Origin of the sequence: Mycoplasmopsis cynos (assembly GCF_900660545.1) — a bacterium.
GTDB classification, from domain to species: Bacteria; Bacillota_I; Bacilli_A; order Mycoplasmatales; family Metamycoplasmataceae; genus Mycoplasmopsis; species Mycoplasmopsis cynos.
On record NZ_LR214986.1, the window covers coordinates 749,729 to 807,399 of the forward strand.

Below are 57,671 nucleotides of genomic sequence, written 5' to 3' on the forward strand. Positions count from 1 at the left end.
TTAATCTCATATAAAATGAGCCTATTCAACAAGAAAGTGGTATAAATTATTTATGAAAATAACACATAACTTATTTAAGTATAAAAATTTAACAAAATTTGAAATAAAAAACAACAATCTTTAAAATTGATTGCTGAAAATATCGAAAAATCTTTATCTTATCTTAGTTTGATTACAAACCTTAGTTTATCAACTGTAAAAATATATAAAAAAGTTATTAAAGGCAAAAAAGAAATTGTTGTCTCGCATAAAAAATAAATATCATCAAAGAAATTACAAAATAACTGATGCAGAAATTGAATTAGTCTTTAAAAATTATTTAGAAATATGCCAGCTTATTTTAAATAGAGATCTAACAAATAATCAACTTTCAATTAAAACATACTTTAATTCTGAGTATGGTTCTTTTATAAGAAAAAAAAAAAAAAAAAAAATCTTACAAAACTTTAGTCAAGAGATTTAATCAATTAGGTTTATTTAATATACATACAACCAAGAGAAGAAGAAGGATTGCGAGATTATCAAAGAAAAAAATCTCAGAATATATAACATTGATATTAAAAAATTATTATCAACAGATTAAACGAAATAAAAAACAAAGACAAGTTTTAAATCTAAAGAAAAATCTAAAATTCGGCGAAATTGTTGAGATTGATGCACAACTCGAACCATACTTAAAAAATGATAAACCATTATATATTTATCATGCAATAGATGTAGCAACAGGAACATTGCTAGCAGTATGATTCGAAGAATAAGAAACAACATTAGGATATCAAAGACTACTAGAAATAGTATTTAAAAATACGGATTTCCAAAGAAAATCTATACCGATAAAAGAAGAAGATTTTGAGGAAGCAAAAACACACAAACAGTTTTTGAAAAAGCTTTAAATAAAAAGGGAATAGAAGTACTAAGTTCATCAAATCCAAAACATAAACCACATGTTGAAAGATCTTTTAGGACATCACTAGACCAATATCCGTTACTTATTCACGAAAACGGATATAAAAATATTGATGATTTGAAGAAAAATAATGAAGTATTTCAAAATTATTACAATATCAGGAATAAAAAAATAATTTCTAAACAAAATGTTTTTCAAAAAGAGGGAAATAAAAACGGCAATTGATCCGTTGATTTAGAGATTAATAGAAAAGTTTTAAATGGTGTTGTTAGATACCAAGGGAAAAACTACGCAGCCTTTGATATGTATAACAAAAGAATTATCTTCCCTTATAATTCTGACGTCTTATTAGTGCATTCTTCGGATGATAATTTATATTTTAAATATAATGATAAAAAATACTTTGCTAAGGAACCTAACGGAAAATATCTAAGTTTAACAGAAATGTGAGCTTTAGAAAAAGGATTAGATTACTCTATCCCAGCCGTAGGTAAATTAGCATTTATCTATAATAAAACAAATTCATTTTTTAAAACTCTTGAATTATATATCTCAAAATTTAATAGTATTTCCGTGAATGCCCAAGATAGTAATCTTGAAGCTAATAAAATCATGTCCGAATACTTAAGTATACTCCGAGCATTGCATAGAAGCATCAATGATGATATAAGAATTGATGCATAATATTTTTAATATTTTTTATGAAAATTTTAAAAATAAAAATTGCTCTTTTGATGTAGGGAAACTTTGAAAAAAATGCGTAAATTTATAAATTTAAAAAAGCAAAAAAATAAAAAAATTTTTTTACTTAAGTTTTTTGACACTTTTTTCAAAAAAGTGCATACCTCTATAAATAAAAAAAGAAAAAACATTTAACTCTGAAATAAGGAGTTAAATGTTCAAAAAATAAACTCAAAATACATATTATTCTACACAAAATATTTTCTCACTAGTTTCAATAAAAATAACACATTTAGTGTTCCTAAATGTGTATTAATTTGTTAATAAATAATATTAGACATTTTCAGGATTATCAGCAAAATTTCAAAGTTCAGCATCTTTTAATAAACCTTTTTTACCATTACCTTTAATAATATTACCAAAGTGATCATCGTTTTTAAGTTCAAGTATTTTTTGATATGTTGTACTTCTTTGATCAGTTACAGTAGATGTAAATAATTTACGTATAAACATAAATACTTCTTCTTTCTTATATTGGTGATGATCCAAGTAATTTTTCTTAAATTTTGCTAATGTTTTAGAAATTATTGATTTTTCTATAATGTTAGATACCATAGTATCACCAGCATTATGAATATCACCTTTTGGCGCCATGACTTGCGCAACTAAACTAAATGTCTTTCTAATATCATCTTTTATATTTTGATCATTTAGTGAATTAGTAGAATTATTATTATGAATAAATAAATTTAATGATCTTCAAAAATCATTTAATGTAAATCCATGATCTTTGTCTCTATTTCTTGAATCATCATTTAAGGCATATGATTCTACATAACTTTTAATAAAAGTTATGTATTTATTAAATAATTCTTTAGAATGACGATTTTTAATATATGATGAATTTTGCAGATGATATAACATTGAATTTATAATAGCACGAACCCTGATTGAATCAGCATATCTACCAAAAATAAAACTATTTTCAAGATTATCTATATCATTAAAATTAGTCTTTTTATTAATTTCATCTTTATATCACATATAGTAACTATCTTCATTTTCAACTCAAATCTTACCGCCTCCACTTGTAGAAGGTAGATAAGAAGCTACATTTTCTAATAACTCCTTATGTGCTCTATCAATAACACTTTTCTTATATTTTTTAAACTCTTCATCAGCTTCTTTTTTAAGTTCATCAATTGTTGCAAATGTACTAGATTTATTCGGATCAAGTAATTTTGTTATTAGTTCACCACGTTTCTTATTTTCACTCTTTGTTGAATCCCCTAAAAGATTATCAACATAATCTCTTGTTTGTGATCTTTTAATTTCAAGTTCTGATTCTTCAATAATTTTATTGATTTCACTTAGCTCTGCATTATCAATATTTTTAAGTCTTTCTTTATATTTATTTTTAATATCTTTAGATACATTGTCTTTTTCTGGAATTTTATTAACTGTGTCTTTTAATTTTTGTTTAGCTTCAGCAATTTCTTTAACTCTTTTTTCAATTTTCTTAGTAATTTCAAGAATTTGTTCTAAGGTTGAAGCGCTTGATAATTGACCAATTAAGTTTGTTTTATCATTTCTATGTTTTATTTGATCTAGTAGTTTTGCCGCTTCATTATATTTATTGATTATATTAATTAAATTGTCAAAATCTTTATAGTCAGCTTTAGCTAATTCATTTTCAAATATTACTTTTTTATCTGCTGTAGTAACAATATTTGTAAGATTTTTAATTTTTTCTTTTACTTCTTTTAATTTAGAAATAAATGTATTAATTTCTTTTCTAAAATTATCGATTTTAGTGGTAATCTCAGTATCATAATTTTGTCCACTTGTAGCTACACCAATGTCATTAAATAACGATTGAAAATGTGCTTTATTCGATTCTTTTCCTGAATTATTTTTTAAAACAAAATCCAATAATTGCTTAGCATCAAGATAAAAACCAGATATTACTTTATTATTAGTTTCAACTCTCTGTCCTAAATATTTAGTAATTAGATCCATATCAGCCTTTGTAGCATTTTCAGGCACATTTAAAATCTTTGCTTTTAAAGATTTCTTTACATTTTCAGGAATTGAACTATTAGTATTATCATAAACTCTTTTAAATTCAATTAATGCTTTATATTGTTCAACTTCATCATCAACAATCTTTTTAACCTGTTCAGCATTTTGTCTAGTTCTTAATTTTTTAAGCAATAACTTATATGATAAGAATCTATATTGATCTGGATTAGTTATATTAGACTCATCTTCAGATATCGAAGTAAATCATTGATTAATATTTTGTCTTAAATAATCACCTTTATCAGCTGTTCAAAATCTATTTAATTGGTTTTTGTATGGTTGAATCTTATTTTTAATAATCGAAACATCTTTAACATTAGCTTTAGACTTTGCTTCATTCAAAAATTGAGCAGCTACTAAAATATCGCCATTAAGTTTTTTTGTTTCTTTATATAATTCATAATCAGCATCAATTAATTTTCTTAAATCTTGTTGAGAATTAAATCTTGTAAGCATAGATAATTTGCTTCATAATGATGATTTTAATTCATTTAATGCATTATTTGCTGTTACTAAATCTTCTTGGTATATTTCAGGAGCATTATATAAAGTAAATGAATTTAACCTATTAGCAATATCATTGTAATTATCAACAAGTTTTTTAAGATCTTTTAATTTTTTTACATTATCGGCAGTAGAGAAAATTTTATTAAACTCATCAATCGCACGTTCATCATCCTTATTTCTTTTTGGAATACTTTCAATAGATGATTTTACAGATTCAACATTTTTTGCAATTTCATCAATTGTATGACCAAAAGTCTCTAATTCTTCATCACTTAATTTATCAATTTGTGCCTTTAGATTTTCTTTTGCCCTAGTATCTTTAGGGTAATGTAGACTGTTGACTTGATCTTTTAATCTTCTTACTAAATCTTTTTTATAATCATCATCACTTTGGTTTTTTGCTTTTTGAATATTTTCTTTTAATTTATCAAAGTCTTTATCATCAACTGATCTACTAAGTTGGTTATTTAAATCTTTTGTTCTTTGACCATTAATATCCTTGCCTGATTCATTTATTTGTGCTATTAATTCTTTAGCTTCATTAATTTTTTTAGGTAATTTAGAAATTAAGTCTTCAATTGATTTTAAGTTATCTTTTTTAGTAGAATCAATTCGAGAATTTATTTCATAAATAGCTACTGAATCTACACCATTTGGGTATGGCAATTCACTAGCTTTCTTTTTTAATTTAGCTTTTTTAATGTAAAGTTTAGTATCTTCAATACTTTGATCATCTTTACTCTTTGCGAGTCTTTTAGCTAATTCTTTTCTGGTTTTGCTGTATTCTAATACATCAGTATTTTTAAGATCATCAATTTCTTTTTTAAGCTCAGTCAATTTTTTTATTAATTCATCTAATTCAGATTTTTTATTTTGAACTTCATTTTTTTCAAGATAATCAAGTGAATTTTTCAAATCTAATATTGTTTCATTAATAATCATCTTAATTCCAGAATCATTTGCTAGCACATTATCACTAGGTGAAATGATTGTTTTAATTTGACCAATCTTATTAAGTAAATCGGTTTTATCTTTTGAGTCTATCTTAGGATTATTTATTCTTCCAAATTCATGTTCATTAATTCTAATTAAAATATCATAATAATCTTTGATAGTCTTTGCTTTACCAAATGAATTTTTAATAATTTTTTTAAAGTTACCGTTCTCAAGCGATTCAATCCTATTTGCAACTTGTTTTTTAAGAGCATCTTTTAAAATTTCATAATTAATTATAATCTCATTATCAAATAATGTTGATGTTGTTTTTAAATCCTTAAATAATTCTAATAATTTTTTCTTTTCTTCTTTATTTAATGTTGAAGCATTTGTCTTAGCAATTAAGGCTTTTTTCTTAGCTGAAATATAGTCATTAATGCTTTGTTTTTTAAGATCTTTTTCTACATCTGAAATTAATAATTCAATATCATTTATGCTTTTAATAAATGGTAGTTTCTTCTCAAATTCTGCTTTTTTAGTTGAATTTTTGATGTTCTCTATTAATTTTTTGGCCTCTATTTTTTCTAAATTTATATCTTTTACCAATTCAATATCTATAAGTTTTAATGCATTATCTTTAATTTTTCTCTTTGCATCAATTGAATTTTGAGAATTTAGTAAATCAGTATTTAATTTCACTTTTTTTGAAGCCGAATTAATCTTAGAAATATAAACTTTTATTTCTTTATCAATTTGGACAATTATTTTACTTAAAACCTCATTAATATCAGCAACATTTTCTCTTGAAAAAGTTTTATAATTAGGATTTTTTAAAATATCATCAGCACTTTTCTTATAATTAGGTGAATTAACTAAATCTCTTGCTTTTTTTAATTCTGTATATATTTTTTCATAATCTGAAAAATTCTTATTGAAACTTCAGAATATTGAAGTAACAGTAATTCCTGAAACTAAAAAACTCAGGATAGATAAACCCAAAAATATCTTCTTACTCTTTCTTTTATTCATTAATATAACTCCTATATTATTTACTTTTTTATATATTTATAATATCTTAATTTTTCTATCTCAAAAATAAACGCCCAAACATTGAAGATGGATTAATATTTTAAACTTATATTGCTACTATATAGTTTTAAATGTTTTATTTTTATCATCTTAATTTTTTTAATTTGTCTCGACAAAATACTGTTTTTTTTTTTTTTTTTTTTTTGATAAGTAGCCAAAATGCAGAAAAATAGTGCATTAATATATTTTTTGATAAGTGTTTATTAAAACAATCATATTTTTTAAAAGTATGATTGTTAATGTATTAAAAAATTAAATATAAATAAAACTATGATATTAATCTTTAATTTTAGTTTTTTGTTGGATAAACTTCGAATGTAAATATGAATAATATCTAATTGATAATCCAATTAAAATAAGAACAAAATATCCAACTATTGTAAAAATTTCTGCGTTCGTTAAACTTGAACCTAAAATATTCGGTATAAAGAAGGTTAACAACAAAAAGAAAGCTCAAAAAATGCTTAAAATATATATCACTTTCTCTCAAGTCGGTATTTGAGATATCTTCTTCTTTTTTTCTAAAATAAATGAAATAATAAAAGTAAAAATATCTTCTATTAATAATGCGATACAGCTCATATTTATAATAGCATTAAAATAATCAACTTCACCTTTATTTTGAATCAATAATACAATTATAGATAGTGCTACCATTGAAATTAATGTAAAAATAGCAACAAATATAATAGCTTTTTTATACTCATTTTTAGAATTTCTTTCAGAAAACATTTCATGAACTAAATTGTCTTCTGAAATTGGGACTAATTTTCTAGCTGTTGAAACTGTTTGGGTAATTTTGTAACCGATATCATTAGAAATAAAACCAACAATAAATAAAATTAATCCAAACGTACCCAATGATATACCATAATAATCATAAAAATGTTTATTAATATATGTTTCGTCTAGGCCAAGCATAATAGAATATACAAAAACATAAAAGAAAAATACGGCGCAAATCGCAATAACAAGAATTGTCCGGAAATTCTTAAAATGTACATCTTTTGTCATAGCTGCCATATCCTCAATACCAGCAAATGCAAATATAAATAAAAGTGTACTTGAAAATATTAGTTTTGCAGTAATTTTTTTAGTTCTAATTAAACTTTCATCAAATCCCGAACTAGAAATTTTAAGCATTATAATCACAATACCAATAGCTAAAATAGCTCATTTAAAAATTGAAGTTATATAAATTACCTTGGTGCTTAGTTTTAATCCATATGTTGATATAACAATTAAAAAAGCAAAAACTAAAACTGCAATAATTCTAATAGTTCATAAAATCAATAATTTATTCGGTATATTAGGATTTAAAATTCCTTCAATCACATTGGAAATTAACAATGGAGAAATTGAAGATAAAATCGGTCCTTGAATAAACTGATTTCAACCAATAAAGAAAATAAAGTTTCTTTTTAAGCTCTTTGTAATTCTAATTTTAAGAGGCAATTTAGAATTTTCTTCCATTGAATATGTGTTATTTACAATATCATCATCAATGTTTCTAGCAAAGGCATATGAACCACCATAATGATCATAATACACATTTGATAATCTTGAAAAAACCAACAAAGTACCAAAAACTGTTAATAAAGATAAAACAATGACTAAGTATCCTCAATATCCTAATTGTAAGACACTAGTGATTGTTGTGATGAATCCTAAACCAACAATAAAGTTAATGGTAAATAATGTGAATGTTTTTCCAGTGAAATGTTTATCCATTTTATGATTTTATCTCTTTAAATGGTTTTTTCTTATTAAAGATAATATCATATATTTCTTCGTAATTTTTAACAGGAATATATGTAATAGTTTTCTTTATTTCATTAGGAATATCTTTTAAGTTTTTAACATTTGCTTCAGGTATAAAAACATAGTTAATATTCTTTTGACTAGCAGCAAATGACTTTTCTTTTAAACCACCAATTTCTAGAACTTTACCACGAAGAGTTATTTCACCAGTCATTCCATAATTTGACGGAACGGAAGTTTTCTTCAATGCTGAAATCAATGCTGTCGTGAACGTTACACCAGCACTTGGCCCATCTTTCGGAACCGCACCTTCAGGGACATGAATATGAATGGTATTTTTGTCAAAATCAAAATCTTTAATACCAAATTTTTCCGCGTTAGATCTTACATATGATAATGAAATTTGTGCAGACTCGCGCATCACATCTTTTAATGAACCAGTAATTTTAATTTCTTCTTTACCTGGATAAATATTTACTTCAATTTGCAAAGTAGATCCACCATATGAAGTGTAAGCTAAACCATTAACTGTACCCGGTTTTTCTTCTTCTAATTCTGTTTCACGCTTATAAATAATAACTCCAATTAAATCATCAAGATCTTCGATTTTAATAGTGAATGAATCAGGTTTTTGTGAATCTTTTGTTTCTAATAATCGTAGTGTAAATTTTCTAGCAATTTTATCTAAAATTCTCTTTAATCCACGAACTCCAGCTTCATTAGTGTAGTGCTTAATGATGTATTCAATAGTTTTATCATCAATTTTAAAAAAGTTTTCTTTTAATCCAACTTGTTCAATAACTTTTGGTAATAAATGTTTTCTAGCGATATTAATTTTTTCAGTTAATGTGTATGAAGAAAGTTCAATAACCTCAACACGGTCAATTAAAGCATGAGGAATATTTTCATAATAGTTTGCAGTAGCTATAAAAATAGCTTTTGAAAGATCATATTCATGTTCTAAGTAATGATCTTGAAACTTGGTGTTTTGCTCTGGATCTAAAACTTCAAGCATTGCGCTAGCTGGATCACCTTTATTTGTTGAAGCCATCTTATCTATTTCGTCAAGTAAAACAACTGGATTAGAAACTTCTGCTTTCAAAATACCTTTAATAATTTTACCTGGCATTGCGCCTACATATGTTCTTCTATGCCCGCGAATTTCACTTTCATCATGAACACCACCAAGTGAAATTTTAATAAATTTTCTTTTTAAAGCTTCTGCAACAGTTTTTGATAAAGATGTTTTTCCAGTTCCTGGGGGACCAACTAAACAAATGATTGGAACATTATTAAAAGTTTCTTTACTTTGAATACCTTCTTTAAATAAACTAAGATCAACTTCGTTTTCTTTATCTAGTTCAAGCTTTTTTTCAGTATTTTTTGCATTTAATTTTTGATTAATAATGACAGCGATATATTCAATAATTCTTTCTTTTACTTTATCTAACCCATAATGATATTTATCAAGTGTTTTGCGAGCAAAATTAATATCAAGAAATTCTTTTTGAGTTTTTCTTCATGGCAATTTTTTTAAAGTTGAAACAAATGTTTTTGAAATTGATGCTTCTGGAGAAACAGGCATCATTTCGCTTGAACGTTTAGTTTCTTCTGCAATAATAGTTTTGACTGAGTCGGGATAAATTTGACTTCTAACACTATCTTTTAAATCCTTTGAATAATCATCGTCATTAATCGGAACATTAATGTTAGATAATTCTTCTTGAAGAACTTTAACTTTTTCACGTAAAATAAATTCTTTTTGTTGTAAAGAAAGTTTTGTATTCATATTATTTTGAACTTTTTGACTAATTTCTACACTTAGTCCAATTAATTCAGAAATTTTTCCTAATAAATCAGTAATACTATCTAAGTTAAATTCATCAAATAAACTTCTTTTATTAATAAAATCTCACTTTATATATGATATAAGGGTAAAAAATATTTCTTTATCTTTATATATTTTATTATTTTCACTATTAAATTCAGAATATTTATTAACTAAATCATAAATTCATTTAATTGTAACATTTTCTTTAGAATATGGTTTATTAGTAAAAACTAAACCTTCAAATGTCGCGCTTTCTTTACTGTCATTTTCAATAGGTTTTGACAAGTTATTGAAAAGCTCAACCATTTTTCCGATACTTTCTTGATGTTCTATATTAAAAATAGCATCAAATGGATCGACATAATTTCTGGTTCCTTGAGTTCCGAAACCAATTTTTCCATAACCATATTTTTCCATTAACTCACTAATTTTCATTTGTGGAAGTAACTCTTCATAAACTCCATCATTGCTTTTCTTATCATCAAACAATACAAGCCCAAGTTCTTCAGCTTCATAAAATGACTTTACTTTAAAAATAATTGAATATTTTGGTTTTTTGCTTGTTGTTTTATTATTAACAAGTTTAATAAATGAACAAAAAACACCATACGGATTTACACCATCACCTTTTTCCTGAAAAAGAATTGCGAATGAATCACCAACCTTTGCATTAACAAACCCAAAATAATCATCTTGATTTAAAAATTCTTTTTCAACAATTGATCCAGGAAAAACTAAGTCCTTAGTTTTAAGAACAACTGTGTTTAAAATTAACTTATTTTCTTTTTCGTTTACCATTTTCTCTCCCTTTATTTTGTTCCGAATATTCTATCACCAGCATCCCCTAAACCTGGTTCAATATAACCAACATTATTTAAATTTTGATCAAGTGCAGCTAAATAAATTTCAAAGTTAGAACCAAAGTTCTTTTCAACATTAGCAACACCTTCTTTAACACCAACAAGACAAACTAATTTAATATTAGTAAATCCGTCTCGTTTTAAATGATGTATTGCATCTACAGCGGAATTACCAGTTGCAAGCATTGGATCAACAACAATTAATAAACTATCTTTTGCAACATTTGGAATTTTATAAAAATAATCTTTTGGTGTAAGTGTTTCTTCATCACGGTACATTCCAATGTGTCCTACTCTAGCTTCTGGTACTAAATTTAATAAACCATCAGTCATTCCTAATCCAGCTCTTAAAATTGGTACTAATACAATTTCCTTATCAAAAGCTTTTCCGTGAAAAACTTGATTTAAAGGTGTAGTAACAATATGAGTTTTAGGTTCATAATCACGCATAATTTCATAAACCATTAAAGATGCAATTTCATTTAAATTACGACGAAATTCATTATGATTGCAATTAAGATCGCGCATTTTTGTTAATTTAATATCAATTAGTGGGTGTTTGATTATTTTAAGCATTTTTTCTCCTAAAGGTAACAATTTTTTCTATATTATACAACAAAAAAAATAAATATATTTTTATCTATATAAATCAATAAAAAAAATTAAAAATAAAACTAAAAAAGGACTTTTAAGGTTTTACAAATATAATGTAAAATATAATTATCTACTTTATAAGGATTAATACTATGAGTAAAATAAGTAAATATATTGGCAATGTTGTTTCTTATGATATCGATATTGCTAAAAATTATATTAAAAAGATTCAAAACTTTCTCAAAAATAGGCTTAAACAAGCAAATGCAAATGGTTTCATTATCGGCATAAGTGGCGGAATTGATTCAAGTTTAGTTTATATGTTAGCTAAAAGTATAAAACCAAATGATACCTTGGGTGTTGTTATGCCGATCAAAAAAATGACCGAGATGGATTTAAAGCATATTAGAGAATTGCAAAATGTACATAGAGATAATTTTTTAACTGTAGATCTTAGCGACAGCTTTGAAACATTAACTAAAACATTAAATTTATGTAATGATTTATCTATTGCAAATATTAAACCAAGATTGAGAATGACAACTTTATATGCTCTTGCTCAAGAGAGAAATTATTTAGTGGTTGGCACTGATAATGCCGATGAAGTTTTTATTGGTTATTTTACTAAATATGGCGATGGAGGGGTTGATTTACTGCCTATTTCCAAATTAACTAAAGGTGAAGTTAAGTTCATCTCAAAAATAATGCAAGTTCCTGATTCAATCATTAATAAAAAACCCTCAGCAGGGCTTTGAGATGGACAAACTGATGAATCTGAGTTAGGGTTTAGTTATGATGATTTAGATTTTTATCTCAATCATCAAAATCAAAAAGAGTTAATTGAACAACATATTAATCCAAAAGTAATAGAAAAAATAGAATATAAACATAAAATAACTAAACATAAAAGAGAAAAAATCTATACTGTAAAAAATATTAAATAAGGAGTTAAAATGGCAGGACATTCACATTCAGCAAATATTGCTCACCGTAAAGGTGCTCAAGATGCAGCAAGAGGAAAAATTTTCCAAAAGCTCTCAAAAGAAATATTTGTAGCAGCTTCTTCTGGACCAGATCCAGATATGAACCCAGCTTTAAAATTAGCTATTGCAAAGGCAAAATCAAAAAATATGCCAAAAGATAACATAGAAAGAGCTATTGCAAAGGCAAAAGGTTCAAAAAATTCTGATACTTATACTGAATTAACATTTAATGCAACTGTAAGTGGTGGTGCTACATTCATTGTTGTTACATTAAGTGATAATGTAAATAGAGTAAAGTCAAACATTCAATCATATTTTAATAAACAAAATGCCACACTTGGCAAGACTGGTCAAATTCCATTTGCATTCGATAAAAAAGGAATTATTGAAATTTCAAAGGAATTAGTTTCTGAAGAAGACTTAATGATGATTGCTTTAGAAAATAATGTTGAAAATATTGAAAATGAAACTGAATCATTTGTTATATTATGTGCTCCAGAGGACTTTAGTACTTTAAAAAACGCAATTGAAACTAAATTAAAAATTGATAATTTTATTCAATGCGAAGTTACATATATACCAAATATGTATGTTGAATACGAGGAAGAAAAAGAAAAAAAATTACTTGATTTTGTTGAAAAACTTAAGGATGATGATGATGTTCAAGATGTTTATCATAATATAGAAATTAAAACCATTTAATTATTATGCAATGAGTTACAAATCTATACTTATCTATTAATAATTCGATAAATATTGGATGATTATCACAAATAATTCTTATCTTAATTTTTTTAGGGGCAATGTTATGTGTCCCAATCTTTATAGGATTATTTTTCCCGATAATCGGAAGAAACTTTAAAAAAAGTTATAGCATCTATATTCATGCTTTTTCAACAGGATTTTTCTTAGTTTTAGCTACTTTCGGATTTTTAAGAGAATCATTAGAAAGTGCTAGTTTATTTGCCTTTGCAAAAAAAGGAGCAGACGTTTCTCAATATACAATCTATGCATACAATATATTATTAATCATAAGTGGATTGATTATCGGTTTGATATTTTCATTTGTTGTTAAATTTGTTATCTCTTATAAATTAAATAAGAAACTTTTAGGCTCAAAACAATTAAGTTCTTTTATTCATGAACATACCATCGAAGAGGGACATTCTCATAATCATTTACATGCTCATGATGTCGTTATATCAAATAGTCAAGATCGAATTGAAATAGTTGATCAAACATTGTTTAAAAAAACTGAATCCAAACTAAAAATAATTGCTTTATTATTACTTTTAACTCATAGAATCCCAGAAGGATTATTATTAGGATATAACCTTAGTTTATTTATTCCAAACGATTCAGGTGAAGCGTTCTTTTCTATAACAACTGCCTATTTTCTTTCATTAGTATTACATTTAATTCCAGAAGAAGTCATCTTTTATGTTAGATTAAAAGATGCAGGATTTAGCCCGATAAAAGCACTTTTATTATCATTTCTAGGTTTGTCATTATTCTTACCTTTTATGATTATCGGAATGTTTGTGGGTTCAATTATTAATGATGCTGGAAAAGCAATAATGTTTGCAGCAATTGGAGGAATTTTCTTATTTACTGCATTAGTTGAATTCTTCCCTGAAATTTATCACATTAATTTCAATAAAAAGAAATGAATTTTCACACTTATTGTGTTATTTTTAGGAATTTTAGTTGCTGCATTTATTTTGTCATTCCATTCACACTCTCATATTCACCCTTAGTGGGTTTTTTTATTCTTTTAGAAAAAAAGCAAAATGATATAATTAAATTATTCTAAAAAAAGGGGGGATTCAATGTTTAAAAATCATAAAATGTGGTTGATTATATTGCTAGTATGTTTAATGTCAATGCTTTTTATTAGCTTTATTATTGCGTTTATGATACTCGATAATAACAAAGTTGTTTCGGCATTATTGGCGATAGGTATTTTAATAATACTTTTAATTGCAGTTTTATTAGGTTTCATTGCTATTGTGCAGTTTTCGCAATCTAGAGAGTTGATTAAAAACTCCTTCAATGGTTTTATTGAAGAAATAATGACTAAAAACAATATTGGAGTTTGTGTCTATGATACAAAGCAAGAAATAGTTTGATCAAGTAATTTTATTAAAAGCACATTCGGACGAAGTTTTATAGGCTTAAAAGTTATTGATGTTTTATTAAAAATCGATAAAAACCATAATGTTAATACAAATAATAATAATCAAACACATTTTGAATTTCAATATAAAGAAAAAAATTATGAAGTTCAATCATGACCCCTAAGTAATTTAATTTTAATCAGAGATATAACAGCAGAAGCAATTTATAAAATTCACACAAGAGATCAAATGCCTGTTATTGGCGAAATTGAAATTGACAACTTACAACTTTATCAATCAATTTTGTCAGAAGAACAACTTTTTACCATCAATAAAGTCGTCATTGATGCAATTAATGAATATACTGAGAAATACAATTTAATTTATCGTCAATATACTAATGGTAAATTTTTGATTTTTACAAATGAACATAGTTTAAATGAATTAATTAAAAATAGCTTTGATTTATTCTTACAAATAAAAAATAGAGTAAACGATGCTTCATTTAACAAGATCTCAATTAGTGGAGGATTCGCTTATGGATGAACTTCATTAAAGAAGAAAATTGAACAAGCTAAAAAAGCATTGGTTCAATCCCAATCTAGAGGTGGAGATCAAATAACAATTTATTCAAATGTTCAACCTCCTATTTTCCTTGGTTCAAATACTGAAATCTTAACCGATAATAATAGAACAAAAATCAAAGGTGTTGCTAGAAATCTAGAAAAAAGACTAATTGATCCAATAATTGATAAAGTTTTTATATATGGTCACAAATGAGCAGATCTTGATGCTTTTGGAGCTGCTTATGGAATTTATGAAATCGCAAAAGCATTCGATAAAGAGGCATATATTGTTCTAGAAACATATGATAATACTGTAGCTCAATTAGTAAAAGATGTTGAAAAAAATAATCCAGATATCTTTATAAAATCTAACTATGCACTCAAAATCACTAATACTAATAGCTTAATTGTTTTTGTTGATATAGCTGATCCGCAAAGAACTGATAACACTAACGCAATAAATGAAGTGAAACGTGATAACATATTTGTTTTTGATCATCATCGGCTTGGAAAACCAATTGATTTTGCTCCAAAAATAAATTGTTACGTAGAAACGATTTCATCAAGCGCCTGCGAAATCGTGACAGAAATAATGACATTCTTAGAACATCGAATTAACATAACTAATAAATGTGCACAATTACTGTTAAATGGAATTTATTTAGACACCATTCAATTTTCGAAATCAGTTACTCCAAGAACTTTCGATGCTGCTTCATGATTAGAAACTCGTGGTGGTAACTCATTAAAAAGTGGTGAATTATTAAAATTTGATGAAGAAACAAATGAAAAAATTAACAAAATTCTAGAAAATACCTTGGAAGTTAAAAAAGGATTTTTCTTAGCTTATTCTGATATTGAAGCAACAAATGATGAAATTTCAATTGCAGCAAATGAAATTCTTAAAATAAAAGGAAGAGTAGCATCATTCGTTGTTGCTAGATTAGAAAACACCTACACATATAAATTGAGCGCTCGTGGTATTGAAACGAATGTACAAATCATTTGCGAAGCAGTTGGAGGTGGAGGACACTTCAGTATAGCAGCTGCATATAGCGATGAAAAGCTTGAAATATTCGTTGATAACATCAAGCATGCTATCACAACATTAGGGAGACAAATTAATAATGAAAGTAATACTAATTAAAGATTGTAAAGATGGAAAACAAAATACTATCATAGAAGTTTCAGGTGGATATGGAACAAACTTTTTAATCAAAAAGGGTTTTGCTGTTCCGTATAATGAGCAAACACTTAGTCAATTAAATAAAAGGCTTGACACTCTTTCAGCTGATGAACATGAAAATAGATCAAATGCTCTTAACTTAAAAGAAAAACTAGAAGAAATCACCCTTAAATTTGAACTTACCTCAAACATAGATTCAAACGGAAATCTAAATGTGCATGGTTCAGTTTCAACAAAAGATGTTGATAAAAAACTAAAAGAACTTGGTTATAATCTCTCAAAACATTCACTTCAAAAGATTCATCTAATTTCACATGGAACTCATGAAGTAAATGTTAGTCTTTACAAAGATATCGAAGCAAAATTAAAAATAGAAATCAATGTTACAAATGTCAAAAAATAAAAAAAATTTTAATAAATATCATAACTTCGAATTCTCTTTATTAAATCAAGTAAATGAAAATACTTTATTTAAAGATAATTTAGCTGAACAAACTGTTTTAAATCTAATGATGTTAGATAGCGAAAAACAACAATTAGCTTCTCAATATCTTTCTAGTGAATATTTCTTTTTTTCATCTAATAGACAACTTTTTGAATTTATTAAAGAAAAAAGAAACAAAACAATTAGTGGAATGGGAGTTTTTCATGACTTTTATGAAATTAAAACTTTTATAGAAAATGATGAAACTAAAAATAAATATCCTCTCGTTACTGTTAAATTAATAAATGAAATAAATACATTATTTGTTAATGAAGACAACTTTTTAGCAAATGTTGAACACTTAATTGAACTTAATAAACTTAGAAATTTAGAAGTATTTTACCAAGTTTCATTAAATTCTTTATCTCATAATAAAGAAATAACCTGAACAAACTCAATTCAAGACTTCGAAACATTTTTAGAAGAAAACTTTTCTAATTCACTACACAATAGTTCTTTTGTTAGTTTTAAAAAAGCTACTGATGAATTCGAATCACTAATCGAAAAAGGACGTAGAAACGAAATCCCAGAAGGACTTAAAACTGGCTTTAATACTTTAGATAATTTATTAAAAGGATTAAAAGCGGGGCAATTAGTTATTTTAGCTGCTAGACCTGGTGTCGGAAAAACTGCTCTTGCTTTAAATATTGCAAAAAACATTACGCAAGAAGAAACAATTAATTCAAATCATGAAATTATTAGACCATATAGCTGTGCTTTTATTTCTTTAGAAATGCCTTATATGGAATTAACTTTACGGTTATATTCATCAATGAGTAATATTCCTTTAGCTAAACTTCAAAAACCTTCTTTATTAGATAGCACAGAAATGACTTCATTAAGATCAACAATTGCCACTAATAAAGATCTTACTAATCTTTATTTAGATGATAATACTTCAAGTAAAATTTCTGATATTATTTGAAAAATTAGACAACTAAATAAAGAAATTCCAGGTGGATTACAATTAATTGTGATTGACTATTTGCAATTAATTAGTGGAAGTGAATTTAGTGGTAATCGTCAAAATGAAATTGCTCAAATTTCAAGATCACTAAAATTACTTGCTCTTGATCTTAAAATACCTATTATTGCATTATCACAATTATCAAGAACCGTCGAGACAAGAGAGAATAAAAGACCACAATTAAGTGATTTAAGAGAATCAGGAGCCATTGAACAAGATGCTGATATAGTTATATTTCTAAGTAGAAACATCCTTCATAAAAAAACAAATAATGAAAATGAATTTATTGAAAATCATAGTATCACAGAAGTAACAATAGCCAAGAACCGTAACGGACAGGTTGGTTATGGTGAAATGTTATATGATGGTAAAATAGTTACATTTTGAGAAGAAACAAAATAAAATAAACAATTTTTACTCAAAAAAATAAATTAAAACACAAAGTAGGTAATATATAATGGAACTTCCCATAGGACAGCTGATCGGTATCCTTATCACAATTTTTATTTTATTTATACTAAGCGCTATTTATAGTGGTTGCGAAACTGCTTATTCATCTTTTTCAGGTGTTAAAATTCACGAAATGTTAGAAAATAAGGAGAAATCATCCAAATTAATAGAAAGACATCATAAACGCTATAATCGAATTTTAACTACCATTTTAATCGGAAATAATTTAGTTAATGTAGCAACCTCAACAATTACTGCATATTTAATTAGTAAAGTAATCTATGAAGAAAGAATAGCGATTATTGTTTCAACTGCAGTTGTTACACCTTTACTTGTGCTATTTGGCGAAATAACACCTAAATTAATAGCTAAACAATATCCAAAACAATATTTACAATGTTTTGGATGATATATTGATTTAAACTATTGAATATTTTGAATATTAACTTGGCCGATTACAAAGCTTTCTAAAAAGGTTTATGTTACTAACTCAGAAGATGATTTAAAAACAATTATTAATCTGGCTCAGAAAGAAGGTGTTTTGCAAACTGGTGAAAGTATTCTGGCTCAAAAAGCATTAGATCTTGACTCAACAAAAGTATCTTCACATTATATTAAATTAAAAGATGTAACCTCAATAAAATTTAAAGCGAATATTCAAGAAGCCTTAGATATTTTTAAAGAAACAAATTATTCAAGACTCCCGATAGAGAAAGATGGACAACTAATTGGGATATTATTATTAAAAGATATTTTTTATCTTAAAAGAGGTAAAATCATTAATTATATGAAGTTGGTTCCGACTGTTTCAGCTAATTCAATTTTATCTAGTGCCTTAGAAAAAATGCGTTCAGCAAGAGCTCAAATGGCATTCGTGACTGAAAATAATAATGGTTCAGAAATAATTGGAATTATAACCATTGAAGACATTGTTGAAGAAATAATTGGTGAAATATATGATGAATATGATGATGAAGAAAAGATCTATGAAATTTCATTAGAAAAGTCAAGGGTTGAAGATGATGTTATTATGTGAGATCTCTTTAAGCAACTAGAAATTGATGAGTCGCTATTAGAAGATTCAGAAGAAGATCTAAGCCTAGCTAAATTCTTAATTCTTAAGACTAAAAAAACAAAATTATATAAAAATACTCGTTATGTTTTAAAAAATAAAGTAGCATTCAAAGTGCTTGAAAGTAACCTTAAAAATAAAAAAGCGATCATTGAAGTTTCTAAACTTTAAATCAATGCCTGTGTTTCATAAAAAACACAGGATTTTCTTTTTTCAATTTTTTCCAATATTTATAATTTTAAAAATAAAATAAATTTTTTGTCTATAAGAAATTTTAATCTGTAAATACATTTGAAAACAAAAATAATTTAATTTTAATAAAAAAATTATTTTCTAAAATATTAAATTTAAAAAATAAGAGTTAAACTACAAAACTTAAATTTTAGGAGTTTATCTTTGCAAAAACAAAAAATGCCAAAAGAATGAATTTAATCCTTGTTTTTGGCATATATTTTTCTTCGAAACATTATCCTATGATACTAAAAATTCTCTTTAAATTCTTTATGCTCCAAAAATATGCATTAATCTTTAAAAAATATTTTGCAATTCCTCATCAGAAGCTGTTTTAGAACTCTCTTTTGTCACAACTTCAATGTGATTAAGGTAATCATTCATTAAAAAATTATCATTAAGATTAAAATTTTCATAATAATTACTATTAACATCATCAAGGTATATTTCTACATCATCAAAATACCCCTTAATGTGGTTTGCGATAAAACGTTTTGTATTGTTTTTACATAATGATTTCCCTGTTTTGTTGTGCGGATCTTCCTTGGTATCTAAATATTTTTTAGATAATCAATATTCATAATCATGTAAACTAGAACTAATAAAATGATTTTTATTTTTTACTTGAATATAACTGTCATTAATATAATAATCGTTGTTTTTATAATAGTCATTAAAATTAGGTATTTTAATTTCTGGATTGTACAATTTAGCTATTGTTGGATTAACAGGCAATTTTTGAATTTCATTCTTTGAACCTCATTCAAGTAGTTTAAAATCATCAAAGAAATAAACTTCTTCAAATAACTCATTTATTATTTTAAGATCATCAGTAATAAAAATAAATGAACTAGAAAAACTTTTCGAGATGTTCCCTAGAGTTCTTAGAATTTCTTTTTTTTCTTCATAACTAATTGAATTATCATCTTGTACAAATAAAAACTTAGCACCATTAAGGTGATATTTAACAAATTTTAGCTTAAATTTTTCACCTAATTTAAGTTTTTTATAAGGCAAAAACATCTTTTCTATATTAATTGATAAACTTTCATAAAGTCTAATAAATTCTAATGCAGCTAAATAATCGATTTCTAATTTTTTTGAAACACTTGATTTTGACGATGTATATCTTGAAAGGTTAATTAATAAATTTAATGACCACTCTTTAAAAGCAAAAAGTTTTCTAAAACTCTTGATATCTTTTACTGTCTCTAGTTCTAATAATTGCTTAGCATTTTCATGTGATGAAATTACTGATTCAAAATAATTTAATAATGGAGCAACAGTTTTTTTATAACTCTTTATATTTTTTTCTAGTCTAGATACTTTAATTTCTTTATTACTTAAAAATAAACTAAACAATTTATTTTGTGATTCATCACTTCATTTCACTTCTGCTTGGGCTAGCTTTATAGATTGTTCAAAATTAAATATTTTTGAAGGTTCATTTAAAGTATCTTTTTTTACAAAAACTAATTTATCAATCTTGTCTTTTTTCTTCAATAAAATATTCATTTCTTTTTCAATAGATTTATCAGTCTTATACGATTCAGAAGTGTAAAAGTCAATTGGTATATCAAATTCATAATTAATAATTTGTCTTATTCTACTTAATTTATATCTTTTGTCCTTATTACTTTTTAAAATTGGAAAAAATCTACTTTCTGAAAATATTTTAACTTCTTGATCTACAAAGTTTTCAAGATCAAAAATCATATTGTTTTTTAAATAAACCACATTATGTATATGTTTTTTTCAAAACTTAATCAATTTTCTTTTTATTAATAAATTTTTATAAACTTCTAATCACTTAATGTCATCATTTATTAAATTTTTTAACATTATTTTAAGATTTTTCTTTTCACCGGTTAGTTTTTTAATAATTGATTTTATGTAATAAACATTTTTTTTAGTAAGTTTTTTTCTATATGATGAATAAAAAGAAATTTCTTGTAAAATATCTCTTTTTTTAATAGCAATTGAAACTTGTTGAATTGATGAATTATTTATTTCTTTCATATACTTTAAAGCTAATCGATTTTGTTCAATGATTTTCTTAGAAATATTAAAATCACTTTTTTCATATTCTTCAAGTAATCTAAAATGATTTGTTTTTAAATCCTTTAAAAAACGAACTAAATGATCTGCCATAACATTTTTATAATCAGTAACAACATCATAAACAACTGACGCAAAGCTTTCAATGATTTTAACATCATTATTATGCGATATTTTTTCAGAATATTCAAGAAAGATAGAATCAAATACTTTTTGATATGATAAATTAACTGAATGTAATTGTTGTGAATAGAATGTGATTTTTGAGAACAATGAATTTTTCATTGTTAGTTCAAAATCTTTATTAAAGATACTTAAATCATAATGTTTTTTGATTGTTTCGTAACTTTTAATACAAGTATTTCATATTTCAATAAAAGGTAATCCATCATTATTTTTATCATACTCACTCAAATTTATAAAAGCAATCTTTTTTAAAATCTCACTTTTATTTGCTGTGTAATTTTCTTTGTTATTTTTCACAGTTTTATAAAATAAACTTGAGTTTTTGTTATTCATTATAGAATTTCAAATATTATTAAAATTAAGATTTTTATTTTTAGAAGAAATATAAAATGCTGTGCTTTGCTTATCTAAGTAAAGCTCAGGAATATTAATATAATGTTCTAATGGTTCAAAATGACTTTTAGATCAAAATGAAAATTTTTTCTTTTCAAATTTTTCAAAAATATTTGAAATTTTTAGGAAATTTTGAATCTTCATAGTTACTTATATGATAACGCCTCATTTTTATTAATTAATTTATACACGATAGAATAAGAAAAGAAAACAACAAAAACATTAAATCATATCTTAATCGGACTTAATAAGATATGTTGAGTAACTCAAATATAAATATTATTTTTATCACCACCACCAATAGAAAGCAAATCAGCATAAGATAAAATAGGTACATTCACCAACTCTAAAACGGCACTAAAAGAAATTATTGGAGCAATAGTTAAAAAGAATTTTGATTTAAGTTTAAATCTAGAAAAGATAATAAATAAAACCATTGAAACAATTCCTAAGCTCATCAACACTAATAAAATTTTTTTATTACTAATAAATGATCTATCTAAAATATTTTGCGGTGTTAAATGAACTAATGTTACAACAATCCCGAACACAAAACAAAGCACAATAACTGAAACAATTAAATTAATATTTTTTAATGCATTAAATGTCTCATTTTCTTTAATATATATTTTTTTATTATCTAATTTAATAATTTTAATTGCATATTTATCAGCTAACTTATAATCATAATTAAGTTTAGCAGCATTATATTTAATTCCTAAAATTGAAATCTTTTGAGTTATTCTTTGAATTTTATATTTAGAACTAAAAGCAGTTCTTAAAACTTGAGTAAAATATAAACCGAATATTCCTGGAATAAATCCATTTAAAGCAGTAGCTAAGGTATATAAAGGATGATATCCAGCAGGAGGAATAAATAATATTGATAATAAATCGCTAATTAATCCAACAAATAAACCAATAATTGGCCCAAAGATAAAACCGGTTATTTTTATCGGCAATCCAATAAAGGAAAACTTAAATGAAGGAATAACTGCAAGTGGTATAATTTGAACAACAACAATAACAAAACTTACTGAAATGGCTATTAATATAGCAACAAACACCATTTTTCTAATTGTTCATTTTGGTAATAAATTTATTTCTTGAAAATTTAATTTTATTATTTTCTTAGCTATTCTTTTCATTTTTTAATTATATCATTTTATAAAAATTATTATGTCTAAAAGTAACTAGTAAAAAATATTTTATGTTTTGTTTTAATTGTATAAAATTATTATATTGGTTACATTTTATTTATAAAGTTTAAATAAAAACATTTATCTAAAAAGATAAATGTCATTAACTAAATGGGGGTTTAGTATAATGGTAGTATAACAGTCTCCAAAACTGAATGTAAGGGTTCGATTCCTTTAACCCCCGCCATCAAACACTTAATGTGTTGTTTTTTTATGCATTTTTTTAATTGTTAAAATAAAGTTATCAAATAGTGGATTTGAATTTAAAACTCTTGTAGTGAATTCAGGATGGTATTGGACACCTAAATAAAATGGATGATTTTTAACTTCACATATTTCAGCGACATTAGTTTCAGGGTGAATTCCTGAAAAAATAAATTCTTCATCAAGTAGTTTTTCACGGTATTCTGGATTAACTTCATATCTATGTCTATGACGTTCATAAAATACATTTGATCCATAAATTTGATGTGCTAGCGTATTTTTTTTAGCTATAATTGGTTGTTCACCTAAACGTAATGTTCCGCCCAAAATATCTTTATCACCATTTTCAAAAAACGGAGTTAAGACAAAAGTTTGCTTTTGTTTTTTATCAACAAATTCTTTGCTAGTTGCATTTTTGAATCCTTTTAATCTTGCTTGAGCAACTGCCATCGCTTGAAATCCTAAACAAATACCTAAAGTTGGTTTATTTATAGTTCTCGTATATTGAGCAACTCTAACTTTTGCTTCAAATCCTCTAATTCCAAAACCAGGTAAAATTAAAACCCCATCGTATTTATCTATTTTGCTAGAAATATTATCATCATTAATATCATCAGCATTAATTAAATCATATTTTAGTTCTACTTCATTATGCGCTGCTGCAATTTTTAATGAGGTAATAATAGATAAATAAGCATCTTCTAATTCAATATATTTTCCAATTAATAGAAGATTTATTTTTTCTTTATTTTCCTTTAAGTATTTATGTACAAAATTTATTCATTTGTTATAAACGTTAATTTTTATTTTCTTTTTAATATTAAAAAACTTATAAATTACCTGAATTATATTTTGATCTTTTAAAAATAATGGAATCTCATAAATATTGGCTTTATCAGGAATATTTATAACATTAATCGAATCTAGAAATGATGCTTCTGCGACTTTTTGAACAATATTATTATCTACCTTGCCTTGTGATCTTAATAATAAAACATCGGGGTTCAATCCAAATGAACGTAAGGTAGAAATTGATACTTGTGATGGTTTAGACTTATATTCATTTGAGGCACTTAAATAAGGAACAAAAGCTAAATGACTTAATAAAACATCGTTCTTTCTCATTGATCTAAATTTTGAAATTGCATAAATATATGGATTAGATTCAATATCACCAACAGTACCACCAATTTCAATCAACATAAAATCAGGTTGTTTTTCTTTTTCAATATTTTCAATAATTTCAATAATTTCATCAACAACATGTGGAACTATTTGAACTGTTTTTCCGTTATATAAACCTTTTCTTTCTTTTTCAAAAACATGAGTTAAAATTCTTCCGGTTGTATAATTACTTTGTCTTGAAAGCTTAACATCAATAAATCTCTCATAGTGCCCTAAATCTAAATCAGTTTCGCCTCCGTCGCTTGTTACATAAACTTCGCCATGTTCAGTTGGTGACATTACGCCTGGATCAATATTGAGATAAGGATCAAGTTTCATAACAAAAACATTAAATCCTTGTGACTTAAGTAAATTACCAATACTTGCTAAAGTAACACCTTTTCCTAAACCTGATAAAACTCCACCAGTTTGTATGATATATTTAGTTCTTTTTTCCATCTAAAACTCCTTTAAAAAATAAAAAAAATGTCACTAAATAAAAAGTGACTTAAAAACTATTTCACTAAAAGTGAATTTTGATCCATTTCTTTTGGTTTTGAAACACCAATATAATCAAGTACAGTTGGAGAAACATTAGCCAATATACCATCTTTTAGTTTAACATTTTTATCTGTACAAATAAACATTACTGGGCTACTAGTATGTTTTGTAGCTGGTTTGTTGTTTTCATCTTCTGTAATTTCAGCATTTCCATGATCTGCTGTAATAAAAACTGTTACATCATTAGCTTCTGCTCAATCTACAATTCTTTTTATCTGTGTATCTAAAAAACTTACTGCTTTAATGGTAGAATTTAAATTTCCTGTGTGCCCAACCATATCAGGGTTAGCAAAATTCATAATTGTTACATCATAATTTAAAGCGTTATCAATTAATGCGTCAGTAATTCCTTTTGCTGACATTTCAGGAGCATCTGCGTATGATTCTACCTTTAGTGAATCTACCATAATACGGTGTGAATTTTTAAATTCTATATCATTCCCGCCATCCATAAAAAATGTTACGTGAGCATATTTTTGAGTTTCTGCAATTCTCAATTGTTTTAAATTAGCAAGTTCTAAAACCTTTCCAATCGGCATTGGAACTTCCATTTCATCAAAAGCAACAATTGTTTGCAATCCCTCATATTTCATCATTGAACAAAACTTATTAATTTGTACTTCATTTTTTGGTTTGAAATCATAAAGGTCTGATTTAATAAAAATGTGTGCTAATTGTCTTGCTCTATCTGGACGAAAATTAAAGAAAATAATTGAATCATAATCTTTAACAAATGAATCTTTTGAAAGACTTTCATTAATAGCAGGAACTAAAAATTCATCTGTAATCCCATTTTTATATTGCAAATCAACATAATCAATAGCGTTTTTAAAAGTAGTATTTGATTTTCCTAATAATGCATCATAGGCTTTTTCGACCCTATCAAACATCTTATCACGATCCATTGCATAAAATCTACCTGCAAGAGACGCAATATGATAACCATATTTATCGCAAAGATTTTGTAATTTTTCTAATGAAGGTTTGATTGACTCTGGTGCTACATCTCTTCCATCACCAAAACAATGCACCGAAACTTTCTTTATTCCAAACTCATGCGCAGCTGTTAATAATTCAAATAAATGATCTTCTAATGAATGGACACCACCAGGTGATAATAACCCCATTAAATGTAAGGTTGAATTATTTTCTTTTACATTGTTGAATACTTCTAAAAAAGCCTTATTAGTTTTATATGTACCATCAGCTAAAGCTTTTTTAATTAATGATAAACCAGTATAAACAATTGTTCCTGCTCCTATATTTAAATGACCAACTTCAGAATTTCCCATTTGACCTTTAGGAAGTCCGACATATTCCCCAGATGCTTGTAAGATTGAATTTGGATATTCTTTAAATAATTTATCGAATGTAGGAGTATTAGCTAAAGCAAACCCATTTCCTTGAGTTTCTTTTCTTAATCCTAATCCATCAATAACAATCAAAACTGTTTTTTTCATAAATTCTCCTAGATAAAATAACTAAAATAAAAATCTTATTTAAATTGTACTAAAAAAGTTACTTTTTTAAATAGCTATATAAATAACTTTTAAATTATTAAAATTAAACATTTATAACTGTTATATAGTATTAAATGTTATTTTTATAATTTGGTTTATTTTTTTGTCTTAATACTTATTTAAATTAATTATGCATATCACCAAAAATTCAATTATATTAAAAAAAGCTAACATTTTTTAATATTAACTTTTTGATTAATTTATGATTTGGTCTTATTAAAATAGTATGTTGTAATTTTACTTTGCAATTCATCTGACACAGGTTGAATGTTCTCGTGGATAACGCCATTTATATTTGATATTTCATATAGATAAATTGCATTCTTGTCATATCCATTAATCGGATCTAAAAAATAATTTTGTAAAACTTGTTCATAATCTGCAATGTTAGTTGGATCATAATTAACAAAATCAAAATTACTAAAGTTATATTTAGATTTATTTGTTTCATTAGATAAATCTAAATATGCTAATTTGTAACTTAAATAAGAATAAATTAAACTCTTTAAATCACTATTAAATGAATCTTTTGATCTGTTTTTTAATTCATTTATTTTTGTTTTTAAATCAGTTTGATCATTAAGTATATACTGAGTAAAAATTCTCTTTTCTAAACTATTTGTTAGTTTAGCACCAAACTCATATTTTTCATTTTTAATTAATTGTGATATTTCATCTATAAAATCACTAAAATTATTTCTAAGATATTCATTAAAAATTATTGGAATAAAACTAATTCTTTTTTCAAATTCAACTTCTTTACCAGCTTCATAATCAAGTTGTATTTTATAATAATTATTAAACTTTTCAGTATTTCCTTTGTTCGATAAATCAATCATCTTTTTATATTTCTCAATCAAGTTTGATACTTTATTAGTTTGATACTTTTGTTTAGAATTTGCTAAAAGTTGTTGAATTTGATTATTCTTCATAAATTCTCAATTTTTTGCAATTTGAGCTTGTGAAACTCTTTGTTGTATAAGCTCAAATTTAGAATCGTCTTTAATATTTAAAATATCATTGACTAGGCCTTTTGAACGAAGTTCTTTATAACTTTGAATAATATCTAAACTTCCTGAAAAAATACTTTGCGAAACGGTTTTGGTGTATTTAGAAGCATTTTCTTTTGCTAATCCAGATGAAACAACATATCCATCAAGTAATAAAATATTTTGTTTTGGTTTTATTCCTCTAATCTCACCATCGCCAACAACATTTGGAAAATTATCTGAACCATAATACGCATCAATTGCATCACCATTGTAAAGTATTGAAGCATTAACATCAGGGCGTGCTGGGTTAATTAAGTCATTAACTATTTCTAAACCATCACCCTTAAAAGTAATATGTTTATTATCTTTAATTTCATAACCGGTTCCATCTTTAATTAGATCAGCGAATGAGTCTATTAAGATTTTATATACTTGGTTATTATTATCATCTGCATTAGAAACATTCCCAGTAAAATTCTTTTCAGTACGAGAATTCGGCAAAGGTCAATAAGCTGAGCCGTATAGCAAATTATCACGAATTGCATCAGTAATGTATCATTTATCATAATTATTTTCAGAAAGTATCTTAAGAACATTTATGATTGCAAGTGGGTCTTTTATATCATCATTTTTAAATTTATTCTTATATTTCGAAAAATCTATTGCACCATAATTGTTTGACTTCTTCAGTGGAACTTTTTTAATATTATAAGCAATAACCATATCTTGTGAAAAATAAGGATAAAAATACTCTCAAAGTTCATCATTATTTTGTAATTTATATTTATTAATATGATTCCAAATTTCTTTTCTTAATGAAAGTTTCACAAGTTGCTTAATCTTTATCTTTTTTTGCTTTACAATATTAAACTTTGCAATTATTTTTGCTTTTTCTTGCTCATTAGTAAATTTATTTTGTTTAATTTTTTCATTTAATGAATCATATTCTAAATAACCGCTTAATTCAGGTAAATTTAATAAAATAGAATAATCAATTTTCCCAATTAAATGTTTTTTAACTAATTCAGCTGCCAAAAACTCTGAACCAATACCAGCAGCAGCCTTATTATTGATTAATGCATTACTAAATTCATTAATTTCATCAAATTCTTTATAATCAAACGTTTCATTAATTTTATTAATATTTTGTTCTGACATATAAGACTTATAATTAAAAAAACTAGGTTTAAATTTAGTTGTAATTTTAGTTACTGCAATTGCACATAAAACACTTATACCTACAATAGCACCTACACTTAGTAAAATTTTATTTCTATAACGGGAATAAAATTTTTTCAATTGGATATTACTGTCTTTTTAGCTTATATATTCCGTAAATTATATTAGCTGTTAAGACGATAAAAAGCACAATTGAACCTAAAACTAAACCTCATGGTTCAAATGCACCTTCATACAATTTTGTTCCAAGTGTAGATGTGTTTGATAATGTTCTAGTGATGATAAAATCATCAAAACTAAACACAGAACTTACTACTAGTACAGTAATAATTGAAGGTATCATATAAACTAAATAAGTTTTAAATCATGAACGAATTTTTGAATAGCCCAAGTCTTGTGAAGCCTCAAAAAGATTGTTATTAAATTTTTCAGATCTTGGCAACATTAGCAAAATTCCATAAGGTAAAGTCATAATTGTGTGTCCTACAATTACTCTACCAAATCCTTCTTTATCAACTGAAACAATTCCAAAGAATGCACTAAATACTAATACTAAGCCAATTGCAGTAATATTATCAGGATTAATTAAGGGAATGTTTGAAGTAGCAGTTAATGTTGTTTTTAGTAATTTATTTTTTTGTCGATAGACAGCATAAACAGTTATTAAACTTAAAATAATAACTAAACCACTAACCACTATAGCCAAAATCAATGTATTAATTAAACTTAAATCTCTACCAGAATTAAATAAGCTCTTTCAATTTTCACTTGTCGAAGCCGTTCAAGTTGGATTAAATTCTCCTTTGGGCGTTGGTTTATTAAAACTAAAAATCACTCCAAAAACAAGTGGTACATAAACAAAAGATAAAATAATATAAATATAACTTCTTCTTAAAAAAGTAGTGAATTTATTCATAATATGCTCCTTTTTTAAGTTTAAAAATAATTTTAGGAACAATTAATAACAGTGAATATATACCAATAAATATAGTAGAAACAACAATAACCAACATTGAACCAGTACTTAAATCATACTTATTTCCGGGATTAATTTTTGAATTAATAACTGTTCCAATTAATTGATTTTGAGATCCATCTGGAAGTAATTTGGCACTTACAATAAATGTAGTAGCACTTGATAAAAAGATAATTCCAAGTCCACTAATGATTGCTCTTGTTCCGTACGGAATAATAACTTTAAAAATTGTTTGAACATTATTGAATCCTAAATCATGACTTGCTTCAATAATATTTTTAGGCATATCTTTAAATACAGTATATAAAGGCATAATCATTAAAGGAACATTTAAGTATGTTAACCCAAAAATAATAAATAATTCATTATTTAACGATTTTGGATTGCTAGCAAATACAGCCAAAGCAAGTCCTTTAATTGAATAAATTCTAGCGACAGTAAAAATTGCTAATGGACTAATTATTAGACTCAAAGCAAATATTTTAAAAATTTTGGACTTAGATATTGATACAAAATATGCATACGGGAATCCTATTAACAAACACAATAAAGCTGAAACAATTCCAATTCACAATGATCTGAAAATAATATTTCATGTATTTGCATCTTTTACAAGTACATAAGCATCAAAATCTTTAGTAGAAAAAGCACTTACTATAATCATAATTATTGGAAGAATTATTAAAAATATTGCTAACAAAAAATAAGGAATGAATAGTGAAGCTTTACCATCAAACTTAAAAAGTGATTTTATTTTAAAACTCATTTTGATTATAATTCCACTTCGGATCTTTTTTCATTAAGTGAATCGAATCAATAGTTCAACTAAGGAATACTTTTTCATCAAGATGAAACTTTTTAGCTGTTTCAACATGAAAAATATTACCTTCATCAGATTCAATTTTTAAGTAGTAATAGCTTCCTCGATATGAAATTTCTTTAACATATCCAATAATCTTATTTTCTTTTGAGGTAGTTGTATTTGAAATATCAATATCTTCTGGTCTAATTAAAACATCAACTTCTGAATTGATTTCAAATTCATCTTCATCATGAATAGTTTTATATTTCTTTCCAAATAATTTTACATTACCATCATATAAAAATTTACCATTAAAAATATTAGAGTCACCAATAAATTTTGCTACTCATATATTTGTTGGATAATCATAAATTTCTTTAGGAGTATCATATTGTTCAATAACTCCATCACGCATAATTGCGATCCTATCTGATAATTCTAGTGCTTCATCTTGATCATGAGTAACAAAAATAAATGTTAATCCAAGCTCTTGTTGAATCGTTCTTAGAAGAACCTGCATTTTTTGACGAATTTTAGCATCTAGGGCACTCAAAGGTTCATCAAGAAGTAAAATTTCAGGTTCGATAACTAAACTTCTAGCTAGTGCAACACGTTGTTTCATACCACCTGAAAGTTCACTAATCGCTTTAGTTTCATTACCGGTTAATCCGACTATATCAATAATTCTTTTAACTTTTTCATTCAACTCTTCATTAGACATCTTACGTTTAAAATACTTATTTTCATAATCTTGTGTTTTTAACTGTACAAAATTTTCTCAATAAGAATATTTAAAATCAGAATCATCTAATCAAGATTGTCGTTTGTTATATTGATATGTACCAGGTTTTAATTTTTCTAGTTCTTCAATATATTTATCTTGAATTAAATCAAGCGCTTGCATTTTTTTCTTTGCTTTTTCTTCTCAATATCTCTTTTTAATTTCTAGTGCATTTATATATTTTTGATTAATTATTTCTTTGGGAACTCTTTTGATTTTAAGTCCATATAAAATATTTCCTTCAACATTTAAATGAGGGAATAAAGCATAATCTTGAAAAATAGTTGAAACATTTCGTTTGTATGGAGAAAGATCTTTAATATCTAATCCATTGAACTTTATTTCACCACGAGTAGCTCATTCAAAACCGCCAATTAATCTTAAAATGGTTGTTTTTCCTGATCCGGATGGTCCTAATAATGTGACGAATTCACCTCTATTAATTTTTAAATCAATATTATTTAAAACAGTTTTATTATCAAAAGTTTTAACTATATTTTTTAATTCAATAATATGATTTTGTTTCTTTTTATTAATAGCCATTTTTCTCCTTTCTTTTATTTTTGGATTTAAAAAATAAAAGAAAGGGAGACGGTATCATAAAGATTCTCGCGATATTCTTCAACATCACAAGATTCACATGGATATTCCAAATCATTAAAAATATAAAAAATATTCTTAACCTCTAAAATCTGTATTAATAATGCTTTCTTTTTCATTAAAATAAATTATATTAAAATTTTAAAAATATTATTAAAAATCACAAGATTAAATGATTAAATTAATCTAATTTAGCTAAAATAAATATGAAAAATCACACAAGAAATATTGTGTGATTAACGATTTAATAGATATGTCATATTTAATTATTTTGACATCAAACGAGCACGAACAATTGTGTATGGAATTAAAGCCATAAATCTTGCTCTTTTAATTGCATTTGCAACTTTTCTTTGGTGTTTTGCACAAGTACCTGTTAATGATTTTGCCTTAATTTGACCTGTTGCAGAAATAAATTTGTTAAGAAGCTCAGTATTTTTATAGTCAACATAGTGTTGATTTTCTTCACAAAAAATACATACTTTTCTTCTACCTGCAAAAACTTTTTTACGTTTAATATATGCCATTTTTCCTCCTAATTAATCTTCATTTTCAAATAATCCAGAACCATCTTCAACAAATGCTAACTCTTCAAATTCATGCAAGTTATTTGTCTCAGGTTCTTGAGTATTTGTTTTTTCACTTTCTACTATATGAGAAGTTTCATTGTTATTTGATTGAACATTTTTAGTAGCACCCTGATTATAGTTTTGTGTTTGGGGACTGTAACTATGTGATCTTTGTTCAATTAAAGTTTTTGATTCTAAAATTTTACATTCAAGTACAGTTACATCTGTAGATCTTTGCAATTGATTTAATTGATTTGTATATTGATTAATGTGAAGTTCACCCTCAATATAAATTAATGAACCTTTTCTAGAATATTTACTCATAAATTCTGCAGTTGTTCCTCATAATACAATAGGAATAAAATCTGTTTGTCTTTCAGAATTTGCAGAAAGTCTTTTTCTTTCTACAGCAAGTGATGTTCTTGCATATGGTCTACCTTGCTTTGTAAAAGTTAATTCTATATCTTGTGTTATTCTTCCAATCAAAATTACTTTATTAATCATTTTTAAAACTTCCTTTATGAGATTAATTATTTTGTTTCAGTTTTTTCAATTCTTGGACGTAGTGGTTTTTGAATTCTTGCTGGTCTTTCTGTATTTGTTTCTGCTAAATTGTCTTTCGGTCTTCTTTCGAATACTCTCTTAAATTTTACAGGTTTTTTAGTTGCTTTTTTAGGTGATAATCCTTTTTCAGTATCAAGATTTATCACTAATGTTCTTCAAACTTCTTTTAAAATGTTTGAACGACGAGTGAATTCAGCGATGTTTTCACCTTTTGATTCAACATTAGCTAAAATATATTGTGCAAAACCAGATTTATTTATTTTGTAAGCAAGATGATTATTTTCAAGCTTTTCAGCTTTTTGAACACCCTTTCCAAAAACTTCTGCTAAAAGATCGTATGCAATTTTAACATCAGCTTTAGGATCAATAATCATCATTATTTCATATTTATTCATTTTGCTCCTCATGGTCTTTCTGAGCTATTTTTAAATAAAATTTTATTAAATAGCTAAGGAGTATTTTAGTATTTTATACTCTTATAAATTATAATATCATATTAAAATTATCAAAATTTAGATTTATTAATTAATAAGTGTATTATATAGTTAAAAAAGTTGAGTTCTCTAATAAATTTAAAAAATTATTTTTACAAAAATGATTTGGATTTATTAAAAATAATTGTATATTATTTTGTATGAAAAATTTAGTTATCGTTGAGTCACCAAATAAAGTTGCAACCATTAAAAAATATCTTGGAAATGAATTTGAAGTTGTTGCTTCAGTTGGCCATTTTCTTAAAATGAAAACAGATGGACAATTTGGGCTTGGTATTGATTTTGAAAATTGAGAACCTAGATATGCCCTAGACACATCAAAAAGAAAAGTAGTTAAAGAAATAAAAGAAGCCTTAAAAGATATTGACAAGGTATATATAGCAACTGACCCTGACCGTGAAGGTGAAGGAATCGGACAACACCTTGTTGAATATTTTAAAATCAAAAACTATTCTAGAATTAGATATAACGAAATTACAAAGGATGCAATTATAAAAGCAATTAATAATCCCTCATCGCTTAACGAAGGATTAATTAATGCACAGAAATCTCGAAGAATGCTCGATAGAATTATCGGGTTTAGATTAAGTAACTTAATGAAAGTTAAATTTAAAAATGCACCTGGTATTCCTACGGCCGGTAGAGTTCAATCAATTGCTCTTAAGTTGGTTATAGATCGTGAAAGAGAAATCCTTAATTTTGTTTCTGAAAAATACTTTAAATTAAATGCTAAAATTTATCAAAACGAGCAATTAGCATATTATTTTAATAAATTAGCAGATGATAGAAAAGATTGAATTTTGCCAAATGAAATAGATGAAATTAAAAAATATTTTGAAACTGCAAAAAAAGAATTATTAGTAACTGATGTTTCAATTTCTCGCAGAAAAGTTCCTGCAATAACACCTTTCAAACAATCGGCTTTATATAAGAAAAGTCCATTAAGTTCATCATCAACTCAATCGATTATGCAAAAGCTATATGAAGGTTTTGGTGACGGAGGTTTAATTAGTTATCCAAGAACTGATAGCACCAGACTTTCACAAGATTTCATTAATCAAGCACAGGATTACATTAATAAAAAATGAGGTAAAGAATATGTTGCTACAGAAATTAAAGGATTTAGTGGAGATCAAGACGCTCATGAAGCGATTAGACCAACTAATATCTTATTAACTCCTGAATTAGCATATCAAAAATATCCTGAATTATCTGAATCTGACTTAAAAATATATCGTTTAATATACGAAAACACCTTAATGGCTCTAATTTCTCAACCAATTCGAGAAAGTAAATCATATGAATTTGCAAATGGAAAATATAACTTTAGACAATCATTTTCAAGAATAGTTTTTGATGGTTATTATGTAATAAAAGAAAAAACACCAGAGCCAATAGATCCAGACTATCATAAAGGTCAAATTGTCAATGTTGAATCATTCAATTTTGAAGATCATGAAACTCAACCACCGGCAAGATATAATGAAGGGTCATTAATTGAAAAACTTGACAATATCAAGGTTGGAAGGCCATCAACATTTGCTACAACTGTAAATATTATTAAAAATAGAAAGTTTGTAATAAGTGAATCTAGTCAATTAAAACCAACTGAATTTGGGTTTGCTTTATGCGATTCATTAATTGCCGGATTTCCTAATATCATTAATGAGAGTTATACAGCAAAAGTAGAAGAAGAATTAGATAAAATAGCCGAAAATACTTTATTTAAAAATAATGTACTTCAAGACTTTTGAAATAGATTTCAAGAAGAAGTAATAACTGCATCAGAAAAAATAAATACCTATCATTTTTCAACAACTGAATTAGAAAGGGCTTGTCCTGAATGTGGCGGAACTTTATTAATAAGAAATAACAAAAAGGGACAAAAATTTATAGGTTGCGCAAGCTTCCCTAAATGTAAACATACAGAGAGCTATGAAGAGCAACAAGAGGACTATCAAAATTAATAATAATTGTAATAAAAGAACATTTGGCTTATATAACCTAATGTTCTTTTATTATTAAATATTTATTCTTCAGTTACTTCTTCCGAAATGTCTTTTATATTACCAATTTGTTTCTGTGCTACTTGATTAACATCAAGTAAAAAACTTTGTCTGTAAAATTTTTCTTGAAAGGCTTTATCAATTTTTTTGATTGTATTTTCTTCTATACTTCTAATTTTTTCTTTAATTTTTTCAGACTCTATTTTAATTTTATCTGCAAATTCAGAAATCTCTGACAATCTATCTTGAAGTCTTTCAAAATTATCCCTAATGTTTTTTTCAAAGAACTCTTCAAATTCTTTTATTATTCTTTCTTTTTGTTTAAAATTCATTTCCTTATATGAAATTTCTGATTGTTTTTCAAAGAGCATTCTTAACATTTTAACTAAAGAAACAAATGTCACATCTCTTACAATAAAAATATTATTATAATTTCTGGCAAAATTTATGAATATAGACTCATCAGGATTTAATTCAGTAACTAATATACCAAAATTCGCTCCATAATTTTTAATATCTTTAGCCAATTTATCATAAAAGTCTTCGTTTTTCTTTGAACCTTCATCTGTTAATTTTGCTTTAGCTTCAATTACTAATTTTCCAATAACATTGTCTTCGTTTTTCTTATCCAAGAATTCTATAACAATATCTGGCATTTTACCATTTATTGCTTGTGTTGCCTTACTGAATCTAATATTTGTATCCATACTAAAAGCGTCTTCAAGCATATTTAATAAATGATCTTCAAATTCATTCCCAATTGTTTTAATGTTATTATTTTTTCAACTTGATTTTGTCCTTGCTTCAATTAATTGTCCACTCAATTTATTAATTTCTGCTACTTTTTCATTAATAATATTGTCTTTATTGCTTTTTTCTTCTTCTAAAAACTTTATTTTTTCATCTTTATGTGATGAATCAGCATTTAGTACATTAATTTTATCTTCAAGATCTTTACGAAGTGATAGAATCTCTATTTCTTTTTCTTTTACTAGTAAAGAAATCTTATCATTAAATTCATTTTCTTTACGAGAAAGTAATTCTGATTGACTTTTTATTTTGTTTTGTAGTTCTAGGAATTCAATATTCTTCTGAAAAGCTATAAGTTCTTTTTCTTTTTTAAGAGCTTCATCTAAGTCAGTAGTAAATTTAGCTGATAATGATTTTCTATTTTTTTCAAGTTCTTCTTTTAATGAAGAATGATATTCTCTTAATAGTTCATTTTTTTCTGATTCAAATTTAATAATTAAATCATTATATTCTTTTGATTCAATAACATTTTTTGAAAAATGTTCTTTTGCTTTGTTATATATCTCTTCTTCTTTAGCTCTCGAAATAACATTTGAAGCTTCAGATATATATCTAGTTATTTCTTTTGATCCAGCATCCAAAATTTCTTTTAATGAAATAAAGTCTCCTGGTTGAGCATTTTCAAGAATTTCGAATTCCATTTCATCCAAATTTTTAATTTTAATATGTATTTTTTTCATGCAAGTTCCTTTCATTTTTTTACTGATTTAATTATATACTTTTTGAAGATTAAGAACCCAAAAAATAGGTAAATCATCATTTCTATTAGAGTTAAATATCACAGGATTCTATTATAGAAAAGCAAACTTTTATCCCTATATTATAGTCTCATACGTTTTTATAATAATTTTATTTTTATACTTGATAACAAAAACCAAGAACTATTTACATATATGATTTTCAAAAAATTTTTTTACATAAAAAACTATTTTTTCGATTTTTAATGCAAATAAAAACAAGCAAATGCTTGTTTAAATTATTAAACTAGTTGATCAAAAATATCATCACCAGTTTCTGCAACAACTTCAACATCAAAGTTTCTTGCTATTATATTTCCTAAGGTTCCTAATCCTTCGAAATTTGGTAAAACTTTCGGTTTAGTAAATGACTTAGAAAAAATAGTAGCTGGTAAAAATTCTCTTGTGTGGTTAAAACCTGGATATAATGGATCATTACCATGATCAGAAGTCATTATTAATAAATCATCTTCTTTTAAAACATTTAATAATTTACCGAGTTTATCATCTAATAAAGCAATGTTTTCTGCGTATCCTATAACATTTCTACGGTGGCCATAGTGTGAGTCGAATTGTACTAAGTTAGTAAAAATTAATTGGTTCTCACCATCTTTTTTTGCTAAATCAATTGTTATATCCATACCATTAGCATCGCCTTCACTAGGATAGTGAGTTGTAATTCCTTGACCCACAAAGATATCATTTATTTTTCCAATCGAAATAACTTCAACACCTTTATCCTGTAATCTATTTAAAATCATTTCTCTTGGTTTATTTGCATAATCATGACGGTTAAATGTTCTAGTAAAATTACCAAAATCTCCAATATATGGTCTTGCTATGATACGTCCCACATTTCATTCTGGACGTGATGAACAAATTTCTCTAGCTGCTTTAGCATAACGATATAAATTATCTAATCCTGTTCATTCTTCGTGAGCACAAATTTGTAAAACAGAGTCATTTGAAGTATAAACAATTATTGCACCACGTTCTTTTTCTTCATGAGCTAACTCATTAATAATTTCAGTACCAGATGAAGCTTTATTTCCTACAATTGGTCTACCATCAAACGCTTTTGAAAGTTCTTCTATTAATTCAACAGGAAATCCTGTTTCAGAAAAAGTCGGAAAAGGAATTAATGTTTTAATTCCCATCATTTCTCAATGACCTGCAAGTGTATCTTTTGCATTAGAAACCTCTTGGATCTTTGCCATATATGCAAGAGGTTTTGCTACATGATAATTTCCATTTAAGTCTGTTATATTACCAATTCCAAGTTTTTTTCAATTATCAATTTTAAATTCTTTTACCATTGATGCTGATTTAATAGTATTAGCGCCGGCGTCACCAAATGCTTTTTGATCACGATCTGGGCCGATACCTAATCCATCAGTAACAATCATAAATACTCTTTTAAATTTTGGCATAAATCTCCTTTAAAATACATTTATATTGTACTCTTTTATTATTAAAATAAAATTTTTTTCACTTTTACAATAATGATTTTATTAAAAAGATATATGTATTTAAATTACATATAACTTTTTTAAATATTATTTATTAATTTGTAATTTTTCTAGCTTTTTACTTGCTAATTCTAAATTATATTTGTTCCTTTGGATTTGAGTATCTATATTTGAAAGTTCTCTTTCTAGATTTTCTTTTTTTGCTCTGGTAATATTTAATTCTTTTTCAACATTCACTTTTGCTTCATTTGCTAATTTAAGATCATTCTTTAGATTTGCAATTTTTGTTTTTAAATTAGCTAAATCTTTTTCTTCATTTTTTGTTGCTTCATCAACATTTTTTAATAATTTTTCTTTGTTAGTTTTTTCTTGCTGAAGTTGTTTTACTTGTGATTTTAATTGATTTATTTCGTCTGTTTTATTACTGATTTCTTTAGTTTTTTGTCCAATTTCATTTCTTATGTTATTTTGTTTTTCTACCGCCATTTCTTTTGCTTTTTTAATATCATTGAAATCTTTTTCAGCTGTTTTAAAAGCTCGTTCTCTTTCTGAATAGTCATATTGTCATTTTGTAAAATCAAAGTTTGCATCATCAAGATAAGCTTCGATTTCTTTTCTATTTTCAATAGCATCGCGTTTTTCAAGCCCTAATACTAATACTAAATTATCTTTTTCATAATTAAATAAATATTTTTCTCTCACAAAGTCCTCTATATTTTTTAATAATGTTGGATTCAAAACACTAAGAGGGTCTTTTCAAAATTCTACGTCTTCTTTATATTCGTGTATAAGTTTTGCAGCATCAACTATATTTTTTTGTAACTTTTCTATTTCACTTGATAATTCTTTTTGCTTATTAATATTTTCTTTGTATTCAAAATAATTAATATTTTCAGGTTTTGAACTTTCTGAATGGTTTTTTAATCATTCACTTACTTCTTTAAGTTCTGAATTTATCTTACGTGATTCTACTACTCACTGTTTAATATTATAAAATTGTTTTTCAACATTTTCTTTAGATTTTAAGAACTCTTCGCTTGCATATTTTTCATCAGCATCTGATGTAATTGATTTTTCTTTTGCTTCTTTAAGTTCTTTTAATTTTATCTCTATTTTAGTAAGTTTCTTTTCTTCCTCAATATACTTTGATTTTATTTCTGCTTCGTACTTCTTGCTTTCTTCAAGTTTTTTAGCTAGTTCATTTACCTCATCATTCTTATCATCAAAAAATCCACCTGAATATTCTTTTTCAGCTTCCGCTTTCTTTTTGATTGCATCTTTTTTATCTAATTCATTTGTTTTTTGTTCAATTTCTAATTTAGTAATTTTTTCATTTTCTTTTTCTTTTGCTAAATCATTTTCTATTTTTGTTTGTTCTTTTTTATTAGTTTCTAATTTAGCTTGAAAATCATTTAATTTTTTAATTATTTCTGTCAATTCTCTTTGAAGTGGCACTTGTTTATTATTTAATAAATTAAATCTTTGCTCTAATTTTTGAATTTCTTTTTCTAATAGTTTAACATTATCTTCTTTAGTTCGAAAATCAGATGTCACTTTCTGTAATTTATTTTGTAATAAAGCATTATCTTTTTCTTTTTGTGTTTTTGATTCAAGTAAATGTTGAGCTTTTTCATTTAATGATTTGATTTCATCTTTTAATTCTTCTGAATTTTTCGATTTTGGTTTATCAAGTATATTGCATCCAATAATAGAAGAACTTGAGGCAATGATACTCAAAGGCATTGCAATACCTAATATAAGACTCATTTTCTTACTTTTCATATTATTTTCTCCATTTAATTTATGTTTAAGTATTATCAAAAACTATGGAACATAGTTGCTGTATAATTAATTTCAATATACTTTAATATATACAATAATATAATCAAAATTAATAATAAAAAACTTGTCTGTCCAAAGACACACAAGTTTTTTATTATCTTGACATGATTTTTTAAATTTAGTAAATGCATTTTTTAATAAAATACTCAAGATTCTTCTAAATAAATAAGCAGCTTGTTTTTGTTTTAATATTTTGCATCATTTCTTTTTGTTTTCAACTTGAAATTCGCGGTTTTATAAAATTTATCTTGCAGTTTAAAAGATATTTTTCTTGATCATCAAGCAAACTATTTACCTCATTTAAACTTACTTTCTTTGATTCTTCTACATTAATTCTTTGATATCGCGCATTTAGTGATGAAAGATTCATTTTATTATAACTAACTCTTGATTCAAAATCATATTGTCGATTAATTTGTCTATTAAATTTATTTAATAATTTCAACTTTAATGTACTTCAAAAATAACCCTCAAAATTTTTATATTTTGGAAATTCTTTTTGAGTCATTATCTCTCAAACTGATAATAGTAACTGATTTTTTATTTCATCACGATCAATATTATTTTTTGTATATATCCAATATATTTTATTAATTAAAAGTTTAATCTCTTTCTCATACATTATTTCAAAACGATTCAAAACTCTATTAATTGATGGAAATTTTAACTCTTTAATTTTCATAAATTTCACAAGGTCACTATTTAAAATTTCTGTGTTAATTTTTTTTATTTTCATTTTTTGCTAAAAAATCAAAAAGTATAATACCAGTTGCAACAGAAACATTTAATGATTGCACTGTACCTTTTTGATTAATATAAACATTGACATCAGATACTGATAAAACACTTTTCGATACTCCCTCTCCTTCATTACCAACAACAATAATTGATGGTAAATTATAATTAACATTTATGTGTGGAACTGCATTTTCATTTAGCGCAGTTGCATAAACTCAGTATCCGTTTTTTTTGAGCTTTGTTAAACTCGCTGATAAACTATTTACTTTATAAAAATTCATATTAACAAAACCACCAGATGAAATTTTAAGAACTGTAGAATTGATATCAGCTGAATGTTCTTTAGATAAAATAATATCTTTTATTCCTGCTGCATTTGTAGTTCTTATGATTGCTCCTAAATTATGTGGGTCTTGAATTTTATCTAATGCTAAAACTGCGGTTGGTTTATTTTTGATTAAAAAATCTAAATCTCTATAAATAAGCTCATTAATTATTGCAATAAATCCTTGATGATTTTCTTTTGTAAAAGAATTAAAAAATTTTTGGTCCTTGATTTCAATATTAATACTTTTCTCATCGAAATACTTTAAATTTTCTGGATTTAAAATAAATATTTTTTTAATTTTAATATTATTTCTATAAGCATCAAGAACTGAGTTTTTACCACACAACATTAATTCTTTCATATTTTTTGCTCCATTTTTCATAATTTTAGTTAACCTAAATTAATTTTTCTTTAATTAATATTTCTCTTATTTTGTCTGCATTAAAATAATCTTTTTTGACTAAATAATCTTTTCATTCATTATAAATTGTCACATAGTTTGAAAAATCAAACTTGTTAAACTCGAATCCTAATGAATCAAATATCTTTTTTAGTAGATTTATGCTTTCAACATTTTTTGAAGCATTTATTTCTTTAATTAAATCATTTACTGCTTTAATAAAATCAGAAAACCTCAGTTCATAAATATGCTTAATGATACTTAAAAATTCCCCATCATTATACTTAGTATTTTGATCCTTTAATAAATGAGATAAAAAATAAATCTTTCTTATTCTAGTAAGCATTATTTCAACATTATTAATCAAATTATCATCAATATTAATAATTGAAGTAATATTATTTAATAAAAAAATTAATTTTAGATGATCAGGTGAATAAACCTTTAAAAAATCTTTTGCCATAAATACATTATTTAATGACTTAGACATTTTTTGATTATTTAAATTAATTTGACCTGTTCGCAATCACCTTTTTGCAAGATCTTTATAAAATAAACTATAAAATTGTACATTCTCATTTTCATGATGAGGAAAAGTTAAATCCATTCCACCACCATGGAGATCTAATCCTTGCTCTTGAAAATGTTTATAAATTAAAGCAACACACTCTGTATGTCATCCTGGTCGACCTGGACCAAATGGAGAATTGTATTTGATTCCACTTGAAGTACTCTTTCATAAAGCAAAATCTGCCTTATGTCTTTTTTCAAAAGTAGTTTCTTCAAAAGACATATTTTCTATTTTTTGCCCAGAAATTCTACCATAATATTCTAAATTTTTTTGAGTATTAAATCATACATTACCGTTAACCTGATATGCATCATTTGTTGCAAGCATTTTATGAATAATTAAAATAATTTGGTCAATATTTTTAGTTACATATTCATAATTTGTTATAGTATCAACGTTAAATTTTTTTAAAACATCTAAGTAATCATTAGCATATTTTGTTGCCAATTCTTTTTCAGATATATGTTCTTTTGCTGCTTGAATGATAATTTTATCATCGATATCAGTGATATTATGAATGAATTTAAAATCAACATCTAATATTCTTGCAGCTTTTAACATTAAATCATATGTAATAATTGGTCTCAAATTTCCAATGTGAACAAAATTATAAACAGTAGGACCACAAACGTAAATTTTTAACATATTTATATTATAAATATTTTTTTAGTTTTATAATTTAAATATATATTTCAAAATATGTGTTTTATTTTAAAAAATAAAAAAGGAGATTCTATGAATCTAAAACAAAAACTAAAGGACATATTGAATGATTGTTTAATTGAATTTAATAATCAAAAATACTTTGATATAGATTTAAACGTTTCTGAATTAAACTATTCAATAACCGAACCAAACATCCCAGAAGAAAGTAATAAAAATCAAATTAATTATGACTTTTCAACTAATTTAGCTTTTATTTTAAAAAAATTTAAAAAGGTAGCACCAATTGAGATTGCTAACAAAATTAAGGAAAAATTATCAAATAATTCAAATATTGAAATTATTTCTGTTAGTGCACCTGGTTTTTTAAATTTTGTTTTAAATGAAAAGTTATTTAGCAGTGTTATAAAAAACGTTTTAAGACAAGGAATTAAATATGGTGCAGGTTTTGTTGAAACTAAAAAAATTAATGTCGAATATGTTTCAGCAAATCCTACTGGTTTTTTACACGTTGGTCATGTTCGGGGTGCAGTTTTTGGAGATTCATTAATTAGAGTTTTAAAACACGCTGGCCATCAAGTTGAAGCAGAATATTATATTAATGATGCAGGAAATCAAATTAATATTTTGGGTCAATCTATCTTTGTTAGATATCAGGAATTATTTAAAATTAAAGCAGAAATGCCTGAGGATTCTTATAGAGGTAGCGATATTATTTGAGCAGCAAAAAAAATTAAATCAAAATATCATGATTACTTCTTAAGTATGGATGATAAAAAATTCGAAGAATTGAAAAATATTAGTGTCGCAATACTTTTAGACAAAATTAAAAAAGATCTAAAAAAAATAAATGTTTATTTTGATACTTTTTCAAGTGAAAAAGATCTTACAAAAAATAATTTAATCGCGCCTGTAATTAAAAAATTATCAAAGTATACATATCATAAAGATGAAGCATTATTTTTAAACACAACTGCATTTGGTGATGATAAAGATAGAGTTTTAATAAAAAGTGATGGACAATATACTTACTTAACTCCTGATATTGCCTATCATGAAACAAAACTACAAAAGTCAGATTCAATTATTGATATTTGGGGTGCCGATCATTCAGGATATGTTGATAGAATGAGGATTGCGATTCAATGTCTTGGTTATAATTCAGAAAAATTAAACTTTTTAATTATTCAACTCGTAAGACTGATTAAAAATGGAAAAGAATTCAAAATGTCCAAAAGAGCAGGCACCAGTATTACACTTGCTGACTTACTTGATAATACATCATCAGATGCAATTAGATTTATGATGTTAACAAGAGAAATTAATACTAAGTATGATTTTGATATTGATAGTGCAAATTCAAAAGATGCAAGCAATCCGGTTTATAATGTCCAATATTCTTATGCTAGAACAGTTTCATTATTGAAAAATCTTAAAAAACCAAAATTGCTTAATAATATTCATTTATCAAGTAAGGCTAAAAAAATCATTTTAATTTTAGATGAATTGCCTAGTTTACTAGCAACAATAATTCAAACATCAAAAGTTAATTTATTAAGTCAATATTTATTAAATCTTTCCAACTCATTCAATAGTTTTTATGCTGAAACAAAGCTTATCAACAATGTTTATGAAGAATACTATAGTGCATTAGTAAAAGCAGTCCAAATAGTATTTAAATTAGTATTAAATTTAATTGGTGTTAGCGCGCCCAAATCAATGTAAAAAATAAAATCACTTCATTTTAAGAGTGACTTTATTTTTTTACTAGTGTAAATTTAAAGATATTTAATAGCAATAGTCATTTTAAAAAAATATTTTTTTAGTATAATATAAAAAATATTTACACAACTAAAGGTTAGGGTTTATATGAAAAATACAACAATGCTAGAGGTAGCAAGTAATCTAATTCTTAGTCAACCAAATAACAACTTTACATTTGATGAAATTTTTAATGAAGTAGAAAAAGAATTAAAAGAAATTTGAATGAAAAGATTTTTAGTTAACAATCCTAATGAAACATATGAGAAAGTTAGAGAAAAACGTATAGGTGAGTTATACCGTCTTTTAACAGTTGATAAAAAATTCCTTCGTAATGAAGATGGAACATGATGTTCTAAACACAAAAACGTTTAATTAAAGGAGTATAAAATGGCGTTAGTAAATGCAAAAGAAATGTTGAAAAAAGCAAAACAAGAAAAATATGCTATTCCCCACATAAATATTAATAATTTAGAATGAGCAAAGGCGATTCTATTAACAGCTGAAGCTGAGAAATCACCAATAATTATTGCCACAAGTGAAGGAGCAATTAAATATATGGGTGGTTTTGAAGTTGTAAGTGGAATGGTTTTAGGATTAATCAATGATTTAAACATAACTGTACCAGTTGCCTTGCACTTAGATCACGGTTCATATGCTGGAGCTAAAAAAGCGATCGAAACTGATGGATATACATCATTAATGTTCGATGGGTCACACTTAGCTTTTGAAGAAAACTACACAAAGACAAGTGAGCTTCTTGCTTTAGCTAAAGATAAGAATATGTCATTCGAAGCTGAAGTTGGAACAATTGGTGGTGAAGAAGATGGTATTATTGGTAATGGAGAATTTGCTGATCCAGAAGAAGCTAAAAAAATGGCACAATTAGGAATTGATGTTTTAGCTGCTGGTATTGGTAACATTCATGGTCCATACCCAGCAAATTGAAAATCATTAAATTTTGAAAAATTACAAGAAATATCAGGCGCAACCGGAATTGGTATTGTTTTACATGGTGGAAGCGGTATTCCAAGTGAGCAAATCAAAAAGGCTATTAGTTTAGGAGTTACAAAAATTAATGTTAACACTGAACTTCAACAAGCTAACCATAAAGCTTTAAGAGAATACATTTTAAGCGGAAAAGACCTTGAAGGAAAAAATTTCGATCCACGTAAGTTATACAAACCAGGTTTTGATGCAATGTGCAATATTGTAAGAGAAAAAATTCACGAATTTGGTTCAAATAATAAAGCATAAATAAACATAAAAATAGCACATAAATATGTGCTTTTTTTGTCCGCGTTTTTTAAAATATTTATCATAAAAATATGTGAAAATCTTTCAAAACATTTCTTAATTTCATTTACATTACTATTTTTTCTATTTTAGCTACTTCTTGTCATTTAAGTAACCAAAAAACAATAGTTGTATTTGTCAAAAAAGTAATTGATGGGGATACTATTCAAATAATAAATGAAAATAATGAATTAGAAATAATAAGACTTTACGGAATTGATACACCAGAAACACTAAAACTTAGAGTTAATGAAGATATGATCGCTAAATACGAAAACTTCTATGCTCAATTAGCTAAAAAATATCTTAAAGAACAAATTGAATCATCTAAAAATCAAATTAAAATTTCAAGAATAACAAAAGATAAATTTCATAGAACAGTTGCTTTAATTTTTAAAAATAATGAATCATTAAACTTACTAATGGTTAAAAAAGGATATGCAAGAGTTGCGTTCATCCAAGCACAAAATCCTAAAAAGCCTTTTTATACCTCGACAAATGAACAATATGAATTTTATAAAGAATTGATTAATATTGAGTTAAAAGCAAAAGAAATACAAAAGGGGATTTGAACTCACAAAGAAGCAGATGTATTTTTTAAACAGTTATAATTTAGCTAATGCTATCTAGACAAAATGAATAATTATCAAAATCAAAATAAGTGGTATAATTGTACCGTATTTATTACATATGTAATATGTAATAAAAAAGGAGTAAATATGTCTAGTAAAAACCATAATTATGATGCATCAAATATCACTTATTTAGAGGGTCTTGAACATGTTAGAAAACGTCCAGGAATGTACATAGGTAGTACATCAAAATCTGGGTTACATCATATGGTATGGGAAATAGTTGATAACTCTGTTGATGAATGTATGGCCGGATTTGCTGATAAAATATTTATCACTATTACAGAAAATAATCAAATTATTGTAGAAGATAACGGAAGAGGTATTCCAGTTGGTACTCATGAAAAATTTGGTATCAGTGCTCTTGAAGTTGTATTAACCAAATTAAACGCTGGTGGTAAATTTGAATCAAACGCTTATAAAGTAAGTGGTGGATTACATGGTGTGGGCGCAAGTGTTGTTAACGCTTTAAGTAAATCATTAAAAGCTTGAATTAAAAGAGACGGAAATATTTATTATGCAGAATTTGCTAATGGTGGAAAAGTTGTTAAACACACTGAAATAATCGGTCAATATCATGGATCAGAAACAGGAACAAAAATTCAGTTTGAACCAGATTATACAATAATGGAAAAACTTCCTTTTGATAAAGAGTTAATTGCCGACCACGCTAAACAAATTGCATATCTAAATAAAGGTTTATTTGTTAGTCTTAAAGATCATAGAGATAACTCATATCAAGAGTACCAATATCATAATGGTATTGTGGATTATATTAATGAATTAAACAAAGGTTACGTTCATTTAACTAATGTATTATATGCAAGCGGAGAATATTCATATAAACATGAAATAACAGGTAACGATGTTTTAATTGGTGTAGAGGTTGCTTCTCAATATTTAACTGACTTATATAGACCGAATTTAATTACATATACCAATAACATTTCAACTCATGAAGGTGGAACACATTTATCAGGTTTTTATGATGCTATAATGCGCCTTATTAATAATTATGCAATTGATAAAGGTTACATCAAGAATGAAAATGAAAAATTCACTAGGGATGATCTAGTTGAAGGCCTAGTTGCTGTTATATCAATCAAGCACCCTGAACCACAATTTGAAGGTCAAACAAAAGGAAAACTCGGTTCCAAAGATGCTCGTAAAGCTGTAAATGATGTTTATTCAGAAGTACTAGAAAGATTTTTAAATGAAAATCCTGATGTTGCAAAAAAAATAATTGAAAAAGCAATTTCAGCAAGAAGAAGTAGAATAGCATCGAATGCAGCGAGGGACAATGAGAGAAAAAAACTTCCATTTGAAAGTGGTTCAATGCCTGGGAAATTAGCTCCTTGTTCATCAAAAAACGCTGAAATATGTGAATTATTCATTGTCGAAGGACAATCAGCTGGAGGGTCTGCTAAAATGGGCAGAGATAAGGTTTTTCAAGCTATCTTGCCACTAAAGGGTAAAATTTTAAATACAGAAAGAGCAAAGCGCGATCGCATATTTATGAATGAAGAAATAATGTCATTAATAAATGCGATCGGCGCTGGTATTGATGACAGTTTTAATATCAATAAACTAAGATATCACAAAATAATCATTATGACTGATGCTGATGTTGATGGGGCACACATTAGAACATTATTATTAACATTCTTTTATAGATATTTTAGACCATTAATTGAATATGGTTTCATTTACATAGCACAGCCTCCACTTTATAAAATTCAACAAAATAAAACAATACTATATGCATTTAATGAAAAAGAAAAGGAAGAACATATTGCATCATTAAATCCTAATATTAAATTCACTATTCAACGTTATAAAGGTCTTGGTGAAATGGACGCGCAACAGTTAAAAGAAACAACTATGATGCCTGAAAAAAGAAAAATGCTGCAAGTACAAATTGAAGATGCTTACCGCGCTGATAGAATCTTCGAAACCTTAATGGGCGAAAATGTGGAACCTAGAAAAGAATTTATTTCTATTAATGCTAAATATGTAAAAAATATTGATTTATAAATCATAAACTATTTTAAATAAAAATAAAAATCAAGCAATTTTGCTTGATTTTTATTGATAATTAATTTCCTCCAAAATATGCAATAGCCAATACAATTACTAATACAAGTAAAATTACATAAGCAATTCCATATAAAATAATTGCTCAGAATGTATAAGCTCATGAAACTTCATTATGTTTAGAAGCTTCTGTAACTTCAGCAGGCTTTGCAACTTCAGATTTTGGCTTAGCAGGTGATGTAATAGGCATTGGAGATGTTGCTGATTCAAATACCAAGAAGTATGACTTATCCATAGTGGGTGATGTGAATACAGCATATTTATAATCTTTTTCATTAACAAAAGCAATATGTTTTCCATCATAAGAAACATATGATAAGATTTGTGCTAGTCTTAAATTTTCCCCTGTAGATTTTTTATAGTATATAAATTTAGCTGGCACGTATTCAACTTCCTTAGAACCTTTAATAACTTTTGAAAGCTTTTCTACTGATGTTGCAAGTGATTTAGAAATTAGTTTAAGTAATTGCTTTGATTTATCATCAAGATTTGAACTAGCTAATGTTTTTTCAAATCCTAATACTTTTTCAAATTCACTCTTAATGTCCATAAAATCTTTTTCTGATGTAATAACTTCTTTTTCATAACTATTTGAAATAGCTTCTACTTTTTTAGCATAAAGAGCTAATGATTCTAATTGTTTCATTAATGATAAGTTTTTAATGTAAGCATACTTCTTACTTTCAACAACAGATTGTTTTACTGTTTGAACTTCTTTTACCACTTCTTTTTCGATGTACACAGGAACTTCTTTGATAACTTCTTTTTCTATGTATATCGGAACTTCTTTTACCACTTCCTTAACAATCTCAACTTTTTCAACAACTTTTTTCGGTTCTGCTTTTTTGGTTTCTTTAACTACCTTTTCTGCTTCTTTCGCTTGAACTACTGACTCTTCAACAATTTTCATTCTTAATGCTTTAATTTCTTTTAATAAAGCTTCTTTGTCAGCATTACTATCTTTCAATTTAAGTTTTAATTCTTCAATTTCTTGTTTAAATTTACCACTAGTATCTTTTAACAATTCATCCAACTCATTAACTTCTTGAGTTAATTTTTCGATTTGAATATCTTTGCTATTTTTTCTTCTTTCAGGAATGTAATCATCATCAATTGGGAAATATGTTTTATGATCAGAAATAACTTTATAATCAACTTTTTCATGTATAGTTTCTAAGAATTTGATAGCGGCTTTATCGTTTCTTAATCCTGTTGTTGTTGAAACAAAAATTTCATCCATAGCATCAGAATAATTAACCTTACCATCTTCAAATCTTTCGACATCTAAATCATATTCGTATATTGAATCAGAATTTTTTTCATTAATAATTAATCCACCAACAATTTTCTTAACTGTTTGGAATCAAATAGCGCATTCATAATCTAATGAATAAAATCAGTTTAAAGCAGCTTTACGAGTCTTAAACACCGCAAGGGCAGCTTTTACTTTTGGATGTTTTAAAACTCATGGGAAGTTTTTATCAAAACTTGGTTTATATAAACAATTTAAACGTTTCATAATTTTCCTTCTACAATTTTTGTGTCTTAATATTTTATTTTATAAGCATAAGATATAAATATTATATATGTAAAAATATAATTAATAAATAAAAGATTAAATAAAAAAGTACCATACTATAGGATTAAATAGTTAATTTATCATTTTTCAATCAAAACATCATATTTTTATATCTAAAAAAATATTTTTTAACGTTTATGAGTTATGAATAATGCTTTTAGCGTTATTTTAATATTTTTTTAAACATCTAAAATAAACTAATAAAGTTATTGTTTGAATGATTAATTTATAATAAATTAATAAATTCAAAAATAATCAAAAAGTAATAATTAACATAAATAAGAAAATATAAATCTAATTTAATTATCAGAATTATTAAATAAAAAAATGTTTAAATATAGTAAAATTATTATGCTTATGAAGATTATTTCAAACAATAAAATTGCTTTTAGAGATTATGAAATTTTAGAGAGATTTGATACAGGTATAGTCCTTGAAGGTTGAGAAGTAAAAAGCGCAAGAGCTGGTGAAGTTTCATTGTCAAATGCTTTTTGTTCAATATATAAAAATGAACTATGATTAAAAGAATCATTTTTTAAAAAATATATGTTATTAAAAGTTGATGAAACAAAAGATCGAAAACTTTTGATGCATAAAAACGAAATTCGTAAGCTTAAATTCAAATTAGATACTAATCACGTTACTTTAATTCCATTAAAAATCTATTTTAACAATAAATCACTTATTAAAGTTGAAATAGCTGTTGCAAAAGGTCTTAAAAAATATGATAAAAGAGACAAAATAGCAAAAGAAGAAACACAAAAAAGACTACAAAAAATAATAAAAAATTATTAATGGGGATATAATGGTTTCGACATATATAGAGTGTATAGTGTTGCAGTAGTGTGAAAGACTATAAATTTCACTAGGCTCCTTAAACGGAAACAAAAAAGAAGAATCAGTTCAAACTGATAATAGTGCATTTTTCTATGCACAATCAACAAATCTTGCTTTTGCTTAATTAAAGCAACAAGTTTCTTATATATAACTCCTTTAATATATAAGAAGGCACAAAGGATAGTTACTAAAGTAGCGAACTAGTAATTAAATTAGCTAAAATATTATTAACTTTTTGGTCATTTTTTATTAATAATATTATTAAAATGACATAAACTGTAGATGCATTATATGTTTTATGTGTGGACACGGGTTCGACTCCCGTTATCTCCGCCATTTTTTTTTTTTTTTTTACTAATAATTTTTCTGAGCCATAAATAGAAAAACATTTTTTACTAATTGGTTTCTTATCTAGGCAAAATAAACTACTTTTTAATAAAATTAAAATTTCATTTTTTAGTTTACATTTATAAACCTATATATTATGCTGCGCTCATTTATTCAAAAAATTTATAAGTTTATGCTAAAAATTAAATAAAGCAAGCAAATTAATTGCTTGCTTTATTATCAGTTATTGATTATCCGTCTTTCCTAATTATTTTTTGCTTTTCTTCTTAAATCAAAATGCTAGAGCTCCCACGATAATTGATAACATAGTTAATGTACCAACAATTGCGCCAATTATTATACCTTTATTAGAACTTGTTTTAGGAGTTAATTTTTTATTTTTGTCACTTGCATCAGGTTTTTTATCATCCGGTGTTTTTGGAGTTTCTGGGGTAGGTTTTGGATTTGGTTGTGGTTTTGGGGCAGGTTTAGATTCATGAGATTCTAATTTTTCTAGTTTTAATAAGAATGATTTTAGTTCTTCTTTATTATCATTAGAATTAAATTCAGAATTAGACTTTTCTCTTAATTTTTGATCTTTAATATCATTTATTGCAAGTCTTATTTTCTTTTTATAATTTAACATCATTGTTTGATCAATTTCAAATTCAATAAGTTTTGCATCTGAAAGCAAGGTGATTTTATTGACTTTATTAGTTAAATAATCTTTTTGCTTTTTATCATCTAAGTCTTTTAAAATTTCTAATAATGCTATTTTTTTATCTTTAATCTTCTTAGCTTCTTGATCTTTATATTGTTGAATCATTTGATCGATTATTGCAGATAATTTTTCAATACTATTTGCGTTTTTGATTTCTTTATCATATTCTTTTTTATCATCAAGAATATTAATTATACTTCTCGCTTTTGATTTTACTTTATCTAAGTCAGTGTTAAATACAAGTTCTTTTTCAACAATTTCTTTCTTCTTTATTATTTCATTATATTTTTCACTAGTCAAGTTTTCTGGATGTTGTTCATAAACTGCTAATTCAGAAATAAATTTATCATAATTTGTATACTTATCATCTTGATAAACAAGATATGCATTAGTTTTTCTATTTATATAAATATCTCTTATTTCTTTTTGTTTTCTAGCAACTCCTTCAATTATTGAGCCAGCAACATTTTTTAAGTCATTTATAGCTTCATTAATACTTAAATCAGTTGATTGATCACTTACTTTACCTTCATTTTTTGTTAAAACATCATTAATTTTCGCATATTCTTCTGGTCATTTATTTTTATATTTTGCTATAAACGGAATAACTACATCATTTTTATATTTTTCATATGTTAAAATTAAAACACTTTTTGCTTTTGGAGATAATTGTGAATAAAGTATTTCATATTCTTTATTTAACTTGATATACTCGCTTGGCTCAATCTTGTTTTCAGTTATTTTTCTTTTTATTTCATCAACCTTTGCTTTTAATTTATTGTATGAATCACTTAAATAATTATCCTTATTTATTTCATTAAATTTTTCAACATTAAATAATGAAATTTGCATATTATATGGAGAAAATTCTAATGCTATTTTTTTAGTTTCCAAATCTTCTTTAAGTTTATTAAACTCACTTTGTCCAAGATCATCAACGTTTTGATATTTAATCTTTTCTAAAGCTAATTGATAATCATAAAAACTTTCATTAGTGTATATAAAATGATCATTTTTAAGGTTTTCATTTTTGATTAATGCATCAAATTCAGATTTATCGACTTTTAATTTATGTTCATTAATCGCGTCGTCTAGAGCTTTTAGCGCATCATCAATAGCTTCTTGTGTCACTGATGTTAAATCATTTATTGCTTGTGCAGATTGTTTTTTAGCAATATAATTTTGTCTACTTGATGTAGTTCATTTCTCTAGATCAACAACCGGTTTTTCAAGTAATGTTTTTAATTTAGATTTATCAACTTTTTGCCCATTTTGTTTTTCAATATCAATAATTTCAGAAATTACAGGTATATGGTCTTTTCATTCAATTTTTAAAGCAACTACTTTCTTATCTAGATCATTTGGTAAACTAAATGAAACTATTGGATTTGATAATGCTCCAATAACAATTTCTAATTCTTTATTAGTTTTTATATCATAAACAATAGCTTTTACAACTGCATTTGACGGTTCTTCTTCTGTAATGATTTTGATATCTTTATTTGCATATCTTGCAGCATCTAAATTAATTATTAGTTTTCCATTTTTTTCAGCTGGTTTATAAGAAGTATTAAGTCTATTATCAAAAATGTTTTCTGGTTTATATTTTCCATTGCTTTCAAGATAATTAGTTCCATCAAATCTTGGATCAATATTTAAATTAAGATATTTACCACCATTTACAACTATTTCATTAATAATGATTGCTCTAGATGGATAATCTTTTTTAACAAGAAGTTTAATGTATCTAACTTTTTTATCTTTAATATCATCATTTCCTCATCATCTAAGATTAGGATGTAAAGAATCTGGATTTCCAAAACCACCTTGACCTGGTGTTATGTCATGCGAATCCGCTGAATCATTAATGCTGAACACAGTTTCATATCCAGAATCCTTTTGATTTGAAACTTGTATATCTAAATATCTTGGAAAATCAGCTGTATTATCTGCTGTATACATTCTTAATGATTTAAGATCAAGTTCTCCACCTAAATCACAAATTGCATATTGTCCTTTTAATGGACTACCACCAAATTTTGTATATCTATTAAAATCACCATCAAATCCGCCACCATTCTTCCTATCATCTAATCAATTATTTTTCAAATCAATATTAGTTTCAATCAATTTTCCAAATGGTACAATTTCATCAATAATATTTAAACTTAACTTGGTAAATTTTAATATTTGAATAGCGTCTGAACTATTAACTAGTCTTAAATATCTAAATTTAACTTTTTTGTTAAAATTAGCTTGATTGAGTTCAATTCAATTGAAACCATTTACTGAAATTAAGAACTTAAATTTATCATTTTTAATTCAATCAATATTGATATTTGTAATATATTTAATATCTTTTAAATCAACTCCAATATACCCTTTTGAAGGTATTTCGTGATTTTTGCTAATATTTTTCAAATCATTATTACTTAAAATCATTGAACCATTACTTCTAAGAGCTTGAAGTTTTGATTTATCTTTTAGTGATGTATAAATATATGATGGATCAGGAACATTTTTTTCTTGAATATCAACTGATTTTAATTTCCATCAAGTTGATGTTTGTTTTGTCGAAGTAATTCTAATTCCAGTCATTAAGCCGGCATTTTCTGGAACTGTATAGGTAATTTCTTTTTTATCCTTAAAATCAAGTGTTCCATTTTCTAAATCTATAACTTGATTATTATAAAGTTTTTGAATTTTTAAAAATTCCATTTTATCATTGCTATCTTGAAGAATTCTAATACTTTTAATCTCTTTTGCACTTTCAAAATGAATTTCAATCCCTTGATCTTTACCTACATTCCCATTATTTGCACTTGATAATCAAGCCAAAGTTGAATCATTATGGTCAATAATATAATCGAGTTTATTATTTTTTGCATTATCATTAATGCTTGAGTGCTTTGCTATTTCTAAATTATAACCGACCACTTGATCTTTTTTATTGTTATTATTTTTAATATTTGTATTAAGAATTTTATTTGACATATAATCAAGAAGTCAAGTAGTAAAGGGTTGAATATGTTGTACTCCTACTTCCGCATATTGAATTGAACCTAAATAATCAAATCCATGTTGTGTTCTAGCCTTTTGAATTAATGTTTTAGCTTTATTTAAATTTAAAACAAAATCAGTTTTATCACCTTGGTTTAGTTTAATAAGTCCATCAAGAGCCAAAGTTAATCCTTGATATAGTTCAATTGATGATTCAATTCAGTATCTAATTTGATAGTATAAATCTCGATTAACTACACTATTTTTAATGGTAAGTGCATCATTATATAATTCTTCAAATTCAACTTTTAAATCTTTAATATTATCAACTAAAAAATTATTAGTTTCTAGTGAAGTACGGACCTTAGCTAATTTCTTTTTTAATTCAATCGATTCTTCTAAAGCAACAACTCTTCCATCCATATTTTGATTAATCATATGTTTTGCTAGATTTCTAAATGCTTTTGATTCAGCTGTTTCTTGATATGAATTATTAGTAACATAATTAAATGCATCACTATATGTTTGATCAATGTGTGCATCATCTTTTCAAATATTTCAAGTATAATCTGCTGCTCCAAATAATGCTACTTTTGACGGTTCAGATTGTTGCATTGGATTTAAAACAATACCTTGGACTTTTTTAGGATCGACATTTTTATGCAAAAATTCACGATATCCACCTAAGATTAAATGATTTTTACTATTATCTGAACAAGGTCAATTTATTCAAAGTAATGGACCTCTATTAGTATTTGAGTAAAATTTATTAGTAAATTCTGGAGATACTTCACCTCAGGTTTTACCTCCAGTCATAACAATTTGAACTTCATTTGGGAATCTTTTGAAATAGCTTTGTCCATATCCTGCATATTCATTAACGACAAAAGGTAAAACAACTTTCAAATCATGATATTTAGTTTGTTTTAATTCTTTTAATCAAGTAACCATATCAATTAACAATCTTTCTTGAATTCTAATATCGGCTCTTGCGACATCATCTGCTAAGATCCCAATTTGTCTTACACCAGCTTGAATAACTTGTAAAAATTTGTTTTTGAGGTCTTTTACTCCTTGATCATAATCATTATCTAATCTAGTTCCAAAAAATGGGTGCAAGGTATAAATGTATCTTACTTTTGTTCTATTTCCCTCTCGTGCTAAAGGTTTTATTAAGTTCTCTATTTCACTTTCAGTGTATAATTCTCTTCATTTATGACTATGCTTTGGATCATCCTTTGGCGCATAAAAATAACCATTTAATTTATAATAACTTCCTCATCTCATATAGTTTAATCTATCTTGCAGGCTCCATGGATTTCCATAATATCCTTCAATCGCGCCACGAGTTTTTATATCAGCATAGTCATTGATGTTAAATTCTTCTATTTCTAATCCATTAAGTTGATTAAAAATATGTCATAATGAAGTTACTCCATAATAACTAGCATCTTCGCCAGAGGCATAAATACTAATTACATTATCTTTAGAATTTAAAACATAACTATCAATTTTATTCATTAAATTAGTGTCAGGCATTAAATTTTTACTTTTAAGATAATCATCAACAAAAGTATCTTTATTGTCTTTTAATCCAATTAATACATTTGTTTTTCCTGAAATGATTTTATTAGAAATCTTATATTTAATCTTTCTTAAATTTAAAGTTTCTTCAAATCTTTCCAACACTGCGCTATCAACCCCATCTTCAACTACCAAATTAATCTCAGGTGTTATTAAAAAGTGTTTATTATAATATTCTATTGAATGAACAGATGGATAAATTTTATATTCTTTATGATTAGTTACAACTTGTCTAGAGGTTGCAGGGTTATTTGAACTAAGCATCGCAACTAAACCGCTTGCACTCGCCAAACTTATTATAGCTTTTAAGGTCTTTTTAATACTCATATAATTCTCCTAAATATTAATTTTCATACTACTAATACAAAAAAATTATAACAAGGTACCTTAATTATGTCTACTTATAGCAAAGTGTATCAATGATTTATAAAAAAATTTTTTAAACTATATTATAGTCTTAAATGTTCAAAATGTCAATTAGGTAATTGAATTATAAATTCAATAAATAACATTATTCCATAATACATAAAAGGTGATTTTGCAATGATAATTCCATATGCTTTTTAAGATAAAAAAATCAAGACTTTTGCCTTAAATTTTTCATTCTTTCTTTAAGTTTTATTAATAGATGTTAAAACAAGTTATCAAAAAAATGCTTCTTGATTTTAGTTAGAACCCTTAATTTAGCACTTAAAATTTGTGTCACTTTAAAAATATTAATTTATGCATT

General features: G+C 25.7%; 40 protein-coding genes, 1 tRNA gene and 1 other RNA gene. 19 read left to right on the forward strand and 23 right to left on the reverse strand.

Translation table 4 applies throughout. The features are described from left to right. Positions 1 to 238 precede the first annotated feature (238 nt). From EXC48_RS03425 to EXC48_RS04715, 3 genes are all read left to right on the forward strand, one after another. Positions 239 to 463 carry a hypothetical protein gene (locus tag EXC48_RS03425; RefSeq protein ID WP_129720805.1) on the forward strand — a complete coding sequence of 75 codons (225 nt, stop codon included), beginning with the start codon at positions 239 to 241 and terminating at the stop codon, positions 461 to 463. 88 nt (positions 464 to 551) lie between these two features. Beyond that, positions 552 to 758, forward strand: coding sequence for a hypothetical protein (locus EXC48_RS03430; RefSeq protein WP_129720807.1), 207 nt, complete (start codon positions 552 to 554; stop codon positions 756 to 758). A 266-nt stretch (positions 759 to 1,024) separates the two neighbouring features. After that, positions 1,025 to 1,591 carry a hypothetical protein gene (locus EXC48_RS04715; protein WP_181441324.1) on the forward strand — a complete coding sequence of 189 codons (567 nt, stop codon included), beginning with the start codon at positions 1,025 to 1,027 and terminating at the stop codon, positions 1,589 to 1,591. A 330-nt stretch (positions 1,592 to 1,921) separates the two neighbouring features. Here the strand turns inward: EXC48_RS04715 and EXC48_RS03440 are convergent, their stop codons facing one another. The 4 genes from EXC48_RS03440 to upp all read right to left on the reverse strand — a co-directional run bounded on the left by EXC48_RS03440 (position 1,922) and on the right by upp (position 11,230). Continuing rightward, on the reverse strand, positions 1,922 to 6,142 hold the full coding sequence (locus EXC48_RS03440) for a hypothetical protein (protein ID WP_223216323.1): 4,221 nt from the start codon (positions 6,140 to 6,142) through the stop codon (positions 1,922 to 1,924). Positions 6,143 to 6,478: 336 nt separating this feature from the next. Beyond that, the gene (locus EXC48_RS03445) at positions 6,479 to 7,933 is read right to left on the reverse strand and encodes an amino acid permease (protein ID WP_129720809.1); all 1,455 of its coding nucleotides are present in this window, start codon (positions 7,931 to 7,933) and stop codon (positions 6,479 to 6,481) included. A 1-nt stretch (position 7,934) separates the two neighbouring features. Further along, positions 7,935 to 10,592, reverse strand: a complete 2,658-nt coding sequence (gene lon, locus EXC48_RS03450) for an endopeptidase La (RefSeq protein ID WP_129720811.1) — start codon at positions 10,590 to 10,592, stop codon at positions 7,935 to 7,937. An 11-nt stretch (positions 10,593 to 10,603) separates the two neighbouring features. Beyond that, positions 10,604 to 11,230, reverse strand: a complete 627-nt coding sequence (upp, locus tag EXC48_RS03455) for a uracil phosphoribosyltransferase (protein WP_129720813.1) — start codon at positions 11,228 to 11,230, stop codon at positions 10,604 to 10,606. Positions 11,231 to 11,400: 170 nt separating this feature from the next. On the opposite strand from upp, the gene nadE reads away from it, so the two are divergent. From nadE to EXC48_RS03490, 7 genes are all read left to right on the forward strand, one after another. Continuing rightward, a complete protein-coding gene (gene nadE, locus EXC48_RS03460; protein WP_129720815.1) occupies positions 11,401 to 12,192 on the forward strand; it encodes an NAD(+) synthase in 792 nt (263 codons plus the stop codon). 9 nt (positions 12,193 to 12,201) lie between these two features. Beyond that, positions 12,202 to 12,933, forward strand: coding sequence for a YebC/PmpR family DNA-binding transcriptional regulator (locus tag EXC48_RS03465; RefSeq protein ID WP_129720817.1), 732 nt, complete (start codon positions 12,202 to 12,204; stop codon positions 12,931 to 12,933). 5 nt (positions 12,934 to 12,938) lie between these two features. Beyond that, positions 12,939 to 13,988, forward strand: coding sequence for a ZIP family metal transporter (locus EXC48_RS03470; protein ID WP_015287531.1), 1,050 nt, complete (start codon positions 12,939 to 12,941; stop codon positions 13,986 to 13,988). Between the two features lie 72 nt (positions 13,989 to 14,060). Beyond that, positions 14,061 to 16,061 carry a GGDEF domain-containing protein gene (locus tag EXC48_RS03475; RefSeq protein ID WP_129720819.1) on the forward strand — a complete coding sequence of 667 codons (2,001 nt, stop codon included), beginning with the start codon at positions 14,061 to 14,063 and terminating at the stop codon, positions 16,059 to 16,061. Further along, positions 16,042 to 16,503, forward strand: a complete 462-nt coding sequence (gene rplI / locus EXC48_RS03480; protein ID WP_015287533.1) for a 50S ribosomal protein L9 — start codon at positions 16,042 to 16,044, stop codon at positions 16,501 to 16,503. Before EXC48_RS03475 ends, rplI begins: the two co-directional genes overlap by 20 nt. Further along, on the forward strand, positions 16,490 to 17,953 hold the full coding sequence (locus EXC48_RS03485) for a DnaB-like helicase C-terminal domain-containing protein (protein ID WP_041593896.1): 1,464 nt from the start codon (positions 16,490 to 16,492) through the stop codon (positions 17,951 to 17,953). The genes rplI and EXC48_RS03485 overlap by 14 nt, the downstream gene beginning before the upstream one ends. A 55-nt stretch (positions 17,954 to 18,008) precedes the next feature. After that, positions 18,009 to 19,244: a CNNM domain-containing protein gene (locus EXC48_RS03490; protein ID WP_129720821.1), complete on the forward strand. Its 1,236-nt coding sequence runs from the start codon at positions 18,009 to 18,011 to the stop codon at positions 19,242 to 19,244. A 357-nt stretch (positions 19,245 to 19,601) separates the two neighbouring features. Here EXC48_RS03490 and EXC48_RS03495 read toward each other — a convergent pair whose 3' ends face one another. Then, positions 19,602 to 22,085, reverse strand: a complete 2,484-nt coding sequence (locus tag EXC48_RS03495; protein WP_129720823.1) for an MAG1360 family OppF-related protein — start codon at positions 22,083 to 22,085, stop codon at positions 19,602 to 19,604. 2 nt (positions 22,086 to 22,087) lie between these two features. After that, positions 22,088 to 23,089 carry an ECF transporter S component gene (locus tag EXC48_RS03500; RefSeq protein ID WP_015287537.1) on the reverse strand — a complete coding sequence of 334 codons (1,002 nt, stop codon included), beginning with the start codon at positions 23,087 to 23,089 and terminating at the stop codon, positions 22,088 to 22,090. Between the two features lie 164 nt (positions 23,090 to 23,253). On the opposite strand from EXC48_RS03500, the gene EXC48_RS03505 reads away from it, so the two are divergent. Next, positions 23,254 to 23,327: transfer RNA gene (locus tag EXC48_RS03505), tRNA-Trp, on the forward strand. 8 nt (positions 23,328 to 23,335) lie between these two features. Here EXC48_RS03505 and EXC48_RS03510 read toward each other — a convergent pair. From EXC48_RS03510 to rpsF, 9 genes are all read right to left on the reverse strand, one after another. Continuing rightward, a complete protein-coding gene (locus tag EXC48_RS03510; RefSeq protein WP_015287538.1) occupies positions 23,336 to 24,967 on the reverse strand; it encodes a CTP synthase in 1,632 nt (543 codons plus the stop codon). Positions 24,968 to 25,023: 56 nt separating this feature from the next. Beyond that, a complete protein-coding gene (gene gpmI, locus EXC48_RS03515) occupies positions 25,024 to 26,529 on the reverse strand; it encodes a 2,3-bisphosphoglycerate-independent phosphoglycerate mutase (RefSeq protein ID WP_129720824.1) in 1,506 nt (501 codons plus the stop codon). A gap of 260 nt (positions 26,530 to 26,789) precedes the next feature. Then, positions 26,790 to 28,880, reverse strand: a complete 2,091-nt coding sequence (locus EXC48_RS03520) for a type 2 periplasmic-binding domain-containing protein (protein WP_129720826.1) — start codon at positions 28,878 to 28,880, stop codon at positions 26,790 to 26,792. A 7-nt stretch (positions 28,881 to 28,887) separates the two neighbouring features. Beyond that, positions 28,888 to 29,676, reverse strand: coding sequence for an ABC transporter permease (locus EXC48_RS03525; protein WP_041593814.1), 789 nt, complete (start codon positions 29,674 to 29,676; stop codon positions 28,888 to 28,890). Beyond that, positions 29,669 to 30,502 (reverse strand): ABC transporter permease, encoded by an 834-nt coding sequence (locus tag EXC48_RS03530; RefSeq protein ID WP_129720828.1) that lies wholly within the window; start codon positions 30,500 to 30,502, stop codon positions 29,669 to 29,671. Before EXC48_RS03530 ends, EXC48_RS03525 begins: the two co-directional genes overlap by 8 nt. After that, positions 30,492 to 31,862 (reverse strand): ABC transporter ATP-binding protein, encoded by a 1,371-nt coding sequence (locus tag EXC48_RS03535; protein ID WP_129720830.1) that lies wholly within the window; start codon positions 31,860 to 31,862, stop codon positions 30,492 to 30,494. Before EXC48_RS03535 ends, EXC48_RS03530 begins: the two co-directional genes overlap by 11 nt. A gap of 323 nt (positions 31,863 to 32,185) precedes the next feature. Next, on the reverse strand, positions 32,186 to 32,446 hold the full coding sequence (rpsR, locus tag EXC48_RS03540; RefSeq protein WP_015287546.1) for a 30S ribosomal protein S18: 261 nt from the start codon (positions 32,444 to 32,446) through the stop codon (positions 32,186 to 32,188). Positions 32,447 to 32,458: 12 nt separating this feature from the next. After that, complete coding sequence (locus tag EXC48_RS03545; protein ID WP_129720832.1) at positions 32,459 to 32,992, reverse strand: single-stranded DNA-binding protein; 534 nt, start codon at positions 32,990 to 32,992, stop codon at positions 32,459 to 32,461. 26 nt (positions 32,993 to 33,018) lie between these two features. Then, on the reverse strand, positions 33,019 to 33,447 hold the full coding sequence (gene rpsF, locus EXC48_RS03550; RefSeq protein WP_129720834.1) for a 30S ribosomal protein S6: 429 nt from the start codon (positions 33,445 to 33,447) through the stop codon (positions 33,019 to 33,021). 239 nt (positions 33,448 to 33,686) lie between these two features. Here rpsF and topA point away from each other — a divergent pair, with 239 nt between their 5' ends. Then, positions 33,687 to 35,513, forward strand: a complete 1,827-nt coding sequence (gene topA, locus EXC48_RS03555) for a type I DNA topoisomerase (protein ID WP_129720836.1) — start codon at positions 33,687 to 33,689, stop codon at positions 35,511 to 35,513. Positions 35,514 to 35,575: 62 nt separating this feature from the next. Here the strand turns inward: topA and EXC48_RS03560 are convergent, their stop codons facing one another. The 6 genes from EXC48_RS03560 to EXC48_RS03585 form a co-directional block, all read right to left on the reverse strand. Next, positions 35,576 to 37,042: a DUF2130 domain-containing protein gene (locus EXC48_RS03560; RefSeq protein ID WP_129720838.1), complete on the reverse strand. Its 1,467-nt coding sequence runs from the start codon at positions 37,040 to 37,042 to the stop codon at positions 35,576 to 35,578. A gap of 299 nt (positions 37,043 to 37,341) precedes the next feature. Then, positions 37,342 to 38,529, reverse strand: a complete 1,188-nt coding sequence (locus EXC48_RS03565) for a phosphopentomutase (RefSeq protein ID WP_129720840.1) — start codon at positions 38,527 to 38,529, stop codon at positions 37,342 to 37,344. 126 nt (positions 38,530 to 38,655) lie between these two features. After that, entirely contained in the window at positions 38,656 to 40,350 is a 1,695-nt protein-coding gene (locus EXC48_RS03570) for a coiled-coil domain-containing protein (RefSeq protein WP_129720842.1), read from the reverse strand. Positions 40,351 to 40,567: 217 nt separating this feature from the next. Then, entirely contained in the window at positions 40,568 to 41,146 is a 579-nt protein-coding gene (locus EXC48_RS03575) for a hypothetical protein (RefSeq protein WP_129720844.1), read from the reverse strand. Continuing rightward, positions 41,127 to 41,837 (reverse strand): 23S rRNA (guanosine(2251)-2'-O)-methyltransferase RlmB, encoded by a 711-nt coding sequence (gene rlmB, locus EXC48_RS03580; RefSeq protein WP_129721086.1) that lies wholly within the window; start codon positions 41,835 to 41,837, stop codon positions 41,127 to 41,129. Before rlmB ends, EXC48_RS03575 begins: the two co-directional genes overlap by 20 nt. 34 nt (positions 41,838 to 41,871) lie before the next feature. After that, positions 41,872 to 43,092 (reverse strand): class I tRNA ligase family protein, encoded by a 1,221-nt coding sequence (locus EXC48_RS03585; protein ID WP_129720845.1) that lies wholly within the window; start codon positions 43,090 to 43,092, stop codon positions 41,872 to 41,874. A gap of 90 nt (positions 43,093 to 43,182) precedes the next feature. On the opposite strand from EXC48_RS03585, the gene argS reads away from it, so the two are divergent. The 5 genes from argS (at position 43,183) to EXC48_RS03610 (ending at position 48,833) form a co-directional block, all read left to right on the forward strand. Further along, complete coding sequence (gene argS / locus EXC48_RS03590) at positions 43,183 to 44,835, forward strand: arginine--tRNA ligase (protein ID WP_129720847.1); 1,653 nt, start codon at positions 43,183 to 43,185, stop codon at positions 44,833 to 44,835. Positions 44,836 to 44,979: 144 nt separating this feature from the next. Next, positions 44,980 to 45,246: a DNA-directed RNA polymerase subunit delta gene (rpoE, locus tag EXC48_RS03595; RefSeq protein ID WP_015287560.1), complete on the forward strand. Its 267-nt coding sequence runs from the start codon at positions 44,980 to 44,982 to the stop codon at positions 45,244 to 45,246. Between the two features lie 15 nt (positions 45,247 to 45,261). Beyond that, the gene (gene fba / locus EXC48_RS03600) at positions 45,262 to 46,128 is read left to right on the forward strand and encodes a class II fructose-1,6-bisphosphate aldolase (RefSeq protein ID WP_015287561.1); all 867 of its coding nucleotides are present in this window, start codon (positions 45,262 to 45,264) and stop codon (positions 46,126 to 46,128) included. Between the two features lie 71 nt (positions 46,129 to 46,199). Further along, the gene (locus tag EXC48_RS03605; protein ID WP_129720849.1) at positions 46,200 to 46,778 is read left to right on the forward strand and encodes a thermonuclease family protein; all 579 of its coding nucleotides are present in this window, start codon (positions 46,200 to 46,202) and stop codon (positions 46,776 to 46,778) included. Positions 46,779 to 46,886: 108 nt separating this feature from the next. Beyond that, the gene (locus EXC48_RS03610; protein ID WP_129720852.1) at positions 46,887 to 48,833 is read left to right on the forward strand and encodes a DNA topoisomerase subunit B; all 1,947 of its coding nucleotides are present in this window, start codon (positions 46,887 to 46,889) and stop codon (positions 48,831 to 48,833) included. Positions 48,834 to 48,894: 61 nt separating this feature from the next. On the opposite strand, the gene EXC48_RS03615 is transcribed toward EXC48_RS03610, so the two are convergent. Further along, positions 48,895 to 50,412 (reverse strand): MAG3090 family protein, encoded by a 1,518-nt coding sequence (locus tag EXC48_RS03615; RefSeq protein ID WP_129720854.1) that lies wholly within the window; start codon positions 50,410 to 50,412, stop codon positions 48,895 to 48,897. A 417-nt stretch (positions 50,413 to 50,829) separates the two neighbouring features. On the opposite strand from EXC48_RS03615, the gene smpB reads away from it, so the two are divergent. Further along, a complete protein-coding gene (gene smpB, locus EXC48_RS03620) occupies positions 50,830 to 51,267 on the forward strand; it encodes an SsrA-binding protein (RefSeq protein WP_129721088.1) in 438 nt (145 codons plus the stop codon). Position 51,268: 1 nt separating this feature from the next. Next, positions 51,269 to 51,645, forward strand: a transfer-messenger RNA (tmRNA) gene (gene ssrA / locus EXC48_RS03625). A gap of 259 nt (positions 51,646 to 51,904) precedes the next feature. On the opposite strand, the gene EXC48_RS03630 is transcribed toward ssrA, so the two are convergent. Continuing rightward, positions 51,905 to 57,268: a beta-N-acetylhexosaminidase family protein gene (locus tag EXC48_RS03630; RefSeq protein WP_129720856.1), complete on the reverse strand. Its 5,364-nt coding sequence runs from the start codon at positions 57,266 to 57,268 to the stop codon at positions 51,905 to 51,907. Positions 57,269 to 57,671: the final 403 nt, after the last annotated feature.